The sequence below is a fragment of the Micromonospora sp. NPDC049051 genome (genome assembly GCF_043197575.1).
GTDB lineage: Bacteria > Actinomycetota > Actinomycetes > Mycobacteriales > Micromonosporaceae > Micromonospora.
Map to the genome: position 1 here is coordinate 284,956 of NZ_JBICTL010000001.1, position 54,894 is coordinate 339,849.

Sequence of the window (54,894 nt, forward strand, 5' to 3'; positions counted from 1 at the left end):
CGGCTACGGCTTCATGAACGAGTACCCGGTGGCCCGGTTCTGGCGCGACTCCAAGATCCTGGAGATCGGCGAGGGCACGTCCGAGGTGCAACGCATGATCATTGCGCGCGATCTGGGCATGTGACGGCGCCGGGCCCGCTGGCGTGGGGCAGGCCCCCACCGCGCCACCGGGCCCGCCGCTCGTGGCCGTCCGTCCGGGCCGCTGTCGGATATCCGTACCGCTGCGTCGGCAGTGTGACGATCGTCTGCCGTCGGTCGTACCCCGTCCGTACCCTTCCTGCCCATGACCCCGGATCGTGATCGTTCGTCCCAACCGGGCGGGCGTACCGGACTGCCGGAGTTGTTGCGCGGGCACCGGCTCGCCGCCGGCCTGACCCAGGCCGAGCTGGCGAACCGTGCCGGGGTGGGCGTCCGGACGGTGCGCGACCTGGAACGGGGCCACTCGTCCCGGCCGCAGCGCACCACCGTCGAGTTGCTCGCCGGCGCGCTGGAGTTGGCCGGGACCGCCCGGTCGGTGTTCCTGACCGCCGCCCGGGGCCCGGTCCCGGCCGCCCCGCCGGTCACCCACGGCGGCGCCCCGCCGGCCAGCGTGGACCCCGACCACCTCACCGGTACGCCGGCCGCGATCCCGCCCCCGGTCGCGCTGGTCGGTCGGGACGGCGACCTGGCCGAGCTGGTCGGGCTGCTCACCGACGGGCACGGGCCCCGGCTGGTCAGCCTGGTCGGGCTGGCCGGCGTCGGCAAGACCGCGCTGGCCCTGGCGGTGGCCCACGCCGTCGCCGCCGACCATCCCGGCGGCGCGGCCGGCGTGCTCGTCGGCGAGGGCTCGGACGCCGCCGACGTGCTCGCCGCCTCGGTCGCCGTCTTCGGCGTCGCCCGGCTGCCGGAGCTGACCGCGCGCCTCCACGGCCGGCCGGCGCTGCTACTCGTGGACGCGGCCGAGCGGGCCCCCGACTCGGTCGCCGAGACGGTGCACCGGCTCGCCCTTGCCGTGCCGTCGCTGCGGGTGCTGGTCACCGGCCGGCACCCGGTCGGCCTGCCCGGGGAGCGGGTGTGGCCGGTCTGCCCGCTCGACGTACCGCCTCCGGGCAGCGAACGGGAGGGCCTGCCGGCGCTGGCCGGCTATCCCGCCGTGGCACTCTTCACCGCCCGGCTCGCCCAGGTCCGCCGGGAGCCGCCCGGCCCCGCCGAGCTGCCCGCCCTCGCGGCCCTGGTACGCCGCCTCGGCGGGCTTCCGCTCGCCATCGAGCTGATGGCGGCGCGGGGCCGGATCCTCGACCTCAACGAACTGCTCGACCGGTACGGCGACCGCGTGCTCGACCTGGCCACCTCGTCGGCGGCGGCCGACCGGCCGGGCTGGGACACGACGGAGCGCCGCCCGGAGCGCCCCCGGACAGCGGTGGCGGAGACCCTGCGGGACGCGGTGGCCGTCAGTTACCGCCTCCTCGCCCCCGACGAGCGGGCCGCGTTGCGCCGGCTGGCCGCCTTCGGCAACCGCTGGTCGGTCGAGCTGGCCGAGGAGATGCTCGCCGATCCCGCCGACACCGACGGGACGGTGGTCGTGGACCCGGTCCCGCTGCTCGACCGGCTCGTCGAACTCGGCCTGCTGAGCGTCCGGGGCACCGGGCCGTTCCGGTTCCGCCTGCTCGACGCCGTACGCGACTTCGCCGCCGAGCAGGCGACCGGCGTCGGCGAGCTGACGGCGATCCGACGCCGGCACGCGCAGGTCGTCGCCCGGCTGGTCAATCGGACCGCGCCGGAGCTTGTCGGCGCCAACCTGCCGGCGGCGGTGCACCGCCTGGACGAGGTGACCGGCGACATCAGCTCCGCCCTGGCGCACGCCGCCGTCGACGACCCGTTGACCGCGTTGCGGCTGGCGGCGGCGCTGCCGCGGTGGTGGCGGTTCCGGGGGCGGGACGTGCCGGGCCGGCAGTGGCTGCGGCGGCTGCTGGCGGATCCGCGTACCGCCGACGTGGCTCCGGTGTTGCGGGCGTGGGCGTCCCTCGGGGTGGCCCGGCTCGCCGCCGAGCACGGCGCCGGGGCGGAGGAACTGCCGGCGGCGCGGCAGGCGCTGGCGGCGTTCCGGGAGGCCGGCGACGTCACCGGCGAACTGGCGGCGCGCACGGTGCTCTGTGCGCTCCTCGTCGGCCTCGGCGAGCACGACGAGGCGCGGACGCAGGCCGAGGCGGTGCTCGCGCTGGCCGTCCGGCACGGGCGGGTCCGGGACATGGCGGTGGCGCAGAACAACCTGGCCTGGCACGACATCCGGGTCGCCGACCTGGCGGCTGCCCGGCGCCGGCTGGCCACGGTCGACCGGCTCGCCGCGCAGGACGGGGAACAGCGGCTGCGGGTGCTGGCCCGGGCCAACCTCGCCGAGGTGTCCCGCCTGGAGGGCCGGTACGCCGACGCCGTCGAGGCGGGTCGGCGGGTGATGGCGGCGCTGTCGGATCTGGGCGACCCGGGCCACCGCCGTCGGGTGCTCGGCACGGTGGGGCTGGCGTTGGCCCGCGACGATCGTGTTGTCGAGGCGGTGGAGGTGCTGGCCGAGCTGCGTCCGCTTCCGGGGTCGCCCGTCCCGTGGCAGGGGGAGGTGTGGTCGCCGGGGCGTCTGCCGGGCCCGACGGCACCCGAGGCGCGCCCGGAGGACGGGACCTGCGCGCTGATCGAGGGGAACCTGGCTCTGCGCCGGGGCGATCGTGAGCTGGCGGCGGAGTGGTTCGCCGCCGCGGCCGAGGCGGGTGCCGGCGGCCAGGACCGGCGTGACGTGGTGGAGGCGTTGGTGGGGCTGGCCGCCAGCACGGGCGATCCCGCCGTGCTGGACCGCCTCGACGCGGCCTGCCGGCGGTGCGGTGTGCGGCTGCTGCCACACGAGGAGGAGCTGTTGGGGGCGTGGACCGCGAGCCGGACGCCGGATGGCGCGGGGATGCCGGGTCAGCGCCGTGCGGGTCGCCCCGTGGGGCGAACCGGGGGTGGCGCGGACGACGAAGCCCCTCTTGCTACCCCTCGCTCGTCGCCCGCGCCGTCACCCCCCGGTGCGTCCCCACTGCCCGAAGAGTAGCCACCGCACGCACGCGACTCCGCCCGGTTTGCTCGCCTATCGTCCCGTGGGTACGGCAGTTCTGCCGCTCTTTCTGCCGGTGCCGACGGCTCCCAGAAACGCTCAGGACGGCGAGCCGGCCCCGTCGTGGTCGGCGCCGGTGCTTCCGGCGGTGGCGCCGGGGTGCACGGCGTCGCGGACCCGGCGCAGCCCGTCGAGCAGGGCTGCCAGGGCCTCCGGGTCGAGTTGGCCGGTGAACCACTGCTCGATGATCTGCAGGTGCCCGGGCAGGGTCTCGTCGAGGCGTTGCAGTCCGGAGGCCGTGACGACCGCGAACGAGCTGCGCCGGTCGGAGGGGCAGGCGCGGCGGACGAGCAGCCCGTCGCGTTCCATCCGGTCCACCACGCGGGTGACGCCGCTGGTCGAGAGCGAGGTCTGCGCGGCCAGGTCGGTCATCCGCAACTGGTTGCCGGGAGATCGGGCGAGTCTGGTCAGCACCTCGAACTCGACCGGTGAGAGGCCGTGCTCCTCGAACTGGGCGGCGAACCGGGCCGAAAGCCCGGCGTGCGCCTCGACGAGCAGGCCGACGGCGGTGATCCGGGGGTCGTCGAACACGTTCTGGTCCACGCGCCCATCGTAGCAGTACTTGACAGGAGGAATATTGTTGTGCCTATAGTTGCTGTGGCAGTCGTTGGGCTACTAAACAATTTTCCCACGGAGGGCAGTTTCCATGACCAGCAGCACCGCACCGGTTACCCGCGACTGGGAAGGCCTCACGATCCCGACCGCCGGCACCTACCTGCTGGACGCGGCACACAAGCGCGTGGGCTTCGTCGCCCGGCACATGATGGTGAGCAAGGTACGCGGTGACTTCGCCGACGCGAGCGCCACCATCACCGTCGCCGAGGACCCGATGCAGTCCTCGGTCAGCGCCACCATCCAGGCGGCCAGCATCAACACCAACCAGGCGGACCGGGACGCGCACCTGCGCAGCCCCGAGTTTCTCGACGTCGAGAACTTCCCGACCCTGGAGTTCCGCAGCACGGCCGTGAAGTCCCGCGACGGCAACGAGTTCGTCCTCGCCGGCGAGCTGACCGTCAAGGGCGTCACCCGCCCGGTCGAGCTGGAGGTCGAGTTCGAGGGCGTCGGCCGCAGCCCGTTCGGGCAGGACATCTTCGGTTTCTCGGCCTCCACGGAGATCGACCGCGAGGACTTCGGCCTGACCTGGAACGTCGCCCTGGAGACCGGGGGCGTGCTGGTCGGCAAGAAGATCAAGATCGAGATCGAGGGCGAGGCCGTCCGCCAGGCCTGATCCGTCGTACCTCTGCCGGGCCCGCGCCGCACCACGGGGCGGGCCCGACGCGTGTACGCGGGACGAGCGCCGCCGCCCCGGGGTGTAATTCGTCACGGCCCATTCGCGGTCCACTCCGGTGCCCGACGGTGTGGGCTGGGTAGAGATGCCGCCAGGAGCGCGTCCGCCGACCGGAACCCGGTCGTCCCGGCCGTGGGACCGCCGGGACCTCCTCTGGTCCCGACGACGCCGACACTCCTAACGTGGAGGGTTCACCACGCGCTAACCCGGACCGACACGGTCCGACTGCGCCTCGCGCCGGGAGGAAACATGGGCAGGGACGTCGAGCAGGGCGCCTTCTCCCGGGAGGACCGGGTCCGCTACCGACAGAAGGTCCGGCGGTGCCTGGACGTCTTCGCCCTGATGCTGGACGACTTCGGCTTCGACGCCGACCGGCCCATGACCGGGCTGGAGATCGAGCTGAACCTGGTCGACTCGGCGGCCGAGCCGGCGATGCGCAACGACCAGATCCTCGCCGACATCGCCGATCCGCTCTTCCAACCCGAGCTGGGCCAGTTCAACCTGGAGCTGAACGCGCCGCCCCGGCTGATCGAGGGCACCGGGTTCGCCGACTACGAGCAGGACCTGCGGGCCAGCCTCTCCCGCGCCGACGAGCGGGCCGCCAAGTCGGACGCGAAGATCGTCCTGGTCGGCATCCTGCCCACCCTCACCGAGCGCCACCTGGTGGAGGACAACCTCTCCACCAACGAGCGCTACCGGGTGCTCAACGACCAGATCGTCGGCGCCCGGGGTGAGGACATCGAGCTCGACATCCGGGGCGTCGAACGCCTCCAGACCCACACCGACTCGATCGCGCCCGAGGCCGCCTGCACCAGCCTCCAGTTCCACCTCCAGGTCGCCCCCGACAGCTTCGCCGACTACTGGAACGCCTCCCAGGCGATCGCCGGCGTGCAGGTGGCCGTCGGCGCCAACTCGCCCTTCCTCTACGGGCGGCAGCTCTGGGCGGAGACCCGCATCGCCCTGTTCGAGCAGGCCACGGATACCCGGCCGGACGAGCTGAAGGCGCAGGGCGTACGCCCCCGGGTCTGGTTCGGTGAGCGCTGGATCACCTCGATCTTCGACCTCTTCGAGGAGAACGTCCGCTACTTCCCGCCGTTGCTGCCCATCTGCGAGGACGAGGACCCGGTCGAGGTCCTGCACGGCGGCGGCGTACCGGAGCTGGGCGAGCTGCGCCTGCACAACGGCACCGTCTACCGGTGGAACCGGCCGGTCTACGACATCATGAACGGCCGCCCGCACCTGCGCGTGGAGAACCGGGTGCTGCCGGCCGGTCCGACCGTGGTCGACATGCTGGCCAACGCCGCCTTCTACTTCGGGTTGGCGCGCGGACTGGCGGAGGCGGAACGGCCCATCTGGAGCCAACTCACCTTCAGTTCGGCGGAAGAGAACTTCCACGCCGCCGCGCGACGCGGCATGGAGGCGGTCCTGCACTGGCCCCGCCTCGGCGAGGTGCCCGTGACCAAGCTGGTCCTGGACGTGCTGCTGCCGAGCGCCGCCGCCGGGCTCGACCGGTTCGGGGTGGCCCCGGCCGAACGCGACCGGCTGCTGGACATCATCGAGCAGCGCTGTCGTACGGGCCGCAACGGTGCCGTCTGGCAGACCGAGGCGGTCTGGTCGGCCGAGCGGCATCGGGGCATGGACCGCAAGGCCGCCCTGCACCACATGGTGCAGCGCTACGCCGAGTTGCAGCGCAGCAACGAGCCCGTGCACACCTGGCCCGTCGACTGACGGCCGGCCTCGACCTCGCCACCAAGGGCACCCGCGGGGCGTACGACGCCGAGGCCGTCCGGCGGCGGAGCACGCAGCGCCCGGGGTCGCCGGACCGGGCGCTTCCCCGCCGGGCTTCCCGACCAGGCCGGCGTTCAGCGGGTGCGGCGGCCGGACCGGGTACGGCGGCCGGTGGGCTGAGAGTCGTCCTCGGCCGGGTCGTCGGCGGGTGCGCCCGTCGACGACGGCGTACCGTCCTCGGCGGCCGGGGTGGGCAGCCCTCCGCCGGACGGGGCCGCAGGACTTCCGGTGGCGGGAAGCGGCGCCGGTTCGCGTTCGGCGGACGTCGCCTTGCCCGTCGCGGCGGTGACCCGGTCCGCGGAGGTCGATGCTCGACGCGTGCCGGCGCGGCTGCGGGCGGGCGCCTTGGCGGTGTCGCTGCGCCCGGACCCGGTGTCGCTGTCGTCGGACGTCGCGGGAGCGCCGCTGCCGTCCGCCACCGTGCCGCTGCCGGTGGCATCGGTCGGCGCGTCGGCGTCGTCGGAGTGCTGTCCCGAATCGGGTACGACGGGCTCGCCGGTGCGTTGGCGGGGCACCCGTACCGGCCCCCGGGCCGCAGCCCGTCGGGCGGCCCGCTGGGCGAGGACGGTGACCAGGACGGCGCCGCCGACCCCGATGATCACCGCGTACGGTGCGATCAGGTGCGCCGACACCTGCTCCGGGCTGATCGCGGTCAGCCTCGGCACCGCCAGGAAGTAGGCGATCGCGACGAGCAGCGGCCCGGCCGCACCCGAGACGGCGGCCCCGACGCGGCGGTCGGGATCCCGGGCGTCCCGGCTGGCGGCGAGGGCACCGATCACCAGCGCGGAGCCGAGGGACAACAGCGCGCCCGGCCAGTAGAAGTAGTCGCGGATCCAGTAGCGCCCGTCGTCGGGGCCGAGCTGCCAGATGCCGAGCTGTGCGCTGGTCAGGCCGCGCCCGGCCAGTACGCCGTCCACGACGGCGATCACGGCGAGCAACCAGAGCCAGCCGACGGTGGCGATCACGTTGTTCGCGGCGGCGCGCGAGCGCAGCGCCCAGACGGCCGTCAACACCCCGATCAGCACGCCGACCGCCGCGTAGACCGCCGCGACGTTGCGGGGCGAGTCGGTGTCCGCCAGCGTCACCGCCTCCCGGGCCGGTACGGCCACCAGCAGCACGGTGATCAGCGCGCCCAGCCCGGCGGCCCCGGCGAGCACGACGGAGCCGAGTACGCCGCCGGCCGGTCCGGCCGCAGTCGCGTCGACGGAATCCGGGTCCGGGGCCGGGGCCGGGGCGCGGTCGCGCAGCCGCTGCGCGAAGACCGCGCCGAAGACGGTCGAGGTGGCCGTGATCCAGGTGGCCCAGATCAGGCCCGCCACCCAGGCGGTCGCGCCGGCGGTCGCGTCCGCCGGTGCCCAGTTGATGATGCCCAGCCCGTAGCCGAAGCCCAGTTGGGCCGCGCCCGCGCCGGCGGCGACGCCGACAGCGGTCGCGATCGATGCTCCCCAGCCCTGTCTGGCCATGCGGGGGAGCGTAACGTCCCGTGGTCGGCGCGGCGAGTCGTGACGGTCGGCCCCGGGCCCAGCGCGCCGACGGGAGCGGGTACGGTCGCCGATGATCGAGGCGGGGTGGGCGTATGACGGACGAGGCGACGGGCGCGAGGGACGACGCCGGGTCGGGCCGGTCGACGGTGCTGCTCAGGGGCGGGTTGGCCGTCGTGGTGCTCGCCGCCGTCGGCGCGACGGGCGGCTGGCTGCTGGCCGGCGGGGACGATTCGTCGGACCCACCGCCGACGGCGGCGGAGAATCTGCCCGCCACGAGCGCTCCCGCCGCGGACCGCCCGACCCCGGGCAAATCCGCGCCGGCGGCGGCTCCCCGGACGACCGCACCGAGCCGCCCTGCCGGGCTGACGGTCCCGGCGGTCGTCGGCGAGGACTTCGAGGACGCCCGCGACGAGCTGCGCGAGAAGCGGCTGGGCTGGCGGCTCGTCTTCGGCCGTGGCACGGGGACGACCGTGGAGCGGACCTCCCCGCAGGTGGGCACCGAGATCCAGCCCGGGCGCACCGTGACGCTCTACGTGAGCGGTCCGGCACCAGCCGCCACCGTGCCGGACGTGGTGGGCGACGACTGCGACGACGCGGCGGACGACCTCGTGGAGGAGGGCTTCTACCCGCAGTACCCCTCGGGTCGCACCGGCACCGTCAGCCGTCAGGACCCGGCCGGCGACAGCGCGGGCCGCTGGAACGACCAGGTGTCGATCTGGTGCGGCGACGCGCCCGAGGACGGCGCATCACCCTCCCCGACACCCTGACGGAGCGTCCGGCACGCTGATCCCGGCCGATGGCCCCGGGGACCGCTAGGTTGGCGGTCAGGGGCCCACGACGCCCGCCTGGGCCGGGAGAGGACGCGCCATGAGTGAGCGTCAGCGAGCGAATCATCGGCAGAGTGTGGTGGTGTCTCAGGTCGGCACGCAGCGGAGCGGAGTGCCGGCATGAGCGACGACCGCCAGGAACCGCCCGCCGGGGAACACGACGACCGGACCCAGCCACTGCCCCCACCGGGCGAATCCCGCTCCGGGACGGAAGCCGACCCTACGCAGCCACTGCCCCGTCCCGCCCCGGCGCCCGACGCCGGCACCGCCCCGCTGGACCGTACGGCCGCCGTGCCGCCGGAGCGCTCCGGGCCGGCGGTCTGGTCGGGCCGGGCGGAGGTACGTCCCGCCGGGCCGGCCGACCAGTCGGAGGCCGAGTGGTACGCCGAGGAGCAGGGCTCGCGGCGTTGGTGGCTGCCGATCCTGTGGGGCGTGATCGTGCTGCTGCTGGTCGGCCTGCTCGGCGTCGGCCTGTGGCTGGCCCTCCAGCCGGGGGACGACGAGCCGAGCGGGCCCGAGCCGTCGCCGTCGCCGTCGGTGACCCGCGCGTCGCCGACCACCGCCGCGCCGACCTCGGCCGCCCCCACCAGTTCGTCGCCCTCGGCGTCCCCCTCGCCCTCGGCGCCTGCCCAACTGCCGATGCCGCCGGTGGTGAACCTGCCGCTGGCGACGGCGCAGGCCATCCTGGACGACGTCGGGTTGAGCTACCGGGTGGAGTACGAGACGTCCGACCGCCCGGCCGGCACGGTGCTGCGTACCGAGCCGGAGGCGGGTGAGCTGGTGCCGGAGGACGGGGAGGTGACGCTGGTGGTGGCCCGTGCCGCCACCTCGCCGACCGGCGGCGTCACGCCGTCGGTCGAACCGACCGCCACCCGGTGAGCCGCTGACCTCGCCGTCGGGTCACCACATGCGCCGTCTCGTCCCGACCATGCCCAGCCCGGCCAGTGAGATGGCCAGGCCGAAGATGCCGGACCAGAAGAGGGAGCGGCGGACGTCGTCCGGTGCGGGGCGGGCGGCGTGCGCGGTGTCACCCGGCGCGTCGGAGGGAACCCCGGTCCCGGCGGCGGCAGGTCCGGACCCGTCGGCCGCGCCGAGCGCGTCCCGTTCGTCCGGTCTGCCCAGGGCGTACGGGTCGTCGAGGTCGTCCGACGTGTCGTCGTACGACCAGTCGTCGTCGGGCGGGCCCTCGTCGACCACCGTGATCTCCGGCGCGGGCACCGGAGTGGTCAGTCGCGTGGTGGACGAGAGGGCGGGGTCGCGGACCACGACCACCATCGTGGTGGCGGCGCCGAACAGCGCCAGGAGTCCGAAGGCGTAGGCGATACGGGAGCGGTGGTGCCGCCGCGCGGCGGGCAGATTGACCATGGCCATCCCAGGTTCGGGGTCCTGGAGGCGCGGGGTGGAGCGTGCCGGGGTGGGCGTACCTCATCCTATGGCGACGGCACGCCCCACAGCTGCCGATCGCGCAGGTCAGCCCACCCGGACCGGGGTACGGGCGACGGGCCGGCGGGCCGTGCGCACGGTGTGCGGACGCGGCTCGGGGGCCGACCGCAGGTGGCGCAGCCCTTCCCGCTGGACGAAGATCGACCGCCGGCTGACCGCGTCCCCCGATGCGTTCAACTCGTAGCCTTCGAGCCAGATCCAGCCGTCGTAGGTCGGCCAGTCGAGCACCCGGATGACCCGGAACATGATGGGTCTGAGGAACTGGACACTCGCCGCGCGAGTCACGTGCAGTACGTCACCGGAGCGGGGAAGCACATGGGCTCCTGGGAAGGGTCGGCCGGCGGACGGGCCGGCGGTGAGGGTCGGGGGACGTCGATGGCCCGTGGCGGGTGGTGCCTCGTGGACCGGTGTCGTGGGTGGTGATGGTCGGGCCGTACCCGCTGGTGGCGGACCGCCACCCGACCAGCACCCGGCTGCTCCGGGTACCGCTCCCGCCGCCGCAGCCAACTGACGTGCAGCGGCGAGGTCATCAACCCGGGGCAGGTCTGGTTGTCGACTGTCGGGCGGCCCTACCGCCGCGCGGCCCGCAGACCGTGGGGTCACCACGGTGGGGAAGCGGACGGAGACGGTGAGTAGCCCGTGCCATACGGACAGAGTGCATCAGCGACGTGCTTCATGCAAGTTGCACGTCGACTTTTGCCGATACGTGAGCGGCTCGCGCAAACCGGCGCTTGAAGCCCTTCACGTCTGCCCTGCACACTGGGGTCCGGTTTCGCCCGTCGCGGCCGGCCGATGACCGGCACCACCCCACGCCGCGAACGACGCCCGCCGCACGACGGTCGCGCCCCTGGCGGGTGACGAGAGTGGCGCACGGCGATGCGGAGGTGGACCGGGGTGAGACCTGTCGAGGTGATCCCGTGAGCGAGCGGCGCAGCCCCACCATCCGACGCCGTCGCCTCGGCGCCGAACTGCGTCGGCAGCGGGAGTCGGCCGGGATAACCATCGAGGTGGTCGCCGAGCAGCTGGAGTGCTCGGCGTCGAAGGTCTCGCGGATCGAGACCGGCCACACCACGGCGACGCCGCGCGACGTGCGGGACATGCTGCGGATCTACGGCGTGGTGGGCGCCGAGAGCGACGAGTTGGTGCAGATCGCCCGGGAAGCGCGGCAGAAGGGCTGGTGGCACCCCTACAGCACGGTGCTCGTCGGCGCGTACGTCGGGCTGGAGGCGGCGGCCAGCTCGATTCGGGCGTACGAGCAGCAGGTGGTGCCCGGGCTGCTGGAGACCGAGGACTACGCGGGCGCGATGATCCGGGCCGCCCGGCCCGACTTCACGCCCGACCAGGTACGGCAACGGGTGCGTGTCCGTCTGGGCCGTCAGTCGTTGTTGACGCAGGATGATCCGGTCGATCTGTGGGTGGTGCTCGATGAGGCGGTGGTGAGCCGTCCGGTGGGCGGGGACGAGGTAATGCGTGACCAGCTCAAGCACCTGGTCGAGGTGGCGGAACTGCCGAACGTGACGCTCCAGATCCTGCCTTTCGAGGTGGGGGCGCACGCCGGCATGGACGGCACCTTCACGATCCTCAGCTTCCCTGAGCCCGGTGATCCGGATGTCGTGTACGCGGAGAATGCCACGGGTGGGCTCTTCCTGGAGAAGAGTGACGAACTGCAGAAGTACAGCTTCATCTTTGATCACATCCGAGCGGCGGCCATTCGTCCGGAGGAGTCCATCGCACACATCGCGAAACTGGCAGAGGAGCCGTTGTGGAAGTGGCGACCAAGGGGTTCCCCGTGGACCTGACGCAGGCGACGTGGTTCAAGAGCTCGAAGAGCGGGCCGAACTGTGACAACTGCGTGGAGGTGGCGTACGTGACGGGGGCGGTCGGCGTGCGGGACTCGAAGGACAAGACGGGCCCGGCCCTGGTCTTCGCCCCGGGTGACTGGCACGCCTTCGTCGCCGGCACCAGGGGCGGTGTGTTCGACAAGGGCTGACGGACCGGGATGCGACCGATGCCCCCGTCCGGCGATGGAGCCGGGCGGGGGCATCGTCGTGCCCGCCTCCGGGCCGGCCGCGAAGACGTGCCGCCGTCGGCGTCGCCACATCGGGTCCCGTGTCGTTGTACCCCTCGATACGGCGCTGGTCGACAACCCGCCGCACGGATCGGCAACCGAGCGAGGCAGGCGAGACGGATGACGACGATCGGGTCAGAAAACCTCACCAACGGGCCGGGCAAGCCGGAACGGTTCGGGGGCAAGTACCGGGGGGCACGCCGGGACACCGTCCTCACCGAGGTGGTGTCGACCGACACCGAGATCGGCGGCAGGGAGACCCCGGCCGCCCCGCCGGAGCAGTCCGGCCCGCCGCTCTCCCTGCCCTCGCTGGATCCCAACCCGCTGACCGAGCCGTCGTTCCCGACCGGCAGTTGGTCGGTGGAGCCGGCCGAGTCGCTGGTCGACCATCCGCTGCTGCGCGGGCTGCTGATGGAGTTGCCGCCAAAGGGCAGCGTCCCCCCGCCGGGCTGGCTCGACCGGTGGTTCGAGGCGACCCGGGCGATCCTGGAACTGCTATACGTGCAGGGCCCCGGCCGGTCGCGGTGACGCCGGCCGCGCCGGCACGGCCCGTTCGACGAGCCGGTTGTGTCGCAGCGCGTGCCGTACGCCGATGGCGGCGACGCCCAGCACGCCCACGGTGACGGCCGGGCCGGTCACGCCGGGCCGGGACAGCAGGTCCGGGACGCTCGCCGCGGCCACCGCCGGCAGGATCGCCAGGCCGGTGAGCTGCACCGGCAGCCCGATCAACGGGTGCGCGGCGGAGGCCCGCAGGCCGTGCGGCGCCGGGGTCCGCGACGCCGAGGAGAGCGCGCCCGCGCCGGCTCGCAGCCGGCGTACCCGGCGCAGCGTGCAGGCCGCGACCACGAACGCGGGGGCGGCGGCGAGGGTGAGACCGGCGGCCGCCCGGTCCGCCGGCGTCGCGCCGGCGCTGGAGAGCCCCGCGACCAGCACGGCGGCCGTCAGCCCCAGGCCGGTCAGCGTCAGGGCGAGCACCCATCCGGTACGCCGACGCAGGGCCCGGGCGTGATCCAGCCGGGGCAGCCCGTCCGCGAGCCAACCGGCGACGAGCCAGACGGCGGTCAGCGGCAGCAGGACGGCGAGGTGGTTCTCCATGACGGACAGCCTTGCCCGTTTTCGACGATCGTGAATCCGGGCCGGTCCCCGGTTCGTCCCGCAACCGTCTCCCCTAGGGGCCATCTTCCCGGTGTTATGGGCAAGTCGACATGTTTAAATTCCTCTTTACGTCCCCCTACCCTCAGCCTGATCGGCATTCATCGATTCACTCGTCACGAGCAGTGGACGGTCGGTGCCGGTCGGAGGGAGTAGAAGATGGGTCTTCCACGCAGGTCCGTACTCGTCGGGGTGGCCACGCTGGCCATGGTGGCCACCGCCGCCCCCGCCATGGCCGCCGAACCGGTGGGCACGATCCGCGCCGCGGGCGGTGCCACCGCCGTGGCCGACAGCTACATCGTCGTCTTCAAGGACAACTCGGTCGCCACCAGCAGCGTCGGTGACACCGCGCAGCGCCTGGTCGGCCGGCACGGTGGCGCCGTCGCCCGCACCTACGGCGCCGCACTGCGCGGCTTCGAGGTCAAGGTGAACGCCAAGGCCGCCGCCCGCATCGCCGCGGATCCCGCCGTGGCGTACGTCGAGCAGAACCACACCGTCTCCATCGCCGGTACGCAGACCAACCCGCCCTCCTGGGGCCTGGACCGGATCGACCAGCGGGCCCTGCCGCTGAACAGCTCCTACACGTACCCGAACACGGCGAGCAACGTGCACGCCTACATCATCGACACCGGCATCCGGTTCAGCCACAGCGACTTCGGCGGGCGGGCCGTCTCCGGCTACGACGCCGTCGACGGCGGCTCGGCCGACGACTGCAACGGGCACGGCACGCACGTCGCCGGCACCGTCGGCGGCTCGGCGTACGGCGTGGCCAAGGGCGTCCAGCTGGTCGGCGTACGGGTGCTGAACTGCTCCGGCAGCGGCACGAACGCCGGCGTCATCGCCGGTGTCGACTGGGTGACCGCCAACGCGGTGAAGCCGGCCGTGGCCAACATGAGCCTCGGTGGCGGCGCGAACACCTCGCTCGACACCGCCGTACGCAACTCGATCAACTCCGGCGTGAGCTACGGCCTGGCGGCGGGCAACGACTCCGGCGGCAACGCCTGCAACACCTCGCCGGCCCGCACCGCGGAGGGCATCACGGTCGGCTCGACGACCAACACCGACGCCCGCTCGTCGTTCTCCAACATCGGCACCTGCCTGGACATCTTCGCGCCGGGCTCGTCGATCACCTCGGCGTGGTACACCAACGACACCGCCACCAACACGATCAGCGGCACCTCGATGGCGACCCCGCACGTGGTCGGCGCGGCGGCCCTGGTGGCCAGCGCCAACCCGTCCTGGACGCCGCAGCAGGTCCGCGACTACCTGGTGAACAACGCCACCGACAACGCGGTGACCAGCCCGGGCACCGGCTCGCCGAACAAGCTGCTCTACGTCGTCAACGGCGACACCCCGCCGCCGACCAACGACTTCTCCGTCTCGGTCTCGCCGACCTCCGGCTCGACCGCGCCGGGCGGCTCGGTGACCGCCACCGTCGGCACCGCCACGACCAACGGCTCCGCCCAGTCGGTGAGCCTGTCGGCCAGCGGGCTGCCGTCCGGGGCCACCGCCTCGTTCAGCCCGGCCACCGTCACCTCGGGTGCTTCCTCGACGCTGACCATCAGCACCTCGGCGAGCACGCCGCCCGGCACCTACCCGGTGACCGTGACGGGCACCGCGACCTCCGGCAGCAAGACCGCGACCTACTCGCTGACGGTCACCGGCACCGGTGGCGGCTGCTCCGGCACCAACGGCACCGACGTCGCGATCCCGGACACGAACGTCGCGGTGAACAGCGCGATCGTGATCACCGGCTGTGCCCGCAACGCCTCGTCGGCCTCCACCGTCGCGGTGAACATCGTGCACACCTACCGCGGTGACATCGTCATCGACCTGGTCGCGCCGGACGGCTCGACCTACCGGCTGAAGAACAGCAGCTACTTCGACGGCGCGGACAACATCAACACCACCTACACGGCGAACCTGTCGAGCGAGGCGGCGAACGGCACCTGGCAGCTGCGGGTGCGCGACGCCTACTCGGGCGACACCGGCTACCTGAACACCTGGACGCTCACCCTCTAGTCCGGTGCGAAGGGCCCCTTCCCGTCGCGGGAGCGACGGGAAGGGGCCCTTCCTTGCCGGTGGCGCGGCGTCAGACCGCGAAGCTGGTGGGGCGTTCGGTGGCCGGGGCCGGCGGCCTCGCCTTCCACAGCCCCGTCTTCTGGCCGGCGAGCCGGGTCAGGTAGGCCGGGTTGAGGATCACGTAGCGTTTCCAGAGCCGCTTCGGCTCCAGGCCGAGGCGCCAGAACCACTCCAGGCCCGCCCGCTGCATCCACGGCGGGGGCTGGCGCAGCAGGCCGGCGTGGTAGTCGAAGGCCGCCCCGACCGCCATCAGCGGCATGTCCAGCAGCGGCCGCATGGCGTACGCGAAGACCTCCTGGCGCGGGCAGCCCAGCCCGACCAGCACGAGCCGGGCCCCGCTGGCCCTGATCCGGTCGGCGATCTCGACGTCCTCGCCCGGCTGCACCGCCCGGAACTTGGACGGCTCGATGCCGGCGATCTTCAGCGCCGGGAACATCCGCTCCAGCGCCGGGATGAGCTTCGCCAGGGTCTCCTCGGTCGAGCCGTAGAGGTAGACCGGCAGCCCCTCGTCGGCGAACCGGGAGAGCACGTGCAGGGTCAGGGTCGGGCCGTAGACCCGGTCGGTGAGCCCCGCGCCGTGCAGCAGGTTGAGCGCCCAGCGCACCGGCTGCCCGTCGGGAGTCACCACGTCGAAGGAGTTCAGCCGGGCGTTGTGCGCCGGGTCGAGCACCCCGGTCATCACGCCGTGCACGGCCAGCGCCGTCAGCGCCAGCGGGCGGCGTTCCTGCGCGGCCGCCACCACCTGCTCCGTCGCCGCGGCGTAGTCGGTGGCGTCGACCAGCACACCGAGGACGTTCCGCTTGCCCTTCCCGGTCATGACGCCGGCACCCACTTGTCGACGTTGGCCTCGTAGATCTCCCGCATGATCATGGGCACGTCGTAGACCTGCTTCCACTCGGGGTAGTCGGCCTGGAAGGCCTCGTTCGAGCCGATCCACCACTTGTGGTCGCCGATCCGGTTGGCCTCGACGTACTCGGTGACCATCTCCTGGCCGGTGATCTGCTCGGCGAGCGTGAACGCCTCGCGGTTCGAGGTGTTCGAGTGCCGTCCGCCGCCGAGGTTGTAGACCGCCGCCGAGCGCGGGTTGCGGAAGAACGCCTCGAACGCGGAGACCACGTCCGAGCTGTGGATGGCGTCGCGGACCTGCTTGCCCTGGTAACCGAAGATCTTGTAGGTCCGGCGCTCCATGTTGGCGCGCATGACGTAGCCGAGGAAGCCGTGCAGCTCCGTCGCGGAGTGCGCCGGGCCGGTCAGCGTCCCGCCCCGGAAGCAGGCCGTCCGCATGCCGAAGTAGCGGCCGTACTCCTGCACCATGACGTCGGCCGCCACCTTGGAGGCGCCGAAGATCGAGTGCAGGCAGGCGTCGATGGACATGTCCTCACGGATGCCCTGCTCGTACGGGTGCCCCGGCTCGATCTCCCAGCGGGACTCCAGCTCGACCAGGGGCAGGCTGTTCGGCCGGTCGCCGTAGACCTTGTTGGTGGAGCAGTGGATGACCGGCGCCTCGATGCAGTGCTCGCGCACGTTCTGCAGGATGTTGAGCGTGCCGGCGGCGTTGACGTCGAAGTCGGTGAACGGGTCGCGTACCGCCCAGTCGTGCGACGGCTGGGCGGCGGTGTGGATGACCACGGCGACGTCGGTGGCGTACCGCTCGAAGAGCTTGGCCAGCGCGGCCCGGTCCCGGATGTCGATGCTGTGGTGCGAGTACGCGGACCCCAGCTCGTCCGTCAGCCGCCGGACGTTCCACGCGGTGGACGCCTCCTCGCCGAAGAACTCCTGCCGCATGTCGTTGTCGATGCCGACGACCTCGAGACCGAGGCCGGCGAAGTGCCGGACCGCCTCGGAGCCGATCAGACCGCCCGACCCGGTCACGAACGCGACACTCACACGCCACTCCTGGTCCATCGGAGGCAGAAACCATCGGAGCATAGCGTGACGTACGGCACGCCCCGATACAGCGCGAGGGCCCCGCATCGCTGCGGAGCCCTCGCGTATTGGTGGGGAAGGGGGGAGTTGAACCCCCACGCCCTTTCGGGCACACGGACCTGAACCGTGCGCGTCTGCCATTCCGCCACTTCCCCGTGGCTTGACCTCGAACACTGTAGTCTGTGCCGGTCCTGCTGTCTCCAGCGGGCCCCGGACATCCTACCCGTCCCTGGTCGTTGTGCCGATCGGTTACCGTCCGAGGAGCGGTTACCGTTCGTGGCGGACGAAAGAGTAGCACGGCATTATCGGCCCGCCCGAACGGGCCGCCGTCAGACGGCCGAGCGGCGTGTGAGCTGCGCGCGCGCCGGCCGGATACCATCATGTCCTCGGGACCCGAGGAGGAGCCGGTGAGCGTGCTGCAACGCTTCGAGAAGCGTCTGGAAGGCCTGGTCGAGGGGGCCTTCGCCAAGGTCTTCAAAGGGGTGGTCCACCCCGTGGAGATCCTCAACGCCATGCAGCGGGAGGCCGAGGCGCACAAGGCGATCCTGGCCGGTGGGCGCACGTTGGTGCCCAACCGCTACGTGATCGATCTCTCGCCCTACGACCACAGTCGTCTGGCGCCGTACGCTGCCGCGCTGGCCCAGGAGCTGGCCCAGTCGCAGGCGGAGTTCATCGGCGAGCAGGCCTGGACGGTCTACGGCGACGTGATCGTCGAGATCGAACGCGGCGAGGGACTGGACACGGGGATGTTCCGGGTCACCGCCGAGGTCTACACCGGCGGCGAGGTCGCCCCGGTCTCGGCGCCCGGCTACGACGCGGGCCCGCCCGCCTACCCGGCGTACGACCAGGGTGGCGGCTACGGTCCGCCGCCCGGGCACGGCGGCGGCCGCAACGTGCGGCTGGTCTCCGGCGACGGGCGCACCTACCCTCTGCAGATGGGCTCGACCGTGATCGGCCGTGGCGACCAGGCCAACCTGCGCCTGCCCGACGTCGGGATCTCGCGGCGACACGCCCGGCTGGACTTCGACGGCGGCCAGGTCGTGCTGACCGACCTCGGGTCGACCAACGGCACCATGGTCAACGGCCAGCGGGTCTCCGCCGTCGCGCTCAACCCCGGCGACATGATCCAGCTCGGCACCACGACGCTGACCTTCCGCGTGGACGGCTGACCCCTTGCCGGAGCTCGTCATCACCGTCGCCCGGTTCGGGTTCCTCATCCTGCTGTGGATCTTCGTGTTCACGGTGGTCGGCGTGATCCGCCGGGACCTCTTCGCGGGTGCCCGGTCCGGCCGGCTGGTGGCCGCCCCCCGGGCGGTCGGCGCGTCGCTCGGGCAGTCGGCGAAGCCGGCGAAGACGAAGCGCGGCAGGGCCGCCCACCAGCTGGTGGTGACCGCCGGTCAACTGGCGGGCACCCGGATCACCCTCGGCGAAGCGCAGATCACCATCGGCCGCGCCGAGGACTCGACCCTCGTGATCACCGACGACTACGCTTCGGCACGGCACGCCCGTCTGGTGCCGCGCGACGGCCAGTGGTTCGTCGAGGACCTCGGCTCGACTAACGGCACATACCTGGATCGCGCTAAGGTCACCGGACCAACCCCCGTCCCCCTCGGCGTGCCGATCCGGATCGGCCGCACTTCTCTCGAATTACGGCCATGACTCTGACCCTGCGCTATGCGGCCCACAGCGACCGCGGTCTGATCCGAGACGGTAACCAGGATTCCGTCTACGCCGGGCCGCGGCTCCTCGCCGTCGCCGACGGCATGGGCGGCATGGCCGCCGGTGACGTCGCCAGCAACATCGTCATCGGTGCCATGGCGCCGCTCGACGAGGACGTCCCGGGTGACGCCCTCGTCGACGCGTTGCGTTCGGCCGTGGGCACCGCCAACCAGCAGCTCCGCGACACCGTGGACGCCAACCCCCAGCTGGAGGGGATGGGCACCACGCTCACCGCGACCCTCTTCTCCGGCAGCAAGCTGGGCATGGTCCACATCGGTGACTCGCGGGCCTACCTCCTGCGCAAGGGCGAGTTCGCGCAGATCACCAAGGACGACACGTACGTCCAGATGCTCGTCGACGAGGGCCGGATCAGCGCCGAGGAGGCGAGCAGCCACCCGCAGCGGTCGCTGCTCACCCGGGCGCTCGACGGCCGCGACATCGACCCGGAATACAGCGTCCGCCAGGTGCTCCCCGGCGACCGCTACCTGATCTGCAGCGACGGCCTCTCGGGCGTGGTCAGTGCAGAGACCATCGGCGAGACGATGCGCGAGTACGCCGACCCGCAGCAGTGTGTCGAGCGGCTGGTGCAGCTCGCCCTGCGCGGCGGCGGCCCGGACAACATCACCGTGATCATCGCGGACGCCACCGACCAGGACATCGTCGAGGCGAGCCCGATCGTCGGCGGCGCCGCCGCCCGCGACCGGGGCATGGCGACCTCCGCCGACGTCTCCACGCCGGCCGCCCGCGCGTCCGCCCTCTCCGCGCCCCGCCCGCCGGCCCCCGAGGAGCCGTCGGCCAGTGCCGACGACGAACCGGAGCGCCCGAGGCGCCGGCCGGTACGGGCCGCCGCCATGTCGCTGGCGTTGCTGGTCCTCGCCGGTGGTGTGGTCTTCGGCGGCTGGAGCTACACCCAGCGGCAGTACTACGTCGGCGCGACCGAGAACGGCGAGGTCGCGGTGTTCCGGGGCATCCGGGGCGAGATCGCCGGCATCGACCTGTCGACCGTGCACTCGACCAGCCCGGCGGAGCTGGAGGACCTGACGCTGGCCGCCCAGGAACAGGTCAAGCAGGGCATCCCGGCCAAGAGCGAGCCCGACGCCGAGCGCCGACTGGCCGAACTGACCAGCGACGACCCGTCGAACCCGAACCTCAAGCCCGTCTGCCCGCCGAGCCCGAGCGCCGTGGCCACCACCACCGACCCGACACCGACCACCGGCCCGGTGTCGCCCGCTCCGACCGTCAGCGCGAGTGCGAGCGCGCCGGTCAGCGGCCGGCCGAGCACGCCGGCCGCGCCGACCACCACGCCCGACGCCCCGCCCTCCGACACCGACTCGCCGGCGCTCGATCCCGCCGCGTGCCGGTCGCCGGAGTAGGCGCGGCTCGATCCGAGGACGTTCCGTGACCGCAGCGGCCATTCCGGCATCCTCGCCCGCAACCGTGGGCGAGCAACCCGGCGTACGCCTGGCCCGGTCCCGGCGCAACGCCGAGCTGTCGCTGCTGCTGGTGGCCATGGTGCTGGTGGCCGCGTACGGGGCGATGGTCGAGGCGAAGGTGCTCGACACGGTCACGGCCGACTTCTGGATGCCGGCCGCCGCGCTCACGGCGGTCTTCCTCGGCCTGCACCTGGTGATCCGGTTCCTGGCGCCCTTCGCCGACCCGGCCCTGCTGCCTGCGGTCGCCCTGCTCAACGGGATCGGGGTGGGCTTCCTGCGCCGGCTCGACCTGGGCAACGCGGCCCCGGCCGAGCGGGAGGACCTGGCCATCTTCGCCGGTACGGGCGGTCGGCAGTTGGCCTGGACGCTCGCCTCGGTCATCCTCGCCGCCGGCCTGCTCGCCCTCCTGCGTGACCACCGCTCGGTGTCCCGCTACGCGTTCACCCTGGGGCTGGCCGGGATCGTGCTGGTGATGATCCCCGCCGTGCTGCCCGGGCGCTTCTCCGAGATCAACGGCGCGAAGCTGTGGATCCGGGTCGGGGGTTTCTCGATCCAGCCCGGCGAGTTCGCCAAGCTGGCCCTGCTGGTCTTCTTCTCCTACTACCTGGTGCGCAAGCGCGAGGTGCTGTCGCTGGCGAGCCGCCGGTTCCTCGGCATCGACTTCCCCCGTGGGCGCGACCTCGGCCCCGTGGTCGTGGTCTGGCTGATCAGCGTCCTGGTCCTCGTCTTCGAGAAGGACCTGGGCACCTCGCTGCTCTACTTCGGCATGTTCGTGGTGACGCTCTACATCGCCACCGAACGGGTCAGTTGGCTGCTCATCGGTCTGGTGCTCTTCTTCGGTGGCGTCTACCTGGCGTACGTCCTCGGCGATCTGGTCGGCGGACCGTTCGCCAACTTCTACCTGCGCGCCCAGATCTGGCTGGATCCGTTCGCGGACCCCTACGAGGACGGCTACCAGCTCGTGCAGGGGCTGCTCGCGCTCGGCACGGGCGGCCTGTTCGGCGCGGGCCCGGGCGGCGGCCAGCCCGGCCTGCTGCCCGAGGTGCAGAACGACTTCATCTTCGCCGGCATCGGCGAGGAGATCGGGCTCTTCGGCCTGTCCGCGCTGCTCGTGGTCTACCTGCTGATCGTCGAGCGGGGGCTGCGGGCGGCGCTGGCGGTGCGCGACTCGTTCGGCAAGCTGCTGGCCGGCGGCCTGGCCTTCACCCTCGGGCTCCAGGTCTTCGTGATCGTCGGCGGGATCAGCAAGCTCATCCCGCTGACCGGCCAGACCACCCCGTTCCTCTCCGCCGGCGGTTCCTCGCTGATGGCGAACTGGCTGCTCATCGCGGTCCTGCTCCGGATCTCGGACGGCGCCCGCCGGCCCGTCACCGGCGTTGGCGGCAAGGCGGCCCGACCGTCCGGCGGCCCGCCGGAGCAACTGCACGGTGCACCCACGGAGGTGATCAGGCCGTGAACGCACCCCTGCGCCGCGTCGGCATCGTCGTCATGGTTCTCTTCGGCCTGCTCTTCGCGAACCTGAACTGGATCCAGGCATACAAGGCCGACGAGTACCGCACCAGCGACTACAACGGTCGGGTCCAGGTCGCCGAGTACGACCGCAAGCGCGGCAACATCGAGGCCGGCGGCACCGCGTTCGCGCTCAGCAAGGAGACCGACGGCGAGCTGAAGTTCCAGCGTGCCTACCCCGGCGGGGCGAGGTACGCGCACGTGCTCGGCTACAAGCCGGTCAACCTCGGCGAGACCGGCATCGAGAAGTTCGAGAACGACTTCCTGGCCGGCACCAGCGACCAGTTGATCGCCAACCGGGTCAAGGACATGTTCACCGGCGACCAGACCGGCGGCGGCAACGTGCTGCTCACCGTCTCCAAGCGGGCCCAGGACGTGGCCTACGAGCAGTTGCGGAACAACCGCGTCGACGCGTCCAAGGGGGCGGCGATCGCCATCGATCCGCGGACCGGGGCGGTGCAGGCGCTGGTCTCGATGCCCAGCTTCGACCCCAACCCGCTGGTCAGCCACAGCACCAACGAGGCGACGGCCGCGTACAACAAGCTGGAGCAGGACCCGGCGGGCCCGCTGAAGAACCGGGCCCTCGGCGAGGTGCTCCCCCCGGGCTCCACCTTCAAGATCGTGGTGGCCGCCGCGGCGCTGGAGAACGGCGTCGGCCAGGACACGAACATCCCGGCCGGGTCCAGCTACACCCCGCCGACCTCGGGCACCCCGATCCGCAACGCGGCGCCCTCGATCTGCCCCGAGGACGAGGTCACCCTGATGAACGCGGTGACCGAGTCGTGCAACACGGGCTTCGCGCAGATGGGCGTACGACTCGGCGCGGACAAGATCAAGGAGAAGGCCCGGCAGTTCGGCTTCGAGCAGGAGGACCTCACCGTCGGCCACCTCAACGAGGCCGGCCACCCGGTGGCGGCCAGCCGGACCGGCGACATGCAGAACCCGGACGGCAGCACCGACCCGGCCGCGTTGGCCCAGTCCTCGATCGGCCAGAACAACGTGCGGATGACCCCGCTCCAGGGGGCCATGATCGCCGCGGCGGTCGCCAACGACGGCAGCCAGATGCGGCCGTACCTGGTCCGCCAGCTGCTCGCCCCGGACCGCACCACCAGCTACTACACGGCCAAGCCCAAGGAGCTGCGGCAGCCGGTCAGCGGTCAGGTCGCCAGCGACCTGCGGGACATGATGGTCAGCGTGGTCAAGAACGGCACGGGCGGCAACGCGCGGATCAACGGCTACACGGTCGGCGGCAAGACCGGTACCGCCCAGTCCGCGCCTGACCGGCCCGACCACGGCTGGTTCATCGGCTTCGCCCTGGACAAGAACGGCACTCCGGTCTCCGCGGTCTGCGTGGTGCTGGAGCAGGCCGGCCCCGGCGGCAGCGCCGAGGCGGCCCGGATCGCCGGGCAGATCATGCGCGCCGCCATCGCCGACCCCGGAGGCCGCTGACATGCTGAGCCCCGGGGTGCAGCTCGGCAACCGCTACCGCCTGGACGAGCGGATCGCCAGCGGCGGCATGGGCGACGTCTGGCGCGGCACCGACCAGGTGCTCGGCCGTACGGTCGCCGTCAAGAGCCTGCTCCCGGCACTGCTCGACGACCCGGACTTCGCCGAGCGCTTCCGCGGCGAGGCCCGCACCATGGCCACGATCAACCACCCCGGCGTGGTCGACGTCTACGACTTCGGCAACGACCAGCAGATCGCCTTCCTGGTCATGGAGTACGTCGAGGGCGACGCGCTGTCGGCCACCCTGGCCCGGGTCGGCCGGCTCACCCCGGCCCGCACGATGGCGCTCGTCGCCCAGGCCGCCGACGCGCTGCACGCCGCGCACGTGAAGGGCATCGTGCACCGGGACGTGAAGCCCGGAAACCTCCTCGTGCGCCCCAACGGCACGCTGGTGCTCACCGACTTCGGCATCGCGCGCTCGGAACTGGTCGCCCAGCTCACCGCAGCCGGTTCGGTGCTCGGCACCGCCTCGTACATCTCCCCCGAGCAGGCCACCGGCGGTGTCGCCACGCCCGCGTCCGACGTCTACGCGCTCGGCGTGGTGGCCTACCAGTGCCTCGCCGGCCGCCGCCCGTTCGAGGGCGACAATCCTCTCGAGATCGCCATGCGGCACGTCCGCGAGGCGCCCCGGCCGCTGCCCGCCGACATTCCACCGCAGGTCCGTTCGGTGGTGGAGCGGGCGTTGGCGAAGGATCCGGGGGCCCGCTGGCCGAGCGCCGCCGCCCTGGCCGGGGTGGCCCGTCAGTTGAAGGCCCAGCTCTCCCAGCAGGCCCGGGCCGCCGGCCAGCCCATCTCCGCCGCACCGGCGTCGCCGGCTGCCCCGCCCGGTCGCGCCCAGGTGCCGCCGCCGCGTCCGCCGGTGTCGCCCCACCGACCGCCCGTCACCGCGCAGCCGCCGCGTCCGCCCATGACGGTCCACCGCCCGCCGGTGGCGCCGCACCGGCCCACCTCGGTCGCGCCCGCCGCGCCGGTCCAGCACCCGCAGATGGCGCCGCCCGGCTACCCGCGCGGCGCGGCGCCCGTGCAACCGGCCCGACCGATGCCGTACGCGGGACACGCCGTCCCACAGGTGCATCAACCGGGCGGACAGCGGTCCCGGCCAGGGATGGTGTTCCTCGCCATCCTCGTGGCCGTACTGGTCCTTGTCTGCTCCGGCGTGATTTCCTACTACCTGCGGGAGAGCACGAAGTCGGGTGCGGCCATGCCGCGGGCGGTGACGTCCGGCGCGCTGTGGCCCGACGGACGCGACGATCCGACCGGAACGTCGTACCGTCGACAGGAACTGCCCCGGTCGGGCGGCGACGAGACGACGAGCGAAGGACGACAGACGCGATGACAGCGCAGGCCCGCCTGCTCGGTGGCAGGTACCAGGTCGGCGAGCTGCTCGGCTACGGCGGCATGGCCGAGGTGCACCGCGGGCGTGATCTCCGGCTCGGTCGGGACGTCGCGATCAAGATGCTCCGGACCGACCTCGCCCGGGACGCCACCTTCCAGATGCGGTTTCGCCGGGAGGCGCAGAACGCCGCGTCCCTCAACCACCCGGCGATCGTCGCCGTCTACGACACCGGCGAGGAGACCGCGCCGACCGGCGAGACCCTGCCGTTCATCGTCATGGAGTTCGTCAACGGGCGGACCCTCAAGGAGGTGCTGGGCGTCGAGGGGCGGCTCCAGCCGCGCCGGGCGCTGGAGATCTGCGCCGACATGTGCGCGGCCCTGGAGTTCAGCCACCGGCACGGCATCATCCACCGCGACATCAAGCCCGGCAACGTGATGCTCACCCAGACCGGTCAGGTCAAGGTGATGGACTTCGGCATCGCGCGGGCGCTGGCCAGCGGCGCCACCACCATGACCCAGACCAGCGCGGTCATCGGTACGGCGCAGTACCTCTCGCCCGAGCAGGCGCGCGGCGAGGCGGTCGACGCCCGCTCCGACGTCTACGCCGCGGGCTGCGTGCTCTTCGAGCTGGTCTGCGGGCATCCGCCGTTCGTCGGCGACAGCCCGGTCAGCGTGGCCTACCAGCACGTACGGGAGACGCCCCCGACCCCGAGCGACATCAACCCGGACGTCAACCCCGCCGTCGACGCGATCGTGCTCAAGGCGCTGTCGAAGAACCCCCTCAACCGCTACCAGAGCGCCGGCGAGATGCGGGCCGACCTGCTCCGCGCGGCTGCCGGCCGCCCGGTGATGGCGACCCCGGTGCTGCCGCAGGAGGAGACGGCGCAGCTCGCCCCGGCCGCCGCCGGCTACGGAGGCGCCCCCGGCGCCCCGCAGACCCGGCAGATGCCGGCCCGGGTCGGTGACCCGCGCCGGCGTAAGGCGTCCTCCTGGCTGATCGCGACCTTCGCCGCCGTGGGCGTCCTCGCGGTCATCGCCCTTGTCGCCGCCCTGCTGAGCCAGCGCGGCGACGAGCAGACCACGGTCCCCACGGTGACCGGCCTGACCCAGCAGGAGGCGTTCGCCCGGATCCAGCAGGCCAACCTGGTGCCCAAGGAGGGCGAGCCGGTCACGAACAGCACCTGCAAGCAGGGGCAGGTGGTCAACCAGGCCCCGCCCGCGAACTCCGCCTTGGAACCGAACCGCGAGGTCGTCGTGCAGATCTGCGCCGGCCCGGCCACGAAGGTCATCCCGACGGGCCTCGTGGGCTCGACCTTCGAGAACGTGGAGGAGCGGCTCAAGAGCGAGGGCCTCAAGGTCAAGAAGGAGTCGAAGGACAGCCCTCAGCAGGAGGGCATCGTCCTGGAGGTGTCCCCGGCCTCCGGCACGCGGGTGCCCGAGAACAGCCAGGTTGTCGTCACCGTCTCCAAGGGCAATGTCGGCAAGGTGCCCAACGTGGTCGGCTCCAGCGAGGACGATGCCAGGGAGGAGCTGGACGAGGCGGGCTACAGGGTCGACGTCAAGCAGGGCCGGGAGGTGCCGCCGGAGGAAGCTGGCCAGGTCACCTCGCAGACCCCGCGGGCGGGCAACGACCTCGCGAGGGGCAAGACCGTGACGATCGTGGTCACCGTGCCGAAGGCCGAGCCGACGCCCACCGACTCGACGAGCCCGACGCCCGGTACCACGCCGACCACCCCCGGCGACGGTGGTGGCGGCGGAGGCTTCCCGCTGCCGACGACTCCGCCGATCCGGCTGCCTGAGCGCTGACGCGTTGGTGAGCGCGGGGGAGCCTGCTGGGCGGCGCCCTGCGGACGCCGCCGGGCAGGGCCCTTCTGTTGCCGCCGGGCGGCACTTTCCGGGTGTCGACGACGAAGGACGGCCGGCGACAGGCACGGCGGACCGGGGGAACCGGTGGCGGCGACGCCTGATCCGTGCGACGGTGCTAAGCCTGGTGGCGCTGCTCCTGGCCAGCCTTCCCTGGCTCTGGACGACGACCGCCGCCCGCGGCCACCTGTACGGCGAGGCCGACGCCCCGGCTGCCGACGTCGTGATCGTCCTGGGCACCGCCGTGGCGGCGGACGGCCGTCAACCGGGTGACCGGCTCACCGGCCGGCTGGAGACCGCCGCCGCGCTGGTGGACAGCGGGCGGGCCCGGGTGGTCCTCGTGTCGGGCGACGGGGGTGGTACGTCCGGCGACGAGCCGACGGCGATGACCGCCCACCTGACCGAGCGGCTCGGTGTCGATCCGCGCCGTGTGGTGGCCGACCCGTTCGGCCTCGACACCTACGACACCTGCGCCCGGGCACGCGACGTGTACGGCGTCGAGCGCGCCCTGATCGTGACCCAGTCCTACCACCTCTCCCGCGCGGTCACGCTCTGCCGGCACCTCGGCCTCGACGTCGACGGCGTGGCCGCACGCTGCCCCGGCTGCGGGCCCGCCCTGCTCGTCGGCAAGGCGGTCCGGGACTACTTCGCCAGCGGCAAGGCGGCATGGGACGCGCTCCGAGGCAGGCCGCCGGCGGTCCGCTCGCCCGCCGACCCGGCGCTCCAGGACGCGCTGAAGAACTGACCCCGGCGGCTACGCCCCCGGCAGAGGGATCGCGCCGCGTGCGGAAACCATCCGGCGGGCCTCGCGTCGGCACGATTTCGCGTCGGCGAGCAGAACTCGCGTCGGGCAGCCAGACCTTCCGCTCAGGCGGTGACGAAGGCGGCGCGACGGCGCGCGTCCACCTCGGCGGCCAGCGCCGGGGCCCGCTCCAGCGCCTCCGGGTGACCACAGGCGGCGAGCCAGTTCGCCAGCATCAGGTGGCCACCCTCGGTCAGCACCGACTCCGGGTGGAACTGGACGCCCTCGATCGGCAGCGTACGGTGTCGCATCGCCATCACCACCCCGGAACCCGTCCAGCCGGTGACCTCCAGCTCCTCGGGCAGCGTCTCGGGCAGTACGGCGAGCGAGTGGTAGCGGGTCGCGGTGAACGGGTCCGGCAGGCCGGCGAGCACCCCGACGTCGTGGTGGCGTACCTCGGAGGTCTTGCCGTGCAGCAGCTCGGGGGCGCGGGTCACGGTGGCGCCGAAGGCCTCGCCGATCGCCTGGTGCCCCAGGCAGACGCCGAAGATCGGCAGCTCGCCCGCGTACGCGCGGATGACGTCGAGGCAGATGCCGGCGCGGTCGGGGCTGCCGGGGCCGGGCGAGAGCAGGACGCCGGCCGCGCCGACCCTGCCCACCTCCGCGACCTCGATCTCGTCGTTGCGCCGGACCTCGCAGTCCACCCCGAGCTGGCCGAGGTACTGCACGAGGTTGAAGACGAACGAGTCGTAGTTGTCGATCACCAGGACACGCATCAGGGGCTCACTCGTCCGGGGAGGCAGGCGGGGTGTTGTTCTGGTCGGTGTCGTACGGCAGGTCGTGATCGTCTCCGGCCGGGGCGTCCTCGCCCTCCTCGCCGCCGGGCACCGCGTCGCCGCCGGGGTTGCCGGAATCCTGGGTGACCTGCACGTCGTCGAAGGGCAGCAGCGGCTCGGCCCACGGGAAGACCACGTACCAGAGCAGGGCCACCATCGCGCTGGCGATCAGCAGGCTGCCGACGAGCTTGCCGGGCAGCCCGAAGGGCAGCTTGCGCCAGATCCAGCCGTACATCGTCAGGCCCCCAGCTCCGCCGGGCGCCCCGCCGACTTGGGCTGGCTGCGCGCCAGCTCGGCATGGATGATCAGGCGTTGGTAGTTGTCGAACTTCGGGTTGCAGGTGGTCAGGGTGAGCATCGCCTTGGTCGGCTTCTGCCCGGGCTTACCCGGCACGGGCGCCACCACCTCGACCTGGGTGGGCTTGACGATCCGGCTCTGGGTCACCTTGTAGACGTGCCAGTCGGTCTTGCCCTCCACCACGATGATGTCGCCGTCGTCCAGCTCGTCGAGCCGCCAGAAGGTGGCGCGGTTGCGGTGCCCGGCGACGGAGAAGTTGCCGAGCTGGCCCGGCAGGGCGCTGGACGGGTAGTGGCCCGGGGCGTACCGGATGTCCTTCTGGGTGACGCCCTCGACGACGACCCAGTTCTTGTCGAGCTTGGGGATGTAGAGCCCGGCCATGGGCTTGCCCTGCACGGGTGGCTTCGGCTTGGCGGACGCGCTCGCCGACGGCGCGACGGTCGGGTCGCCTTCGGGGCCCCACGCCTGCGCCAGCTGCTGGCTGAGGTCGCTCTGGTGGGCGTCGACGATCGCCGACTTGCCCCAGACCTCGTAGCCGGCGAAGAGCAGCACCACCAGGCCGAAGGTGATCAGCAGTTCGCCGCTGATCCGGACGCCGGTGCGCAGCCGGGAGCCCAGCGACGGCCGGGTGAGCTCCGAGTAGACGCTCTTGTAACCCTCGCCGGTCTGCTCGGGGCGGAGCTGGACCACCCGCTCGCCCCGCCGTGGGCGGGGCTGCTCGGCGGGAGCGGCGGAGCCCTCGGGCTCATCCGTCTTCGGCGGCCGGGGCACCGCGCCCATCAGGGCGGTCGACTCGACGAGGGCGGCGGAGGCGGTCGGCGTACGCCCGGGAACGGCCGGGATCAGGGCGGTGGCCCCGGGGTCGGCCTCGGGGGCCGGACCGGCCGGGGACGTCGGGGTCGACGGGCCGGTGGTCGACGCGCCCACCTTGGGGATGAAGGCGGTCGGCGCGTCGCCGGCCTGCTGGCCTTCCCGGGCGGCTGCTCGATCGACCGGCGGGCGGAGTGGGTGCTGCCCGCCACCGGCCCCGGCTGCGTTCGGCCGCCCGAAGTCGTCGGACGGCGGGGTGAAGTGTGGCGGGGTGGAGTGTGGCGGAGCGGCCGGCCGTACCGGTCCGGCGCCGGACCACGGCAGTCCGCCGGCACCGGGCCCGGCGGGCGGGCCCGGATCGGCCGGACCCGGGCGGCGGAAGTCGGCCGAGTCCGCGCCGTCGAACCCCGCAGGGCCGCGTTGGCGGGAGCCGCCGCCATGCCAGTCGAAGTCGACGGGGCCCGGGCGGCCGGGCTGGGCGGGCCGGGCGGAACTGGTTGCGGAGCGGTTCTGGTCGGCGCTCGGCGGGAACCAGCTCGGGTTCGCGGGACGGGCCGGCTCCGGTGCCGGGCGGCCGGGGTCGCGCGACCATCCGGCGGAGGGAGCGGCGGGCGCGTGAGGGTCGCCGCCGGTCGGGTCCGGCCCGTGTGGCGGGCGGGGGGCCGGGGAACGGGGCGGAAGCGTGGGTTCCGGCCAGGCGCCGGTCGGGGCGGGTCCGGGCCGGTCGACCCTGGGTAGGAAGGCGGTCGGCCCGTCACCCTGGTCGAGGTGGCGGCCGTCGCGCTCCCCGGGCCGGTCGTCCGGTACGCGACTCACCGGGGTACCGTCGCCGAGCGCAGTGTGGTCGAGTCCTCGAACGCCGGCACGGTGACCGTGGAGACGGTCTCCTTGTAGCCGAGCTTGTAGTCGTCGACCAGGTCCCTGAACAACCGGACTCCCTGAGAGTCGGCGAGGGCCTGCCGCAGGGCAGCGGGATCGCCGATTGCTACGATCTTGAATGGTGGGGAGTACACCCGCCCGTGTAGCAGCAGGGTGTTACCCACGCAGCGTACCGCGCTGGTCGACAGCACGCGGACGTTCATGATGGACATGGCCTCGGCGCCGCCCGCCCAGAGAGCGTTCACCACCGCCTGCACGTCGCCCTGGTGGACGACCAGGTCGTCGTTGGTGGCACCGGGCGGCAGCGTGCCGTCGTTGCGCCGGGGTGCGTCGTCGAGCTCCACCGTCACCCCGGGCCCGGCGAGCGCGGTGAAGCCGGCGCCCGCCCGGCTGGCGGCGGCCCTGTTCTGCTGTTCCCTGATCGGGCCGTCGGAGCTGGCCAGCGCGTTCGTGCGGCCTTCCACCTCGGCGCGCAGGTCGGCCGCCCGCTGTTCGCTGGCCGCCACCTCCGCGCGCCGGTCCTCGATCAACTGGTTGAGCTGGGGTCGGCGGTCCTCGCGCAGGGCGGTGCCGCCGGCGGTGGTGGCCGTGGTGGTGAAGAGCAGTCCGGCCGCGGCGGCGATCAGCGGCACGCCGATCGACCAGCCAGGTCGTCGCTGCCGTGGGCGCCGAGGCAGCAGCCCGGCGACCGCCCGCCGGAGCACCTTCTGCCAGGAGGCCGCGCCGGATGTGTACTCCACCGAGCCTTCCTTCCCCGTCGTCTGGGTCGGTCCGCGGAGGCGCGGGCCCCCGCGGCGACCCGTACAGTCCCGCCTTTTTCGGTCACTCCGTGCACCGGCCTCGCCCCATTCGTGGATTGGGCGGGCCTTCCGGACTACGCTAGCTGTCGAACATTATTGGCCATGGACCGTCGCCCCCGCGCCCGGTTGTCAGGCCGGACGAGGTCGTAACCCCTCTGGAGAGCGTCGTGCCCAAGTCTCAGGTCCGCAAGAAGAAGGTGTACACCCCGCCGACGGACGTCCGCCCGACGGCGACGGCGGCGACGCGCAAGCCTAGCCCGATCTGGCTGCCGGCCCTTGCGGTCGCCCTGATCGTCGTCGGCATCGGCTGGCTGGTGGTCTACTACCTCTCCGAGCAGGAATACCCGGTCATGTCGTGGGGCTACTGGAACCTCGCGGTGGGCTTCGGCGCCATGGTCGCCTCCCTGATCCTGCTCTCGCGCTGGCGCTGAGCGCCGCACCCCGCCGTCAGGTCGGCGGCGGGGTCCCGGGCGCGGGCAGTCGTCGGCCCCGCGCCCGACGTGGAACGGCCACGCGCTCGGCCCCGCCGTCGACGGCGCCGGGACTCCGGGTGACGGGGTCAGGTCGCACGGCGCGGTGGGTCGGCCGGAGCTATCCATCTCACTCGGTGGAGCCCTGCCCGGCGGTTGCGGTGCGCGCGCCCTATGGTGTGCGCAGGGCGGCGTGGCCGAGTGCGAGATGACTCACGTTACTCCTGGGTAACCTTGCGCGTAGGCTGCACTGAATGACCGAGCGGAGCGAGGTCATCGACCGGCCCGGTCGAGGGTGTGGCAGCTGCGGCTCGCCGATCGCGCCCTGACCCGGCCCCCGGTCGCCGAGCCGCTCGACAGGCAGCAGACCGGGGAGGCCAACTCGATGGGCAGCGTCCAGATCGTCACCACGATCCTCGCGTTCGCCATCACCGCCGTGGCGGTGTGGCTTGCGGCACGCGCGGTCATGAAGATGGTGGCTGTCATCCGGCTGGGTCAGCCGGATGCGACCCGCTTCGGGGACAAGGGCACCCGTACGAAGACCATGCTGGCCGAGACCGCCGGCCACACCCGCATGCTGCGCTGGAGCGTGGTGGGCGCGGCGCACTGGTTCGTGATGGTCGGCTTCATCGTCCTGTCGCTGCTGGTGCTGGAGGCGTACTTCGAGGTCGTCACGCCGACGGGCGGGCTGCCGCTGGTCGGCGGCTGGGCGCTCTACGGCCTGGTCACCGAGTGGCTCGCGATCCTCGGCATCGTCAGCATCCTGGTGCTGATCGCGATCCGGCTCCGCAACCGGCCCACCCGGCCCGGCGGGAGGTCCCGGTTCACCGGCTCGACCATGTGGCAGGGCTACTTCGTCGAGGGCATCATCCTCGCCGTACTGATCATGGGCTTCGTGATCCGGGGCTTCAAGGTCGCCACCGACCACTTCGAGTACCCGGTCTGGGCCGCCCCGCTCAGCCACGCCATCGGCGGCCTGCTGCCGAACTGGGCGGCCGGCGTCAGCGTCGCCGCGCTCATCAAGATCATAATCTCGATGACCTGGCTCATCGTGATCTCGCTGAACGTCACCATGGGCGTCGCCTGGCACCGCTTCCTGGCCTTCTTCAACATCTTCTTCAAGCGCGACCCGGGCGCGAACGTCTCCGGCCTCGGCCCCCTGCGGCCCATGACGAGCCAGGGCAAGCCGCTGGACTTCGAGGAGGCCGACCCCGAGAAGGACCAGTTCGGTGTCGCCCAGGTCGAGCAGTTCACCTGGAAGGGCCTGCTGGACTTCAGCACCTGCACCGAGTGCGGCCGCTGCCAGTCGCAGTGCCCGGCGTGGAACACGGGCAAGCCGCTGTCGCCGAAGCTGCTGGTGCTGAGCCTGCGCGACCACGCGTACGCCAAGGCGCCGTACCTGCTGGCCGGCGGCGGCAAGGACCTGACCGGCGAGGAGAAGGCCACCGCCGCCCAGCTCGCCCACGTGGACGTGCTGGCGCTCGCCGAGGCCGAGAAGCCGCTGATCGGCACCGCCGAGGACGGCGGCGTCATCGACCCGGACGTGCTCTGGTCCTGCACCACCTGCGGCGCCTGCGTCGAGCAGTGCCCGGTCGACATCGAGCACGTCGACCACATCGTCGACATGCGCCGCTACCAGGTGCTCATCGAGTCGAGCTTCCCGTCGGAGGCCGGCGTCATGCTGCGCAACCTGGAGAACCGGGGCAACCCGTGGGGCGCCCCGCAGAACACCCGCGAGGACTGGACCAAGGGCCTGGACTTCGAGGTGCCGAGGGTCGGCGAGGTCGACGACTTCGAGTACCTCTTCTGGGTCGGCTGCGCCGGCGCGTTCGAGGACCGGGCCAAGAAGACCACCCGGGCGGTCGCCACGCTGCTCAACGAGGCGGGCGTGAAGTTCGCGATCCTCGGTGAGGGCGAGACCTGCTCCGGCGACCCGGCCCGGCGCATCGGCAACGAGTTCATCTTCCAGATGCTCGCCCAGCAGAACGTCGAGACCCTCAACGAGGCGTTCGAGGGCCGGGAGAAGGGCAAGCGGAAGATCGTCGCCACCTGCCCGCACTGCTTCAACACCCTGGGCAACGAGTACGGCCAGCTCGGCGGCGAGTTCGAGGTGGTCCACCACACCCAGCTCCTGGCGCACCTGGTCGCCACCGGCAAGCTCACCCCGGTGCAGCCGGTCGACGGCGGCGTGACCTACCACGACCCCTGCTACCTGGGCCGGCACAACCGGGTCTTCGCCCCGCCGCGCGAGGTGCTGGGGTCCGCGATCTCCGGTGAACTCACCGAGATGCCCCGCAACAGCGAGCGCTCCTTCTGCTGCGGCGCCGGCGGCGCCCGGATGTGGATGGAGGAGAAGATCGGCAAGCGGATCAACGTGGACCGGGTCGAGGAGGCCATGTCGACCGGGGCGAAGACGGTCGCCGTCGGCTGCCCGTTCTGCTCGACGATGCTCAACGACGGCGTGAACGGCAAGGAGGCCGGCGAGCAGGTCGAGGTCGTCGACGTGGCCAGCGTCCTGCTCCGGTCGGTCAAGCCCGAGCAGGCGCCGGGCGGCACCGACACCGAGCGGCTGCCGGTCGCCGGCTGACCCGTACCCCCTGTGACGCCCGAGGGGCGGCGGCACCCTTCCGGTGCCGCCGCCCCTCGGCGTGGTCCGGCCCGTTGCCGCATCGACTGGGATCGTTGATCTCCCGGGCCGATACCCTTGGTACGCAAGCGGTTGCGCAGGCGTGAAGTGGCCCCCGGTCACCTTGATTCCGCTGCCGGCCTTCCCTAATGTTGGGCACCGGCCGCTGTGGGTCGTCTGTCTCGCCCCTCTTCCCTCGCGCGAGGCGCCAAGCGGCCGGGTTGCAAAAGGAGTCGGTGCCGGTGGCAACCATGCCCCCTCATCGTCACGCACCGGGACGGTCTGCTCGCCCGGGTGGCCTGCGCAGGGTCGCCCACCTTCTGCTCACCCTGATCGCCGCGGCGGCGGTCGGCGCCGGCATGCTGGCCGCGCCCGCCCACGCCGAGCCCTCGGTCGACGAGATCGAGGCCGCGATCGACCAGAAGTGGCGGCAGCTCGAACCCACCATCGAGCAGTACAACAAGGTGCGGGCGCAGCTGAAGGTCAACCGCAAGAAGTCGGAGGACCTGCAGAAGAAGATCCAGCCGTTGGCGCTGGAGACCGAGCTGGCGATGGACCGGGTCGGTGCCCTCGCCTCCCGTTACTACATCTCCGGCCCCTCGCAGGAGATCGGCGCGCTGCTGGTCAGCGCCAAGCCTGACACGCTGACCGAGCAGCTGACGCTGCTGGACCGGCTGGCCGCGCAGGAGCGCAAGCAGCTCGAGGGCGTGACGAAGGTCCGCGAGAAGTTCGACGCGGAGAAGCAGAAGCTCGACACGCTGATCGTCTCCCAGACGAAGCAGCAGAACGACCTGGCGGCGAAGAAGAAGCAGATCGACGCCGACATCAAGAAGCTCGAGGCGTCGATGCCGGTGACGACGGTCAAGACCGTGAACTGCCCGACCATCAACGGGGTGGTCAGCGAGAAGGCCCGAATCGCGATCCGGACCGCCTGCGCCCAGGTCGGCGACCCGTACGTCTGGGGTGCCACCGGCCCGAACTCGTTCGACTGCTCCGGCCTGACCCAGTACGCCTACAAGGCCGCCGGGGTCCACCTGACGCACTTCACTGGCGCGCAGTGGAACGAGGGCAAGGCCATCCCGCGCTCCGAGGCGCGCCCGGGTGACCTGGTCTTCTTCTTCAGTGACCTGCACCACGTCGGCCTCTATCTCGGCAACGACAAGATGGTGCACGCGCCCCGGGCCGGCAAGCCGGTGAACGTCTCCAGCATCAACACGATGCCGGTGGCCGGGTTCCGCAGGCCCTGATGCGCACCCGCTGATCCACGCAACGAAGGGCCCCGGTCGGAGTCGACCGGGGGCCCTCGTCGTACGGGTGGATCAGCGGGGCGCGCCCAGCGGGGAGGGCACCAGGTCCACGTCGTCCAGGTTGACGTACATGATCCGGTGACCGAACTGGACCTGCACGTACCTGTTGTCGCCGCGGACGACCGTCCGGTCACCCGGGGCGGAGCCGTCGAACGTGACAGCCCGGTAGTACTCGCCGGGGAGCAGGTTGCCGACGGCGTAGCGCTCACCGGCCGACAGGGTGTACTGCAACGGCGAGATCGCCTGGTACGGCACGCCCTCCGGGTACGCGGCCTGCTCCGGGTAGGCCCGGCCGTACACCGGGATGGTGGCCTTACCGGCCTTCGGGGTCACGACGAACCCGACGGACCACTTCGCCGTCGGCTTCGAGGCGGGGTTGTGGAACCACCCCTTCTGCCCGAGGTACCAGATCGCGGTCCAGTCGCCCTGGACCTCCGCCAGCGCGTACGTCTGGCCGGCCGAGACGCGGGCGCCGTGGTCGGAGACGTACTTGGTGTTGGGGGTGCCGTCGGGCCGCAACGCGATGTCGTTGACCAGCGGCGCGTCGTGGCTCGGCGCGTTGTGCAGGAACAGCGCGGAGGAGCCGCGCAGCGGGCAGGGGGCCTCCGCCGGCGGCGGGTTCGGCACGCCCGGCGGCTGCCGGTTGCAGCCGGTGAACGGCGGCTGGTTGGTGGCGAAGTCGGGGTCGATGGTGACCAGCCCGGTCCGGTGCGTGCCGGTCGACTTGAACGGCGCCTTCAGCAGGTCGAAGTAGTGCGACCAGTCCCAGTACGGTCCCGGGTCCCAGTGCATGCCGCGCACGTTCGCGGCGACGGTGCCGGGGACGTTGTCGTGGCCGATGATGTGGTTGCGGTCCAGCGGGATGTTGTACTGCCGCGCCAGGTGACGGACCAGCTTGGCGGAGGTGCGGTACATCGCCTCGGTGTACCAGGTGCCGTGCCCGGCGAAGCCCTCGTGCTCCAGGCCGATGGACTTGGCGTTCACGTACCAGTTGCCGGCGTGCCAGCCGACGTCCTTGGTCTTGATGTGCTGGGCGATGTGGCCGTCGACCGAGCGCAGGGTGTAGTGCCAGCCCACCCGCTTCGGGTCCTTGACCAGGTTGACGCTGGGGCCGAAGTAGCCCTCGGTGTCGTGGATGACGATGTACTCGATCTTCTGCTGCGTGGGCCGGTTCGCCAGGTCGTGGTTGCCGTAGTCGCCCAGGGCGGGCCCGTACTGCTGGTACGGCGCCGGGATCCACTCGCAGGAGATGTCGACCGGGCACTCCAGCCCGTCGGGCCGGGCGAGCTTGCGCAGCCGCAGCCGGTCCAGCCAGGAACGGTCCGGCTGGACCGCGCTGCCGGCCAGCGTGACGCGCTGCCCGTCGTCGGTCAGCCGGCTGTCGCCGGTGGCGATGGTGGCGTACACCTCGTTGGCGAAGGCCGCCGCGGCGTCGGCGCTGTCCGCGCCCGAGTACCGGGCCACCGCGCCGTACCAGGCCGCGGGGTCGGTGCCGGCACCGACCGGGGCGCCGATCTCCTTCTGGTACGCGGCCAGCAGCGCCGCGCCGCCCCGGATGTTCGCCGTGACGTCCGTGCGCAGCGCCTCCTCGCTGGCGCCGGTCAGTTCCGCGGCGGCGTCGAGCGTCCGGAGCGCCTCGGCGGGCGGGGCGGCGGCCGGCGGCTCGTTGGCCTCGGCCAGGGACGGGCGGGAGTCGTCGCCGCGCGGGTCCTCGCTGCCCTCGTCGTGGTGGGTGCCGCCGGACAGGGCGGCGACGTGCTCGGCGTCGGTGAGGTGCATCGGTCCGTAGCCGCCGCTGGTGCTCGGCGTGCCGGCGTTGGTGTCCCAGCGGGACTGTAGGTAGGAGACCCCGAGCAGGACGCTCTCCGGCACGCCGTACTCGGCCGACGCGGCGGCGTACTGCTGCTGCCGGTCGGTCACCGGCGTCGCTGCGGCGGCGGATCCGGCGGCGGTGAGCGGCGTCGCCGTCAGGGCGGCGGCCACGGCGGCGGCCAGCAGGACGCGTCTGCTCCTCGATGTCGCTGACAGGTGCATCAGACCCCCAGTTCGGGCGGGCAAAGGTGGGGCCACCTTCGCCCCGCCCGCCGCCTTTGGTCAATACCTTTCTGTCTGACACTTCAGAAGGAAGAAAATCTTCGTCTTCCGGGTTGCGGATTCGCCAGGCGCGGGTGGGTACGGAGTGTCACTGCCCGCAGGGTTGCGGATCGATAACGGCCGTCTCTACTCTGGTCATTCGTCGGCCGGTGACAATCCGTCCAACCCGGGCGGTGGCGGTCCGACACCGCCGAGTCGCTCACGAGCGAGCCGGGGACCCAGGTTCCCGGGGTGAATCCGCAGCCCCTGCGGTAGGGCGTCCCCTTCCCGCCCGAACCCGTCAGCTAACCCGGTAGGCGGTCCGGAAGAAGGAGTACGCAGCCCGGTGGCACACCATGCCCCGCGGCCACCGTCGGCCCGGTCGGCCCGCACCGACCCGACGACGGCTGCGCCGCGCCCACGCTGGTACCGCTGCACCACCGCCCTCGCCGCCCTCGCCGCGTTCGCCGTCGTCCTGACCGGCGGCGCCACGGCGGCTCACGCCGAACCGACGGTCGCCGAGATCGAGCGGCAGATCGACGAGGACTGGAACAAGCTCGAACCGATCATCGAGCGGCACAACGCCACCCGACAGGACCTGGCCGCCAGACGCAAGCAGGCGAACGCGCTCGCCGCGCAGATCGGGCCGCTGGAGAAGCAGGTCGACGAGGCGATGGAGAAGGTGGGCGCCCTGGCCGCCCGCGCCTACAAGGGCGAGAACGTCTCCGTCGTCAACGCCCTGCTGGGCAGCCGCTCGCCCAGCGAGATGGTCGGGCAGCTCGAACTGCTCGACCGGTTCGCCCAGCACCAGCAGCAGGACGTGCGGCAGGTCGCCGAGCTGCGCGACCAACTGGCCGCGAAGAAGGCGCCGCTGGACGAGATGGTCGTCCAGCTCAGCCGCACCGAGGCCCAGCTCGCGGCGAAGAAGAAGCAGATCAACGCCGAGATCGACCGGTTGCAGAAGCTGCGGCTGCGGGTCTACGGCAACGGCGGCGGCGGGCCGCTGCGTCCCGCCCCCTGCCCGGCCGGCTACCCCGGCGGCCCGGCCGGTACCGCCGTGAAGTTCGCCTGTGCCCAGATCGGCAAGCCCTACGTCTGGGGTGCCGAGGGGCCGAACTCGTACGACTGCTCCGGCCTGATGCTCGCCGCCTGGGCGAAGGCCGGGGTCTCGCTGCCGCACAACGCCGCGCAGCAGCGCCGGGCCACCGCGTCCGTCAGCCGGAGCGAGCTGCGCCCGGGGGACCTGGTCTTCTACTACAGCGACCTGCACCACGTCGGCATGTACGTCGGCGGGGGCTGGGTGGTGCACGCCTCCCGCGCCGGGGTGCCGATCAAGATGAAGAAGGTCGACGACGGCCCGATCCACAGCTACGGCCGACCCGGCTGACGTGCCCGGAGGGTCCCCGCCCGGCGGGGGCCCTCCGCCCGCCCGCAGGTCGGGTCAGCGGGTCGGCCAGGTGCGCCAGTGCTGCCAGGAGCGGCTCGGGGTCGGCCCGCGCTGCCCCTGGTAGCGCGAGCCGTAGACGACCGAGCCGTACGGGTGCTGCGCCGGCGACGAGAGCCGGAAGATGCAGAGTTGCCCGATCTTCATGCCCGGCCAGAGCGTGATCGGCAGGTTGGCCACGTTGGACAGCTCCAGGGTGACGTGGCCGGAGAAGCCCGGGTCGATGAAGCCCGCCGTGGAGTGGGTGAGCAGGCCGAGCCGGCCCAGTGAGCTCTTCCCCTCCAGGCGGCCGGCGAGCTGGTCGCCGAGCGAGATGACCTCCAGCGTCGAGGCGAGCACGAACTCGCCGGGATGCAGCACGTAGGGCTCGCCGTCGGGTACCTCGACCATCGACGTGAGGTCGTCCTGCTGCTGGGCGGGGTCGATGTGGGTGTAGAGGTGGTTGTTGAAGACCCGGAAGAGCTTGTCCAGGCGTACGTCGATGCTGGACGGTTGCACCAACGCGGGCTCGAACGGCTCCAGCGCGAGCGTTCCCGCCTCGATCTCGCGGGCCAGGTCGCGATCGGAGAGCAGCATCCGCACACCTTAGCGAGCGACGTGCGTGACCTGCGTGTCGGAGTGCGCCTTCGTACAATTGTTCGATAGAATGCCGGCATGGCTTCCTGGTCCGAATTCGCCGCCGACGAGCCCCGCCTCGCCGACGGGATCCGCCTCCTCATGCAGCAGTACGGGCCGGGCTTCGGCTACCTGGCCACCGTCCGCGCCGACGGCGGGCCCCGGGTGCACCCGGTCTCCCCCGTGATCACCGACGAGGGGCTCTTCTGCTTCGTCGTCGACTCGCCCAAGCGGCGCGACCTGGAGCGCGACGGTCGCTACGCGCTGCACTCCTTCCCGCCGGAGGAGAGCGACGACGAAGCCTACGTCGCCGGCCACGCCCGGCCGGTGACCGACCCGGCCCGGGTCGCCCGGCTGGCCCGCAGTCACCGGGCCGCGCCCCAGGTCGACTGGCGGGTCTTCGAGTTCACCGTCGACGTGGCGATGCTGGCCCGCCGCGAGTCCGGTGTCGCTGGCGGGGCCGGCGAGTGGCACGGCCGCCCCGCCGTCCAGGTGTGGCTCGACCCCCACGCGGCTGCCGCCGGCACCGCCGTGCTGCCCGAGACCCGGTCGGGAAGCGTCGGCGGCCACGCCGCCCGCCCGGCCGCCTGAGACGCGGTGCGGCGCCCCGGCACCGTTCCCACCCGGGGCGCCGCACCGTGACCACCATCCCGCCCCCGGGCGCGGCCCACCGGCCGCACACACACCGGTGCCGGCCCCGTCGAGCGGAGCCGGCACCGGTGGAGTCGTACGGCTTGACTACGCCGCGCGGTACGCGTTCCAGGCGGTCAGCATGCGGCTGGCCTGCCCGGCGGTGAACTGGTACATGCAGGAGTCGTACGTGTAGTCCATGAAGTTGGTGATCGGGTCGGTGCCCGCGGTGCTGCAGGTGTCCCGCCCGGTCGGGCACTGGTAGGCCGGCGAGGCCTCGGCCGGCGTGTCGCTGACGCTGTCACCCGAGCCGGAGCAGCCGCCCTGGAAGGTGTGGTAGAGGTTCAGCCAGTGGCCGACCTCGTGGGTGCCCGTGTCGCCCTGGTTGTAGTTGGTGGCGGTGCCGCCCGGCAGCGACTCGCTCAGCACGACGACGCCGTCCATGGTGTTGAGCTTCCGGGCCGGGAAGGTCGCCCAGCCGAGCAGGTCGTCGCTCAGCTCACCCAGGTAGAGGTTGAGGGTGTTCTTGCCGCCCTCGCGCAGCGAGGTCTTCATCGACCGCTCCGCCGAGGAGCCCTGCACGATCGGGTACCAGGACGTGTTCGTCACCCGGTTGATCTTCTGGAGTTGGAAGCTGAACGCGGTGGCCGCGCCACCGGTCGCCCCGCTGAACGACTGGTTCAGCACGCTGATCTGCGAGTTGATCATCGAGTCGGGGATGTTGCCGCCGGCCCGGGTGCTGTTCTCCTGGATCACGTGCACCACCACGGGGATCGTGACGGTGGCCGCCATCGTGGAGGCGCCGGCGCCGGCGCGGAACCGCGCCCGCTCGCTCAGCGCGGCGGCCATGTCGGCCTCGCGCTCGCGGGTCTCCGCGAGGGTCAGCTCGTTCGGCTCGTGCTTGGCCTTGCCGCCGTGCTTGACGCGGGCATCCGAGTGGACGTCGGCCGGCTCGACGCAGACCTCGCCGGGAGCGGCGGAGAAGGCCGAAGCGGCCGGGACGACGCCCACCGCGGCGGTGCTGAGCAGCAGCGCGAGGGTCGTCGACGCGACACCGGCCGTACGCCGGGTCAGCAGGTTGGGACGGAGTCCCATGGGCCCACCTCTTTCTGGCGGCGCGACAGGAGGTATGTCACGCCCTGGCTGTAAACGTTGGGCAGACGTTACAACCGATCGAGGGATTTGAGAATGGCTATGTGTTGCCGGCGTGGAACTTTTCCCTGGCGAACGTGTTTCGTGAGCAACTTTCGTCGATAAGAAGCGACCCGCGGTACCGGTTCGGATCCGAGCGTGCCGACCGCGCCAGCCGGGCTACGCGGCTGGACGGTCGCGGCGGACGGGCTGCGGCCCGGCGGGGCGGCGGTCCGGCGGGGCTGCGGTGCGGCGGGGCTGCGGTGCGGCGGGGCTGCGGCCCGGCGGGGCTGCGCCGGGGTGGTGGCGCGGCGAGGGTGGCGGGCGGCGGTGCGGTGGGCGGTGGCGAGGCAGTGGCCCGGCAGTGGCGTGCGAGATCTTGGTGAGTTGAGGCCCCTCTGAGGGCCGTTCGCTGCCAAGGTCGCCGCGCCGGGTTGCGTCGGAGGGGTGCCTGGGTGCACCGGCGTGACGACTCAGGTACAGTGGTGCCGCCTGCGGGTGTAGTTCAATGGCAGAACATCAGCTTCCCAAGCTGACAGTGCGGGTTCGATTCCCGTCACCCGCTCCACGTACGAAGGCCCTGGTCAGGACTGTGGTCCCAGCCAGGGCCTCTTGGCGTCTCATGGGCGGCGGCTGTTGTCGTACGGTGTGTCGATGGATGGCCAAGATCGCGATGCGTACCTGGCCGCCGCCGCGGCCAACCTGACCTTCAACGCGCCGCTCGGCGAGCAGCGGGCGGCGGAACTGGTCCGGCGGTTGGCCCCCACCGGGGCGGGCTGGCGAGCCCTGGACCTGGGCTGCGGCAACGGCGAGCTGCTGCTGCGGCTGTGTGAGGCCCACGGCATCGACGGCGACGGGATCGAGCGTGACGCCGCAGGGGCCCGGCTGCGCGCGACGGAGCGGGGACTCTCGGACCGGGTCACCTTCCACAGCGCGGACGCCGCCACCTGGGACCGGCCCGCCGACCTCGTCGTCAACGTCGGGGCGGGGCACATCTGGGGGGACGCGGCGCGCGCCCTCGCCGCGTTGCACCGCCTCACCGCGCCCGGCGGCAAGCTGCTCTTCGCCGACGGCTTCTACCAGGCCAGCCCCGGTGATCAGGTGCGCGAGATCTTCGGCGACCGGCCTGGCCTGGGGGCCCTGGCCCGGCTCGCCGTGGACGCGGGGTTCCGGCCGCTGCACGTCGCCGTGTCCACCCTCGCCGAGTGGGACGACTTCGAGTCCGACTGGCGCGCGGGCATCGAATGCCTCGGCACACCGCAGGCGCGCGCGTTCGCCGACCAGCGGCGCGACGAGTACCTCGACGGCTACCGCGACGTCGTCGGCTTCGGCTGGCTGATCCTGACACCGGCCTGAACGCCACCCCCGCACCCGTCCGGCCGGCCCGGGTGCCGGGGACGGCGGTCAGCCGACGGCGGCCGTCGGCAGTGGATCGCGCCGCGGTGCGGCGGCCAGGGCCAGCGTCAGCAGCGCGCTCGCCGCGCCCACCACGAAGAGCAGCGAACCCGCCGGCTGACCCAGCCACTCCCACAACGGATGCCAGGTGGGGTGCGGCTGGGCGCGGTGGTGACCGAGCAGGTCGGGGGCGGTCAGCAGGACGGGCGCCCACCAGAGGAACAGGGTGACCCCGAGCAGGACGCCGACCGTTCCCGGGGTGCGGCGCGCCGCCTCGGTGCGCCGGCTGGCCCACCCGAAGACCAGCCAGCCGAGGGCCGCGCCGAGCAGTCCGCCCGCGACCCCGGCCGGCAGCACGGCCGGGGGAGCCGCCCGGCTCAGCGTCAGCGACAGGTTGCCGCCGTCGGGCGACGGCGGGGCGGCCACATGCAGCTGGAGGACCGTGTCGCCGCGTCGGGCGAGCACGGTGGTGTCGGTGGTCGTGACGAGCGGGGCGCACGTCTTGTCGACGCAGCCCAGGGCGCTGCGCACCGTCGGGGCGTACACCTGCCAGCCGGTCTCCCGCAGGCGCCGCTGCGCGAGCGCGAGCGTCTCGTCGGCGGGCATCCGGGGTGCGCCGGCGGTGCCGGCCACGACCTCGCTCTGCTGGTATTCGCCGCCGTCGCCGAGCAGCAGGTTGTCGAGCGCCCGCACGGTGAGTGGCTGGCTGTAGAAGGTGAAGAGCGCCGGCGCCAGCTCGACGTCACCGAGGTCGTGACCGGGCAGCACGACGGTGAAGACGGCGGCGGTCTCGGCCCGGTCGGGCAACGGCGCAGAGGTCTCCCAGGCGGCGCGGGTGGCGAGGGCGGCGGTGAACAGGCCGCAGCTGACGGCGGTGAGGGTGGCCCAGACGCCGACCGTACGGCTGGCTGGTCGTCCCAGCCGGCAGCGCAGGCCATGCCGGATCAGGTTGGCGGCCTCGCGCGGCGTGGGCCGGGTGCGGCCCGGAGGCGCCGCGTCCAGCAGGACCCCGACCATCTCGTCGGCCCGGGCCCGCCGGTAGGCGCGGGGATGGCAGAACAGCAGCCGTCGGTAGCGGCGGGCGAGCCGGTCGCCGGTCGTGGGCATGGCTGTCCTCTCGATCGGTACGGGGGCGGTCAGGCGGTGCCGGGGCGCAGCGCGCGCAGTCGGGTCTCGGCGGCGGTGGCGAGCTGGCGCAGCCGGGCGGTCTCGGCGTCCAGGGCGCGGATCCCGTCCGGGGTGAGGCGGTAGTAGCGGCGGACCCGACCGTCGACGGTCTCCTCGCGGTCGGGCGCGACGAGCCCCTGTGCGTGCAACCGGTCCAACGCGGCGTAGAGGGTGCCGGGCAGCAGGGTGACGCGCTGCGCGGAGAGAGCGGTGACCTCCCGGATGATGCCGTAGCCGTGCCGGGGGGCACCGGCGAGCGCGGTGAGGATCAGGAAGGTCGGCTCACGCATCGCGGTCACGATCGGCACCATATTCAGATCATCGATATATGGTCAACCCCTTGCGGGCGCGCTTCCGGGCAGCGGCGGCTCTAGGCTGGCGATCATGCGGATTGGCATCGTGATCCTTCCCGACCAGCGTTGGTCCGACTCGCGGCGCCGCTGGCGGCAGGCGGACGAGTGGGGCTTCGACCACGCCTGGACGTACGACCATCTGGGCTGGCGGGACCTGGTCGACGGACCCTGGTTCGACTCCGTGACCACGCTGACCGCCGCCGCGACGGTGACCTCCCGGATCCGGCTCGGCACGCTGGTCGCCTCGCCGAACTTCCGTCACCCGGCGGCGTTCGCCCGGCAGGTCACCGCGCTCGACGACGTCTCCGACGGGCGGCTGCTGCTCGGCCTCGGTGCCGGCGGGATCGGCTTCGACTCGGCCGTACTGGGCGGGGAGACGCTGCCGCCACGGCAGCGGGTGGACCGGTTCGCGGAGTTCACCGAGCTGCTCGACCTCATCCTGCGCGAGGACGGCACCACCTGGCGCGGGGAGTGGTTCTCCGCCGTGGACGCCCGCAACAACCCGGGCTGCGTGCAGACGCCCCGGGTGCCGTTCGTGATGGCTGCCAACGGGCCCCGGTCGATGCGGCTGGCGGCACGGTTCGGCCAGGGCTGGATCACCACCGGCCCGGACGCGGACGACCTGGAGAGCTGGTGGCGTGGGGTGGCCGAGGCCGCCGCCCGGATGGACGGGACGCTCGCCGCGGCCGGGCGCGACCCGGGCACCCTGGACCGCTACCTCTCGCTCGACTCCGCGCCGGTCTTCTCGCTGCGCAGCGCCGAGTTCTTCGCCGAGCAGGTCGGCCGGGCCGCCACCCTCGGCTTCACCGACGTGGTCACCCACTGGCCCCGGGCCAGCAGCTGGTACGCCGGTGACGAGGCCGTCCTGGTGGACGTCGCCACCCGTCTGCTACCCGAGCTGCGTCGCGCCTGACGGGCGAGGCCTGGGTGTCCCGCCGTCGCCGCCGGAGACCAGCCGGAAGCGGATGCAGACGACCTCGCTGTCGTCGGTGACAGGGGTGCCCACGCGCGCCCAGTAGGCGGCGTGGCCCGCGCGCCACTCCTCGATGGAGCGGTCACCCTCCCCTTCGGAGCGGGCGAAGTCCCACGGCACGTCCGCGAAGCGGACCACCTCGACGCCGGTGACCTCCACGACGCCGACCAGCGCGTCCTCGTCGTCGACGAGGGCCAGCCGCTCGCCGGCGTGTTCCAGCTCCTCGCCCTCCTCGGCGTACTCGGTGGTCAGCCCGGCGGTCGCCGTCTTCACTCCGGCGAGGACCAGGGTGTTGAGCCGCGTCCGCAGCTCACCGGGGGTGCCGAGGGCGAGGGTGCGCAGTCCACCGATCCGAGGCCACATCCCGCCGACGGTACCGTCGCCGCCGGCCGCAGTCGTGACATTTTCCGCCCCCACTGTCAGTGCGGCGGGCGCTACGGTGGGTGGGGCGACGATCGGGAGGCGGCATGGCGGACAGGCGCGTGGTGCTCATCCCCGGTCGGGGCTACGACACCCGGTTCCCGCTCTTCGTCTACGTCGGCGAGGCGCTGCGCCGCGCCGGCTACGCCCTGCACGCCGTCACGTGGGAGGTGCCGGAGCGGTTGGCCCCTGACCGGGAGGGGCCGGGGCCGGCCGTCGAGTGGGTGATCGGCCAGGTCGCACCGACCCTCGCCGAGCCGACGGACCTGCTGGTCGGCAAGTCGCTCGGCTCGATGGCCACGCCGCTCGCGGCCGACCGCCGACTGCCGGCCGTCTGGCTGACCCCGCTGCTGCACGTCCCCGACGTGGTCGACGGCCTGCGTCGCGCCACCGCGCCGTTCCTGCTGGTGGGCGGCACGGCGGACCCGTCCTGGGACGGCTCGCTGGCCCGCCGCCTCACCCCGTACGTGGTGGAGATCGGGCAGGCCGACCACGCGCTGATGGTGCCGGGTCCGCTGGCCCGCTCGGCGGAGGCGCTCGGCCGGGTCTGCACGGCCGTCGAGGACTTCGTCCAGATCAGGTGACCGGCACAGGCGGCGTCAAGTAGTCAGGTCGGCGCCGTTCATGAGCCCGCGTACGCGCAGCTCGGTGGCGAGCGCCGGGGGGCAGTCCAGCACGACCGTGGCGGTGCCGACCGGTTCCGCGCCCCGAGCGGCGCAGATCTCGTAGAGCGCGCGGACCTGGGCCCCGGTGGCGACCCAGTCGTCCACCACCAGCACCCGGTCGCCCTGGCCGAGGCCGTGATCCCGTACGGCCAGGTCGACCCGCCGGCCACGGAAGTCCGGTGGGCTCTGCGCCCAGGTCAGCGCCCCGGCGGGCAGCCGGCCGTCGCCCGGCTTGTGCGCCGGCACGAAGCCGACCCCGAGCGCCGTCGCGGCGAGCGGACCGAGCAGGTATCCGGTGACCGCCGGCGAGACGACCACCGTCGGCCGGGCGGCCCGGAAGGGCTCCACGAGGGCCGGCCCCAGCCGGGCGAGGACCTCCGGGTCACGCCACCAGCCGGAGACGTCGCTGACCAGGTGGCTGGCGCCGGGGCCGGGGTCGATCCACCTGACCAGCGCGGCGAGGCGTCCGCTTAGCTCGGAGGGCATGCAACCATCCTGCGCCACGCGAGCCGACCCGGACCGCTCGGTCCACCTCGGGTCGGATGATCGGGTACACGTATCACTGCAATTACGGTCATACCACCGTGATCACGTTGACTTCGGATGTGCTTCTCTCGTTACGGTCCGACCCGGTTTGTTCAGGTGACGAAAGGACCGGACCGGTGGCTGGCAGGCACTCCCGTACCCGCATGTTCTCCTCGCCGGCCGGCATCGCGGCCACCGCGGCGGTCGGGGTGGCCCTCGCCGTCGGCGGCACCGTCGGCGCCGTCCAGCTCACCTCGGGCGGGGAGACCTCCCGGCCGGCCGCGCTCGACCTCGCGCCCACCGACCTGCCGACCAGCGTCGCCCCCAGCGCGCCGGTCACCCCGCCGAGCGCCGGCACGTCGCCGAGCGCCAGCGCCTCGCCGAGCGCGACCGCGAGCCCCAAGGCGAGCCGGTCCGCCCAGGCCCCCTCCCGGAGCAAGCCGCGCACCGCCGCGCCGAAGCCCACCGCGACGAAGAAGAGCAGCACCGCCCGCCCGGTGGTCGACAGCGGCTCGTGCGGCGCGTCGTTCTACTCCGAGGGGCAGCTCACCGCCAACGGCGAGAACTTCAACCCGTCCGCGCTGACCGCCGCCCACAAGACCCTGCCGTTCGACACGATGGTCCGGGTCACCAACCCGGCGAACGGCAAGTCCGTGACCGTACGCATCAACGACCGTGGCCCGTTCATCGCGGGGCGCTGCCTGGACCTGTCCCGGGCCGCGTTCGCCGACATCGCCCCGCTCGACGCCGGCCACGTCGAGGTTCGCTACGAGGTGCTGGGCTGACCGCCCGCCGGGTGGCGAACGGCCGGGTGGCGCGATCCAGGTGGGCAGAACATCCTCGGACGACGGGCCAGGTTCATTCACCCGCTCACGTCCATCAGGCATGCTGTCCCTCGTACGCACGCGACCCTTCCAGTCGGGCCCCGGCCCACTGAGCCCCGGATCCCGCGCCGGACTCGGCGCGGCCTTCGTCCTGCTCGCGATCGTCTCGGCCGTGGAACTGGCCGACGGCCGTCCGGCGAACTACATCGCGCTCATGGTGGCCGCGCCGTTCCTGACCGCGGCGCTGGCGTCGTGGCGGATCGTGCTCGGCGTGGGCCTGGCCGCCACGGCCCTGGGGGCCGCCTTCGCGTTCGGCGAGGAGACCGTGGCGCTGCCCACGGCGGTCGCCGTCGCGGGCATCGCGCTGGGCACGGGGATCGCGGTCGCCACGGCAGCCGTACGGCAACGCCAGGCCGAGCGGATCGCCGAGCTGTCCCGGCTCGCCTCGGTCGCCCAGCAGGCCGTGCTGCGCCCGCTCGGTCCGCAGGTCGGCACGCTCTCGGTGGCCGCCCGGTACATCTCGTCCACCGCCACGGCGGAGATCGGCGGCGACCTGTACGAGGCGGTCGACACGCCGTACGGGGTGCGGATGATCATCGGAGACGTGCGGGGCAAGGGCCTCGACGCGGTCCGGCTCGCCAGCATCGTGTTGGGCTCGTACCGGCATGTCGCGTACGAGCGGGCGGACCTGCGGGCCATCGTGACCGACCTGGACCGGGCCGTCGCCCGGAGCGTGGGCGACGAGGACTTCGTGACCGCCGCGCTGGTCGAGGAGCGAGGCGGAACGCTCACCATCGTCAACTGCGGCCACCCGCCGCCGCTGCTGCTGCGCCGGGGCGCCGTCATTCCGCTCGAACCGCCGGCCCCCGCCCCGCCGCTCGGCTTCATGCCGGTGGTACGCCCCCGGGTCGAGCGCCTGGAGCCCGGCGACCGGCTGCTGCTGTTCACCGACGGGCTCGGCGAGGCGCGCCGGGACGGCGAGTTCTTCCCGACCGCCGACCGGGCCTGGCGGCTGCTCGGCCACGGCACCGTCGGCGACGGGCTCGCCTCGCTGGAGACCGCCCTGGTCGAGTGGGTCCACGGCCGGCTCGACGACGACATCGCCCTCGTCCTGATGGAGTACACGGGCTCGCGCGGCGCCGCGACGGTGGCCGTACCGAGCTGGGAGGTCGGCGCGGCCGAGAGCTGAGCCGACCCGCGCCGAGCAGGGTCCGGAGGTCCGTTCGCAACCCGAACGGGAAGTGTGTAATCGCCGTCACTTCTGAGATCGGCTTGTCGCTGCCTACCCATCGGTAATACAGTCGGGGTTACTGATCGGTAACACCTGTCCGGAAGCGGGGCCAGCGAGCATGACCCACTACAAGAGCAACCTTCGGGACCTCGAGTTCAACCTCTTCGAGGTCTTCGGGGCGGACCAGGCGTTCAACCAGGCGCCGTACACGGACCTGGACGTCGACACGGCGCGCGACATCCTCGCCGAGGTCGACCGCCTCGCCCGCGAGGACCTGGCCGCCAGCTACACGGACAGCGACCGCAACCCGCCGGTCTTCGACCCGGCCACGCACACCGCGCCGCTGCCGGAGTCGTTCAAGAAGTCGTACCGGGCGTACATGAACTCCGAGTTCTGGCGGCTGGAGCTGCCGACCGAACTGGACGGCAGCAACGCGCCCCGGGCGCTGGTGTGGTCCCTCGCCGAGCTGATCGTCGGCTCCAATGCCGCCATCTGGATGTACGCCTCCGGCCCGTCCTTCGCGCACGTGCTCCAGGTCGAGGGCACTGAGCAGCAGCAGAAGTGGGCCAAGCTCTTCGTCGACAAGCAGTGGGGCTCCACGATGGTGCTCACCGAGCCGGACGCCGGTTCGGACGTCGGCGCCGGCCGGGCCCGCGCCATCCCGCAGCCCGACGGCTCCTGGCACATCGAGGGCGTGAAGCGCTTCATCACGTCCGCCGAGCACGACCTCAGCGACAACATCATCCACTACGTGCTGGCCCGCCCGGTCGGCGTCGAGGGTGTCGGCGGCCCGGGCACCAAGGGCCTCTCCCTGTTCGTGGTGCCGAAGTACCACTTCGACGAGAACACCGGCGAGCTGGGCGAGCGCAACGGCGTCTTCGCCACCAACGTCGAGCACAAGATGGGCCTGAAGGTCTCCAACACCTGCGAGCTGACCTTCGGCGAGCACGGCGTACCGGCCAAGGGCTGGCTGCTGGGCGAGAAGCACGAGGGCATCCGGCAGATGTTCATGATCATCGAGAGCGCCCGGATGATGGTCGGCACCAAGGCCATCGCCACCCTCTCGACCGGCTACCTGAACGCCCTGGAGTACGCCAAGAGCCGGGTGCAGGGCGCCGACCTGACCCAGATGGCGGACAAGACCGCGCCGCGCGTCACGATCACCCACCACCCCGACGTGCGCCGCTCGCTGATGCTGCAGAAGTCGTACGCCGAGGGTCTGCGCGCCCTGGTCTGCTACACCGCCACCTGGCAGGACAAGGTGGCCATCGCCGAGGCGGCGGGCGACGAGAAGGCGACCAAGCTCGCCAAGCGGGTCAACGACCTGCTCCTCCCGCTGGTCAAGGGCGTCGGTTCGGAGCGGGCGTACGAGCTGCTCGGCCACGAGTCGCTGCAGACCTTCGGCGGCTCCGGCTTCCTCCAGGACTACCCGCTGGAGCAGTACGTCCGGGACGCGAAGATCGACACCCTGTACGAGGGCACCACCGCGATCCAGAGCCTCGACCTCATCTTCCGGAAGATCGTCCGGGACAACGGCAAGGCCCTGATGGCGGTCGCCGGCGAGATCCAGGAGTTCATCGCCACCGAGGCCGGCAACGGCCAGCTCAAGGAGGAGCGGCAGGCGCTGGGCAAGGCGCTCGCCGAGATCCAGAACATGATCGGCGTGATGACCGGCTGGCTGGGCGAGGCGCAGGGCGGCGACACCCGGGCGCTCTACAAGGTCGGCCTGAGCAGCCGCCGGTTCCTGCTGGCAATCGGCGACCTGGTCGTCGGCTGGCTGCTCCAGAAGCAGGCCGACGTGGCCCTGAAGGCCCTGGCCGGCGAGGTCTCGGCCAGCGACAAGGCGTTCTACACCGGCAAGGTGGCCGCCGCCCGGTTCTTCGCCCGCGAGGTGTTGCCCCGCATCGGCGCCGACCGGCGGATCATCGAGGGCACCGACCTGGACATCATGGACCTCCCGGAGGAGGCCTTCTGACATACGCCGTGGCGCCCTGCGGCGCGGCGGTGAAGCCGGGGACGACTCGGCGGTGACTCGGCACGACGGCCGGTGGGCGACAGCCCACCGGCCGTCGTCGTCCGTCGTCGCCTGCCCCTGAGCTGGGTGCAGCTCCGCCAGGGGTGCGCGCCCGCGCTCTGTGGCGGTGCCCCCGCCCTGTGGCGGTGCCCCCGCCCTGTGGCGGTGCCCCCCGTTCTGCAGCCGTGCAAGGGCTCCTGTGGCGGTGCCCCGCCCTGCGGCGGTGCACGAGCCCTGCGGCGATGCACCCGCCAGAGGCGGTGCACCCGCCAGAGGCGGTGCCGGACGTCGGGTACTCCCACGAACTCATCAGGTGCAACCAGCAAAGGTTGCTCACGGATCGTCACGACGGGCGACCGGTCGACCCCACCCCCTTCCGCTCCTTTGCTCTGCAGCCGCAGACGCACCAGTAACTCAGGGTGTCCGTTGCGTCCGTGGCTGCAGAGCAAAGGAGGCGTTCGGTTATATCGGGTGGAGGGCCAAACGGGGCTATCTATGGCCCCGGAGGCGGCATTAAGGTCGAGAGTCCGATTCGTCGTGCTGAGGATGGGTGACTTCCGGTAGTCGCGTGGGCTTCTCCGATTCTGGTTACTCTCCGCAGTTGGGGCCGTGCGTCGGAGGTGCCCACGCCGGGATGGCAGCCGAGGCGCGGCAGCGGGCGGGTCCAGGGCGCTATTCGCAGACCTCATCCGGGTAGCCCGGCGGTGTGGCGGGTAACCGTCGCGAGGCCACGTCAGAGAACGCCCAGAGCCACCGCACGGGGGAGTGCAGCGCACATGGGCATTGGTAGCGGAATCTTCCTGATCGCCATCGGCGCGATTCTGACCTTCGCCATCAGAGCCAACGTCTGGTGGGTCGACCTGCGCGCGGTCGGCTGGGTGTTCATCCTGGCCGGGCTGGGCGTCCTGCTCACCACGCTCTGGTTCTGGCAGGACCGTCGCAAGCGGGCACGGACCCTCATCGTCGAGGAGAACCGGCTCTCGCACCCGACCGCGATGATGCCACCGCCGCCCGACCCGCCGCCGCCGACCGCGCCGCCGTCCTGAGCGGGCCGGGACCGCGCGTCGTCGTCCTGGCCGGGCTGGGACCGCGCGTCGCCGTCCTGACCGGGCTGGGACCGCGCGCCGCCCTTCTTGGCCGGCCCGAGAGTCTGCGAGTCGCGAGCTGAGCCGCCCGCCGCGTACCGGCGGGCGGCTCAGGCGCGTGCGGTGTGCCGGTCGCTGATCGGCGCCCTGTTGTTGCCGAGTTCCGGCCAGGCGACCTCGGGCCGGTGCACCACCACGTCGCTGGTGCGCATTCCGTCCCGGTCCGCCCGCGCCGGGTCGAGCAGCGCCGAGAGCAGCGAGATGCCCGGGTTGTGCGCGATCAGCAGCACCGTACGGGCGCTCGGGTCCACGTTGCGGAGCAGCCCCAGCAGCTCCTCCGGGGCGGCCTCGTACGCGCCGGTCTCGTAGCGCACGACGGGGGCGGGGCCCGCCGAACCGCCCTCCGGCGGCGATCCGGTCATGCCCATCGCCACCCCGTGCCAGGTCTCGCGGGTGCGCCGGGCGGCCGAGCAGACGACCACGTCCGGCAGCAGGCCGTGCTTGGCCAGCCACGCGCCGGCAGCCGCGGCGTCGGCCTGGCCCCGCGCCGACAGGGGGCGCTGTACGTCCGGTGTCTCCCCGGGCGGCTCGGCCTTGGCGTGCCGGAGCAGCACCAGTGTGCGCCTCTGGGCGGCAGCGTCCGTCATGTCCCCAGCTTGCCCGATTGGCGATCAGAGCGCCTGGGTAAGTCGATGGATGCCGCAACCTCACCGATGGCCGCGGCGGAAGGAAACGCCAGGGGACAGCCGAGGAGGCGACGAAAATGGGCTTTGGTAGCAGTATCTTCCTGATCGCGATGGGTGCGATCTTCGCGTTCGCCGTGGAGGCGGATCTCGGCTGGCTCAACCTGTCGGTGGTCGGCTGGGTGCTGATGCTCACCGGCGTGGCCGTCCTGCTGATCACCCTCCACTTCTGGAACTCGCGCCGTCGGACCGTGGTCGCCACCGCTCGTGGGGACCGGGTGGTCGCCGAGCAGGTCGTGCCGGTGCAGGACGACCGGGTCGTGGAGGAGTACCGCGAGGTGCGCCGGCCGCGCCGCACCGTCTGACGTCCGCACGCATTCTTCTGCCGGGGCTCCGCCACGTGGGCGGGGCCCCGGTACGCGTCCGTCAGGTGTGGAACGTGCGCCCGGCCACCTTCAGCCCGCGTCAGGCGAAGAGGGCGAAGTAGATGGCGATGTGGTGGCAGAGCGCGGCCAGGAGCGTGCAGGCGTGGAAGAACTCGTGGTGGCCGAAGACGGTGGGCCAGGGGTTGGGCCGGCGAAGCGCGTAGAAGACCGCGCCCACGGTGTAGATCGCGCCGCCGACGATGAGCAGCACCAGGGCCGTGACGCCACCCTGGTGCAGGATGTCGGGGAGCATGGCGACCGAGACCCAACCGAGCGCCAGGTAGAGCGGCGCGGAGACCCAGCGCGGGGCGTGCGGCCAGACCAGCTTCAGCGCCACGCCCGCGAGCGCGCCGCCCCAGACCAGCGCCAGCATGATCGTGGCGGGCCGGGGTCGCAGCAGCAGTACGCAGAACGGCGTGTAGGTGCCGGCGATGAACACGAAGATCATCGAATGGTCCATCCGGCGCATGATCTGGTAGCCGCGCTCCGACCACACCCGTCGGTGGTAGAGCGCGCTGGTGCCGAAGAGCCCGCACACCGTCAGGCTGTAGACGAGGCAGCTGACCAGCGGGGCCCAGCCCGGTCGGGTCGCGGCGATCGCGCTGAGCACGATGCCGCAGAGCAGCGCGACGAAGAACGCGTACGTGTGCAGCCAGCCGCGCATCCGGGGCTTACCGATGTCGACCGGCTTGAGTCGAAGCCGTGCGGAGGTCGTCACGCACTTAGGTTACGACACCGTAGGTTACTTTCAAGTAGTGCGTCCGCTCACGTGGGACGGCCGCCGACCGGCCCTGGCGCCGTACGCCGGTCGGGGAGTATGGCGGGATGCGGATCCGACCCGTCGGGGCGCACGCCCTGCTGATCGACTGTGCCGGCGCCGACCAGGTGGAGGCGTGGCGGGCCGAGCTGTGGCGGCGGCGCGAACACGGCGAACTGACCGCCGTCGAGATCGTGCCGGCGGCCACCACCGTCCTGCTCGACGGCGTGCCGGACCCCACGACGACAGCCGCGCGGATCGCCGCCTGGCAGCCCCGGCCGGGCACCCCCGGGCCCTCCGACGCGTCGGCCGCCGCCAGCGCCGACCAGGTCGAGGTTCCGGTGACGTACGACGGGGAGGACCTGCCCCTCGTCGCCGACCACTGGGGCGTGGACGTGCCGGCGGTGGTCGACCGGCTGCGGCGTACCACGTTCCGGGTGGCCTTCTGTGGCTTCGCCCCCGGGTTCGCCTACCTGACCGGGCTCCCCGCCGAACTGGCGGTGCCCCGACTGCCCACCCCGCGCCCCCGGGTGCCGGCCGGCTCGGTCGCCCTCGCCGGCCCGTACGCCGGGATCTATCCGACGGCCTCGCCCGGCGGCTGGCTGCTCGTCGGGCGCACCGGAGCGCCCCTCTTCGACGTGCACGCCGACCCACCGGCCCGACTCACCCCGGGCACCCGCGTACGCCTGGTGGCCGCGTGAGCGGGGCGATCGAGGTGCTCCGCGCCGGGGCGCTGACCACCGTCCAGGACCTGGGCCGGGCCGGCTGGGCGCACCTGGGCGTACCCCGGTCGGGGGCGCTCGACCCGGCCGCGCTGCGGCTGGCCAACCGACTTGTCGGCAACCCCGAGTCCGCAGCCGGGCTGGAGATCACGTTGACGGGCTGCGAGCTGCGGTTCCACCGCGCGGCGGCGGTCGCCGTCACCGGTGCCGAGACCGCCGTACGGGTCGGCGACCGTCCCGGCGACGTCGGTCGGCCACTCCCGGTGCCGGCCGGCGCGGTGCTGCGCATCGACCCACCCCGCGACGGCCTGCGCAACTGGCTCGCGATCGGTGGCGGGATCGCCGTCGAGCCGGTGCTCGGCAGCCGCGCCACCGACACCCTCTCCGGGCTCGGCCCACCGCCACTGCGCGACGGCGACCGGCTGCCCCTGGGCGCACCGACCGGGCCGCC

General features: G+C 72.5%; 51 protein-coding genes, 2 tRNA genes, 2 pseudogenes and 1 riboswitch (2 of these 56 cut by a window edge). Of the genes and pseudogenes, 34 read left to right on the forward strand and 21 right to left on the reverse strand.

All coding sequences use genetic code 11. The features are described 5' to 3' along the window. Positions 1 to 124: the 3' end of an acyl-CoA dehydrogenase family protein gene (locus tag ACGFIR_RS01375; protein ID WP_393142602.1), read on the forward strand. It extends 1,031 nt beyond the left edge of the window; the window shows 124 of its 1,155 coding nt (coding positions 1,032-1,155); its start codon lies beyond the left edge, outside the window; the stop codon is at positions 122 to 124. 159 nt (positions 125 to 283) lie between these two features. After that, positions 284 to 2,564 (forward strand): annotated as a pseudogene (locus ACGFIR_RS01380) (ATP-binding protein); the annotation flags it as partial. Between the two features lie 596 nt (positions 2,565 to 3,160). On the opposite strand, the gene ACGFIR_RS01385 reads toward ACGFIR_RS01380, so the two are convergent. Next, entirely contained in the window at positions 3,161 to 3,664 is a 504-nt protein-coding gene (locus tag ACGFIR_RS01385) for a MarR family winged helix-turn-helix transcriptional regulator (protein WP_393005076.1), read from the reverse strand. Positions 3,665 to 3,767: 103 nt separating this feature from the next. On the opposite strand from ACGFIR_RS01385, the gene ACGFIR_RS01390 reads away from it, so the two are divergent. Beyond that, complete coding sequence (locus ACGFIR_RS01390) at positions 3,768 to 4,349, forward strand: YceI family protein (RefSeq protein ID WP_393005074.1); 582 nt, start codon at positions 3,768 to 3,770, stop codon at positions 4,347 to 4,349. A 309-nt stretch (positions 4,350 to 4,658) separates the two neighbouring features. Beyond that, positions 4,659 to 6,137 (forward strand): glutamate--cysteine ligase, encoded by a 1,479-nt coding sequence (locus tag ACGFIR_RS01395; RefSeq protein WP_393005072.1) that lies wholly within the window; start codon positions 4,659 to 4,661, stop codon positions 6,135 to 6,137. A 304-nt stretch (positions 6,138 to 6,441) separates the two neighbouring features. Here the strand turns inward: ACGFIR_RS01395 and ACGFIR_RS01400 are convergent. Next, positions 6,442 to 7,660: pseudogene (locus ACGFIR_RS01400) on the reverse strand (hypothetical protein); the annotation flags it as partial. Positions 7,661 to 7,773: 113 nt separating this feature from the next. Here ACGFIR_RS01400 and ACGFIR_RS01405 point away from each other — a divergent pair. Both ACGFIR_RS01405 and ACGFIR_RS01410 read left to right on the forward strand, forming a co-directional pair. Continuing rightward, entirely contained in the window at positions 7,774 to 8,448 is a 675-nt protein-coding gene (locus tag ACGFIR_RS01405) for a PASTA domain-containing protein (protein WP_393142604.1), read from the forward strand. Positions 8,449 to 8,628: 180 nt separating this feature from the next. Further along, on the forward strand, positions 8,629 to 9,387 hold the full coding sequence (locus ACGFIR_RS01410) for a PASTA domain-containing protein (protein ID WP_393142606.1): 759 nt from the start codon (positions 8,629 to 8,631) through the stop codon (positions 9,385 to 9,387). Between the two features lie 21 nt (positions 9,388 to 9,408). On the opposite strand, the gene ACGFIR_RS01415 is transcribed toward ACGFIR_RS01410, so the two are convergent. Both ACGFIR_RS01415 and ACGFIR_RS01420 read right to left on the reverse strand, forming a co-directional pair. Further along, positions 9,409 to 9,879, reverse strand: coding sequence for a hypothetical protein (locus tag ACGFIR_RS01415; protein ID WP_393005064.1), 471 nt, complete (start codon positions 9,877 to 9,879; stop codon positions 9,409 to 9,411). Between the two features lie 99 nt (positions 9,880 to 9,978). After that, on the reverse strand, positions 9,979 to 10,266 hold the full coding sequence (locus ACGFIR_RS01420; RefSeq protein ID WP_393005062.1) for a hypothetical protein: 288 nt from the start codon (positions 10,264 to 10,266) through the stop codon (positions 9,979 to 9,981). Between the two features lie 602 nt (positions 10,267 to 10,868). Here ACGFIR_RS01420 and ACGFIR_RS01425 point away from each other — a divergent pair. The 3 genes from ACGFIR_RS01425 (at position 10,869) to ACGFIR_RS01435 (ending at position 12,547) form a co-directional block, all read left to right on the forward strand. Next, entirely contained in the window at positions 10,869 to 11,750 is an 882-nt protein-coding gene (locus ACGFIR_RS01425) for a helix-turn-helix domain-containing protein (protein WP_393005060.1), read from the forward strand. Then, positions 11,720 to 11,941: a DUF397 domain-containing protein gene (locus ACGFIR_RS01430; RefSeq protein WP_357866662.1), complete on the forward strand. Its 222-nt coding sequence runs from the start codon at positions 11,720 to 11,722 to the stop codon at positions 11,939 to 11,941. The genes ACGFIR_RS01425 and ACGFIR_RS01430 overlap by 31 nt, the downstream gene beginning before the upstream one ends. Before the next feature lie 198 nt (positions 11,942 to 12,139). Continuing rightward, complete coding sequence (locus ACGFIR_RS01435; RefSeq protein ID WP_393005059.1) at positions 12,140 to 12,547, forward strand: hypothetical protein; 408 nt, start codon at positions 12,140 to 12,142, stop codon at positions 12,545 to 12,547. Here the strand turns inward: ACGFIR_RS01435 and ACGFIR_RS01440 are convergent. Next, positions 12,515 to 13,114: a hypothetical protein gene (locus ACGFIR_RS01440; RefSeq protein WP_393142608.1), complete on the reverse strand. Its 600-nt coding sequence runs from the start codon at positions 13,112 to 13,114 to the stop codon at positions 12,515 to 12,517. The two genes, ACGFIR_RS01435 and ACGFIR_RS01440, sit on opposite strands and share 33 nt — an antisense overlap. A gap of 216 nt (positions 13,115 to 13,330) precedes the next feature. Between ACGFIR_RS01440 and ACGFIR_RS01445 the strand changes: the two genes are divergently transcribed. Then, on the forward strand, positions 13,331 to 15,193 hold the full coding sequence (locus tag ACGFIR_RS01445; protein ID WP_393005055.1) for a S8 family serine peptidase: 1,863 nt from the start codon (positions 13,331 to 13,333) through the stop codon (positions 15,191 to 15,193). 70 nt (positions 15,194 to 15,263) lie between these two features. Here ACGFIR_RS01445 and ACGFIR_RS01450 read toward each other — a convergent pair whose 3' ends face one another. The 3 genes from ACGFIR_RS01450 to ACGFIR_RS01460 form a co-directional block, all read right to left on the reverse strand. Continuing rightward, positions 15,264 to 16,070 carry a WecB/TagA/CpsF family glycosyltransferase gene (locus ACGFIR_RS01450; protein WP_393005053.1) on the reverse strand — a complete coding sequence of 269 codons (807 nt, stop codon included), beginning with the start codon at positions 16,068 to 16,070 and terminating at the stop codon, positions 15,264 to 15,266. Further along, on the reverse strand, positions 16,067 to 17,182 hold the full coding sequence (locus ACGFIR_RS01455) for an NAD-dependent epimerase/dehydratase family protein (protein WP_393005051.1): 1,116 nt from the start codon (positions 17,180 to 17,182) through the stop codon (positions 16,067 to 16,069). Before ACGFIR_RS01455 ends, ACGFIR_RS01450 begins: the two co-directional genes overlap by 4 nt. A 66-nt stretch (positions 17,183 to 17,248) precedes the next feature. Further along, positions 17,249 to 17,334, reverse strand: a tRNA-Leu gene (locus tag ACGFIR_RS01460). A gap of 225 nt (positions 17,335 to 17,559) precedes the next feature. Between ACGFIR_RS01460 and ACGFIR_RS01465 the strand changes: the two genes are divergently transcribed. From ACGFIR_RS01465 to ACGFIR_RS01500, 8 genes are all read left to right on the forward strand, one after another. Then, on the forward strand, positions 17,560 to 18,348 hold the full coding sequence (locus ACGFIR_RS01465) for a DUF3662 and FHA domain-containing protein (RefSeq protein WP_088996759.1): 789 nt from the start codon (positions 17,560 to 17,562) through the stop codon (positions 18,346 to 18,348). A gap of 4 nt (positions 18,349 to 18,352) precedes the next feature. After that, positions 18,353 to 18,838, forward strand: a complete 486-nt coding sequence (locus tag ACGFIR_RS01470; protein WP_393005049.1) for an FHA domain-containing protein — start codon at positions 18,353 to 18,355, stop codon at positions 18,836 to 18,838. Continuing rightward, positions 18,835 to 20,271: a protein phosphatase 2C domain-containing protein gene (locus tag ACGFIR_RS01475; protein ID WP_393005047.1), complete on the forward strand. Its 1,437-nt coding sequence runs from the start codon at positions 18,835 to 18,837 to the stop codon at positions 20,269 to 20,271. The genes ACGFIR_RS01470 and ACGFIR_RS01475 overlap by 4 nt, the downstream gene beginning before the upstream one ends. 25 nt (positions 20,272 to 20,296) lie before the next feature. After that, complete coding sequence (locus ACGFIR_RS01480; protein ID WP_393005045.1) at positions 20,297 to 21,787, forward strand: FtsW/RodA/SpoVE family cell cycle protein; 1,491 nt, start codon at positions 20,297 to 20,299, stop codon at positions 21,785 to 21,787. Then, positions 21,784 to 23,289 carry a peptidoglycan D,D-transpeptidase FtsI family protein gene (locus ACGFIR_RS01485; protein WP_393005043.1) on the forward strand — a complete coding sequence of 502 codons (1,506 nt, stop codon included), beginning with the start codon at positions 21,784 to 21,786 and terminating at the stop codon, positions 23,287 to 23,289. Before ACGFIR_RS01480 ends, ACGFIR_RS01485 begins: the two co-directional genes overlap by 4 nt. A gap of 1 nt (position 23,290) precedes the next feature. After that, complete coding sequence (locus tag ACGFIR_RS01490) at positions 23,291 to 24,682, forward strand: serine/threonine-protein kinase (protein WP_393005041.1); 1,392 nt, start codon at positions 23,291 to 23,293, stop codon at positions 24,680 to 24,682. Beyond that, entirely contained in the window at positions 24,679 to 26,487 is a 1,809-nt protein-coding gene (gene pknB, locus ACGFIR_RS01495; protein WP_393142610.1) for a Stk1 family PASTA domain-containing Ser/Thr kinase, read from the forward strand. Before ACGFIR_RS01490 ends, pknB begins: the two co-directional genes overlap by 4 nt. Before the next feature lie 184 nt (positions 26,488 to 26,671). After that, on the forward strand, positions 26,672 to 27,289 hold the full coding sequence (locus tag ACGFIR_RS01500; RefSeq protein ID WP_393142612.1) for a vancomycin high temperature exclusion protein: 618 nt from the start codon (positions 26,672 to 26,674) through the stop codon (positions 27,287 to 27,289). A 122-nt stretch (positions 27,290 to 27,411) separates the two neighbouring features. On the opposite strand, the gene ACGFIR_RS01505 is transcribed toward ACGFIR_RS01500, so the two are convergent. The 4 genes from ACGFIR_RS01505 to ACGFIR_RS01520 all read right to left on the reverse strand — a co-directional run bounded on the left by ACGFIR_RS01505 (position 27,412) and on the right by ACGFIR_RS01520 (position 30,848). Continuing rightward, positions 27,412 to 28,062, reverse strand: coding sequence for an aminodeoxychorismate/anthranilate synthase component II (locus ACGFIR_RS01505; protein WP_393005036.1), 651 nt, complete (start codon positions 28,060 to 28,062; stop codon positions 27,412 to 27,414). A gap of 7 nt (positions 28,063 to 28,069) precedes the next feature. Continuing rightward, entirely contained in the window at positions 28,070 to 28,357 is a 288-nt protein-coding gene (locus tag ACGFIR_RS01510; protein ID WP_393005034.1) for a hypothetical protein, read from the reverse strand. A 2-nt stretch (positions 28,358 to 28,359) separates the two neighbouring features. Continuing rightward, positions 28,360 to 29,346, reverse strand: coding sequence for a class E sortase (locus ACGFIR_RS01515; RefSeq protein ID WP_393142614.1), 987 nt, complete (start codon positions 29,344 to 29,346; stop codon positions 28,360 to 28,362). A gap of 695 nt (positions 29,347 to 30,041) precedes the next feature. Next, entirely contained in the window at positions 30,042 to 30,848 is an 807-nt protein-coding gene (locus ACGFIR_RS01520) for a DUF881 domain-containing protein (protein ID WP_393005030.1), read from the reverse strand. 227 nt (positions 30,849 to 31,075) lie between these two features. Between ACGFIR_RS01520 and ACGFIR_RS01525 the strand changes: the two genes are divergently transcribed. The 3 genes from ACGFIR_RS01525 (at position 31,076) to ACGFIR_RS01535 (ending at position 35,251) form a co-directional block, all read left to right on the forward strand. Then, positions 31,076 to 31,339: a cell division protein CrgA gene (locus tag ACGFIR_RS01525; protein WP_393005028.1), complete on the forward strand. Its 264-nt coding sequence runs from the start codon at positions 31,076 to 31,078 to the stop codon at positions 31,337 to 31,339. A 424-nt stretch (positions 31,340 to 31,763) separates the two neighbouring features. Further along, positions 31,764 to 33,965 carry a (Fe-S)-binding protein gene (locus ACGFIR_RS01530; protein WP_393005587.1) on the forward strand — a complete coding sequence of 734 codons (2,202 nt, stop codon included), beginning with the start codon at positions 31,764 to 31,766 and terminating at the stop codon, positions 33,963 to 33,965. Between the two features lie 290 nt (positions 33,966 to 34,255). Further along, a complete protein-coding gene (locus ACGFIR_RS01535) occupies positions 34,256 to 35,251 on the forward strand; it encodes an NlpC/P60 family protein (protein ID WP_393005026.1) in 996 nt (331 codons plus the stop codon). A 72-nt stretch (positions 35,252 to 35,323) separates the two neighbouring features. Here ACGFIR_RS01535 and ACGFIR_RS01540 read toward each other — a convergent pair whose 3' ends face one another. Then, positions 35,324 to 37,345, reverse strand: coding sequence for an N-acetylmuramoyl-L-alanine amidase (locus tag ACGFIR_RS01540; protein WP_393142616.1), 2,022 nt, complete (start codon positions 37,343 to 37,345; stop codon positions 35,324 to 35,326). 238 nt (positions 37,346 to 37,583) lie between these two features. Then, positions 37,584 to 37,718: riboswitch (cyclic di-AMP (ydaO/yuaA leader) on the forward strand. A gap of 12 nt (positions 37,719 to 37,730) precedes the next feature. On the opposite strand from ACGFIR_RS01540, the gene ACGFIR_RS01545 reads away from it, so the two are divergent. Further along, entirely contained in the window at positions 37,731 to 38,771 is a 1,041-nt protein-coding gene (locus ACGFIR_RS01545; RefSeq protein WP_393142618.1) for an NlpC/P60 family protein, read from the forward strand. 54 nt (positions 38,772 to 38,825) lie between these two features. Here the strand turns inward: ACGFIR_RS01545 and dcd are convergent, their stop codons facing one another. Further along, positions 38,826 to 39,404 (reverse strand): dCTP deaminase, encoded by a 579-nt coding sequence (gene dcd, locus ACGFIR_RS01550; RefSeq protein WP_393142620.1) that lies wholly within the window; start codon positions 39,402 to 39,404, stop codon positions 38,826 to 38,828. A 78-nt stretch (positions 39,405 to 39,482) separates the two neighbouring features. On the opposite strand from dcd, the gene ACGFIR_RS01555 reads away from it, so the two are divergent. Then, on the forward strand, positions 39,483 to 40,034 hold the full coding sequence (locus tag ACGFIR_RS01555; protein ID WP_393142622.1) for a pyridoxamine 5'-phosphate oxidase family protein: 552 nt from the start codon (positions 39,483 to 39,485) through the stop codon (positions 40,032 to 40,034). 147 nt (positions 40,035 to 40,181) lie between these two features. Here ACGFIR_RS01555 and ACGFIR_RS01560 read toward each other — a convergent pair whose 3' ends face one another. Continuing rightward, a complete protein-coding gene (locus ACGFIR_RS01560) occupies positions 40,182 to 41,168 on the reverse strand; it encodes a zinc metalloprotease (protein ID WP_393005017.1) in 987 nt (328 codons plus the stop codon). Positions 41,169 to 41,698: 530 nt separating this feature from the next. Between ACGFIR_RS01560 and ACGFIR_RS01565 the strand changes: the two genes are divergently transcribed. After that, a tRNA-Gly gene (locus ACGFIR_RS01565) sits at positions 41,699 to 41,772 on the forward strand. A gap of 86 nt (positions 41,773 to 41,858) precedes the next feature. Continuing rightward, the gene (locus ACGFIR_RS01570) at positions 41,859 to 42,560 is read left to right on the forward strand and encodes an SAM-dependent methyltransferase (protein WP_393142624.1); all 702 of its coding nucleotides are present in this window, start codon (positions 41,859 to 41,861) and stop codon (positions 42,558 to 42,560) included. A 48-nt stretch (positions 42,561 to 42,608) separates the two neighbouring features. Here ACGFIR_RS01570 and ACGFIR_RS01575 read toward each other — a convergent pair whose 3' ends face one another. Then, positions 42,609 to 43,706 carry a hypothetical protein gene (locus tag ACGFIR_RS01575; RefSeq protein WP_393142626.1) on the reverse strand — a complete coding sequence of 366 codons (1,098 nt, stop codon included), beginning with the start codon at positions 43,704 to 43,706 and terminating at the stop codon, positions 42,609 to 42,611. A 29-nt stretch (positions 43,707 to 43,735) separates the two neighbouring features. After that, positions 43,736 to 44,056 carry a PadR family transcriptional regulator gene (locus ACGFIR_RS01580; protein ID WP_393143700.1) on the reverse strand — a complete coding sequence of 107 codons (321 nt, stop codon included), beginning with the start codon at positions 44,054 to 44,056 and terminating at the stop codon, positions 43,736 to 43,738. Positions 44,057 to 44,150: 94 nt separating this feature from the next. Here ACGFIR_RS01580 and ACGFIR_RS01585 point away from each other — a divergent pair, with 94 nt between their 5' ends. Then, complete coding sequence (locus ACGFIR_RS01585; protein ID WP_393142628.1) at positions 44,151 to 45,032, forward strand: LLM class flavin-dependent oxidoreductase; 882 nt, start codon at positions 44,151 to 44,153, stop codon at positions 45,030 to 45,032. On the opposite strand, the gene ACGFIR_RS01590 is transcribed toward ACGFIR_RS01585, so the two are convergent. Next, positions 45,009 to 45,455 (reverse strand): ASCH domain-containing protein, encoded by a 447-nt coding sequence (locus tag ACGFIR_RS01590; RefSeq protein ID WP_393142630.1) that lies wholly within the window; start codon positions 45,453 to 45,455, stop codon positions 45,009 to 45,011. The genes ACGFIR_RS01585 and ACGFIR_RS01590 overlap by 24 nt on opposite strands. Positions 45,456 to 45,559: 104 nt before the next feature. On the opposite strand from ACGFIR_RS01590, the gene ACGFIR_RS01595 reads away from it, so the two are divergent. Further along, positions 45,560 to 46,096 carry an alpha/beta hydrolase gene (locus ACGFIR_RS01595; protein WP_393142632.1) on the forward strand — a complete coding sequence of 179 codons (537 nt, stop codon included), beginning with the start codon at positions 45,560 to 45,562 and terminating at the stop codon, positions 46,094 to 46,096. 15 nt (positions 46,097 to 46,111) lie between these two features. On the opposite strand, the gene ACGFIR_RS01600 is transcribed toward ACGFIR_RS01595, so the two are convergent. After that, the gene (locus tag ACGFIR_RS01600) at positions 46,112 to 46,663 is read right to left on the reverse strand and encodes a phosphoribosyltransferase family protein (protein WP_393142634.1); all 552 of its coding nucleotides are present in this window, start codon (positions 46,661 to 46,663) and stop codon (positions 46,112 to 46,114) included. Positions 46,664 to 46,839: 176 nt separating this feature from the next. Between ACGFIR_RS01600 and ACGFIR_RS01605 the strand changes: the two genes are divergently transcribed. From ACGFIR_RS01605 to ACGFIR_RS01620, 4 genes are all read left to right on the forward strand, one after another. Further along, complete coding sequence (locus ACGFIR_RS01605; protein ID WP_393142636.1) at positions 46,840 to 47,487, forward strand: septal ring lytic transglycosylase RlpA family protein; 648 nt, start codon at positions 46,840 to 46,842, stop codon at positions 47,485 to 47,487. Positions 47,488 to 47,587: 100 nt separating this feature from the next. Beyond that, positions 47,588 to 48,715 carry a PP2C family protein-serine/threonine phosphatase gene (locus ACGFIR_RS01610; RefSeq protein WP_393004995.1) on the forward strand — a complete coding sequence of 376 codons (1,128 nt, stop codon included), beginning with the start codon at positions 47,588 to 47,590 and terminating at the stop codon, positions 48,713 to 48,715. A 160-nt stretch (positions 48,716 to 48,875) separates the two neighbouring features. Then, complete coding sequence (locus ACGFIR_RS01615; RefSeq protein ID WP_393142638.1) at positions 48,876 to 50,732, forward strand: acyl-CoA dehydrogenase; 1,857 nt, start codon at positions 48,876 to 48,878, stop codon at positions 50,730 to 50,732. Positions 50,733 to 51,547: 815 nt separating this feature from the next. Then, a complete protein-coding gene (locus tag ACGFIR_RS01620; RefSeq protein WP_013730795.1) occupies positions 51,548 to 51,817 on the forward strand; it encodes a DUF6458 family protein in 270 nt (89 codons plus the stop codon). 149 nt (positions 51,818 to 51,966) lie between these two features. Here ACGFIR_RS01620 and ACGFIR_RS01625 read toward each other — a convergent pair whose 3' ends face one another. After that, positions 51,967 to 52,503, reverse strand: coding sequence for a SixA phosphatase family protein (locus ACGFIR_RS01625; protein ID WP_393004991.1), 537 nt, complete (start codon positions 52,501 to 52,503; stop codon positions 51,967 to 51,969). A 116-nt stretch (positions 52,504 to 52,619) separates the two neighbouring features. Here ACGFIR_RS01625 and ACGFIR_RS01630 point away from each other — a divergent pair, with 116 nt between their 5' ends. Then, positions 52,620 to 52,904 (forward strand): DUF6458 family protein, encoded by a 285-nt coding sequence (locus tag ACGFIR_RS01630; RefSeq protein WP_393142640.1) that lies wholly within the window; start codon positions 52,620 to 52,622, stop codon positions 52,902 to 52,904. Positions 52,905 to 53,004: 100 nt separating this feature from the next. Here the strand turns inward: ACGFIR_RS01630 and ACGFIR_RS01635 are convergent, their stop codons facing one another. Next, entirely contained in the window at positions 53,005 to 53,682 is a 678-nt protein-coding gene (locus tag ACGFIR_RS01635) for a hemolysin III family protein (protein WP_393004987.1), read from the reverse strand. A gap of 107 nt (positions 53,683 to 53,789) precedes the next feature. On the opposite strand from ACGFIR_RS01635, the gene ACGFIR_RS01640 reads away from it, so the two are divergent. Then, on the forward strand, positions 53,790 to 54,422 hold the full coding sequence (locus ACGFIR_RS01640; protein ID WP_393004985.1) for an allophanate hydrolase subunit 1: 633 nt from the start codon (positions 53,790 to 53,792) through the stop codon (positions 54,420 to 54,422). Continuing rightward, a protein-coding gene (locus ACGFIR_RS01645; protein WP_393142642.1) for a biotin-dependent carboxyltransferase family protein crosses the window boundary here: on the forward strand, positions 54,419 to 54,894 show its 5' portion. The gene runs 382 nt beyond the window's last position; the window shows 476 of its 858 coding nt (coding positions 1-476); it begins with the start codon at positions 54,419 to 54,421; its stop codon lies off the right edge, out of view. The genes ACGFIR_RS01640 and ACGFIR_RS01645 overlap by 4 nt, the downstream gene beginning before the upstream one ends.

What these genes read in the sequence shown, in the direction of transcription:
- ACGFIR_RS01390 (WP_393005074.1), top strand. Translation starts at nt 3,768, where the DNA reads ATGACCAGCAGCACCGCACCGGTTACCCGCGACTGGGAAGGCCTCACG.
- ACGFIR_RS01395 (WP_393005072.1), top strand. Translation starts at nt 4,659, where the DNA reads ATGGGCAGGGACGTCGAGCAGGGCGCCTTCTCCCGGGAGGACCGGGTC.
- ACGFIR_RS01405 (WP_393142604.1), top strand. Translation starts at nt 7,774, where the DNA reads ATGACGGACGAGGCGACGGGCGCGAGGGACGACGCCGGGTCGGGCCGG.
- ACGFIR_RS01410 (WP_393142606.1), top strand. Translation starts at nt 8,629, where the DNA reads ATGAGCGACGACCGCCAGGAACCGCCCGCCGGGGAACACGACGACCGG.
- ACGFIR_RS01415 (WP_393005064.1), bottom strand. Translation starts at nt 9,879, where the DNA reads ATGGCCATGGTCAATCTGCCCGCCGCGCGGCGGCACCACCGCTCCCGT.
- ACGFIR_RS01435 (WP_393005059.1), top strand. Translation starts at nt 12,140, where the DNA reads ATGACGACGATCGGGTCAGAAAACCTCACCAACGGGCCGGGCAAGCCG.
- ACGFIR_RS01440 (WP_393142608.1), bottom strand. Translation starts at nt 13,114, where the DNA reads ATGGAGAACCACCTCGCCGTCCTGCTGCCGCTGACCGCCGTCTGGCTC.
- ACGFIR_RS01445 (WP_393005055.1), top strand. Translation starts at nt 13,331, where the DNA reads ATGGGTCTTCCACGCAGGTCCGTACTCGTCGGGGTGGCCACGCTGGCC.
- ACGFIR_RS01450 (WP_393005053.1), bottom strand. Translation starts at nt 16,070, where the DNA reads ATGACCGGGAAGGGCAAGCGGAACGTCCTCGGTGTGCTGGTCGACGCC.
- ACGFIR_RS01455 (WP_393005051.1), bottom strand. Translation starts at nt 17,182, where the DNA reads ATGCTCCGATGGTTTCTGCCTCCGATGGACCAGGAGTGGCGTGTGAGT.
- ACGFIR_RS01465 (WP_088996759.1), top strand. Translation starts at nt 17,560, where the DNA reads ATGTCCTCGGGACCCGAGGAGGAGCCGGTGAGCGTGCTGCAACGCTTC.
- ACGFIR_RS01475 (WP_393005047.1), top strand. Translation starts at nt 18,835, where the DNA reads ATGACTCTGACCCTGCGCTATGCGGCCCACAGCGACCGCGGTCTGATC.
- ACGFIR_RS01490 (WP_393005041.1), top strand. Translation starts at nt 23,291, where the DNA reads ATGCTGAGCCCCGGGGTGCAGCTCGGCAACCGCTACCGCCTGGACGAG.
- pknB (WP_393142610.1), top strand. Translation starts at nt 24,679, where the DNA reads ATGACAGCGCAGGCCCGCCTGCTCGGTGGCAGGTACCAGGTCGGCGAG.
- ACGFIR_RS01505 (WP_393005036.1), bottom strand. Translation starts at nt 28,062, where the DNA reads ATGCGTGTCCTGGTGATCGACAACTACGACTCGTTCGTCTTCAACCTC.
- ACGFIR_RS01510 (WP_393005034.1), bottom strand. Translation starts at nt 28,357, where the DNA reads ATGTACGGCTGGATCTGGCGCAAGCTGCCCTTCGGGCTGCCCGGCAAG.
- ACGFIR_RS01530 (WP_393005587.1), top strand. Translation starts at nt 31,764, where the DNA reads ATGGGCAGCGTCCAGATCGTCACCACGATCCTCGCGTTCGCCATCACC.
- ACGFIR_RS01535 (WP_393005026.1), top strand. Translation starts at nt 34,256, where the DNA reads ATGCCCCCTCATCGTCACGCACCGGGACGGTCTGCTCGCCCGGGTGGC.
- ACGFIR_RS01540 (WP_393142616.1), bottom strand. Translation starts at nt 37,345, where the DNA reads ATGCACCTGTCAGCGACATCGAGGAGCAGACGCGTCCTGCTGGCCGCC.
- dcd (WP_393142620.1), bottom strand. Translation starts at nt 39,404, where the DNA reads ATGCTGCTCTCCGATCGCGACCTGGCCCGCGAGATCGAGGCGGGAACG.
- ACGFIR_RS01555 (WP_393142622.1), top strand. Translation starts at nt 39,483, where the DNA reads ATGGCTTCCTGGTCCGAATTCGCCGCCGACGAGCCCCGCCTCGCCGAC.
- ACGFIR_RS01560 (WP_393005017.1), bottom strand. Translation starts at nt 41,168, where the DNA reads ATGGGACTCCGTCCCAACCTGCTGACCCGGCGTACGGCCGGTGTCGCG.
- ACGFIR_RS01570 (WP_393142624.1), top strand. Translation starts at nt 41,859, where the DNA reads ATGGATGGCCAAGATCGCGATGCGTACCTGGCCGCCGCCGCGGCCAAC.
- ACGFIR_RS01575 (WP_393142626.1), bottom strand. Translation starts at nt 43,706, where the DNA reads ATGCCCACGACCGGCGACCGGCTCGCCCGCCGCTACCGACGGCTGCTG.
- ACGFIR_RS01580 (WP_393143700.1), bottom strand. Translation starts at nt 44,056, where the DNA reads ATGCGTGAGCCGACCTTCCTGATCCTCACCGCGCTCGCCGGTGCCCCC.
- ACGFIR_RS01585 (WP_393142628.1), top strand. Translation starts at nt 44,151, where the DNA reads ATGCGGATTGGCATCGTGATCCTTCCCGACCAGCGTTGGTCCGACTCG.
- ACGFIR_RS01590 (WP_393142630.1), bottom strand. Translation starts at nt 45,455, where the DNA reads ATGTGGCCTCGGATCGGTGGACTGCGCACCCTCGCCCTCGGCACCCCC.
- ACGFIR_RS01595 (WP_393142632.1), top strand. Translation starts at nt 45,560, where the DNA reads ATGGCGGACAGGCGCGTGGTGCTCATCCCCGGTCGGGGCTACGACACC.
- ACGFIR_RS01600 (WP_393142634.1), bottom strand. Translation starts at nt 46,663, where the DNA reads ATGCCCTCCGAGCTAAGCGGACGCCTCGCCGCGCTGGTCAGGTGGATC.
- ACGFIR_RS01610 (WP_393004995.1), top strand. Translation starts at nt 47,588, where the DNA reads ATGCTGTCCCTCGTACGCACGCGACCCTTCCAGTCGGGCCCCGGCCCA.
- ACGFIR_RS01615 (WP_393142638.1), top strand. Translation starts at nt 48,876, where the DNA reads ATGACCCACTACAAGAGCAACCTTCGGGACCTCGAGTTCAACCTCTTC.
- ACGFIR_RS01620 (WP_013730795.1), top strand. Translation starts at nt 51,548, where the DNA reads ATGGGCATTGGTAGCGGAATCTTCCTGATCGCCATCGGCGCGATTCTG.
- ACGFIR_RS01625 (WP_393004991.1), bottom strand. Translation starts at nt 52,503, where the DNA reads ATGACGGACGCTGCCGCCCAGAGGCGCACACTGGTGCTGCTCCGGCAC.
- ACGFIR_RS01630 (WP_393142640.1), top strand. Translation starts at nt 52,620, where the DNA reads ATGGGCTTTGGTAGCAGTATCTTCCTGATCGCGATGGGTGCGATCTTC.
- ACGFIR_RS01640 (WP_393004985.1), top strand. Translation starts at nt 53,790, where the DNA reads ATGCGGATCCGACCCGTCGGGGCGCACGCCCTGCTGATCGACTGTGCC.